Genomic DNA, 54715 nt, shown 5'->3' on the forward strand with positions numbered 1-54715 from the left:
GTCCGGGGGCGGAGCCCCCGCCCCCGGACCCGAAAGGCACCCATGGACCTCGTCATCCGCGATGCGACCGTCGTCGACGGCACCGCCACCCCCTCGTACCGCGCCGACGTGGCCGTCACCGACGGCCGCATCACGGAGATCCACCGCGAGGACTCCCCCGGCCCCCGCCCCACGGGGCACCGCGCCCTGGACGCGGGCGGCCTCGCCCTCTCCCCCGGCTTCATCGACATGCACGCCCACAGCGATTTGGCGCTGCTCCGCGACCCGGACCACAGCGCGAAGGCCGCGCAGGGCGTCACGCTGGAGGTGCTGGGCCAGGACGGCCTGTCGTACGCGCCCGTGGACGACCGCACGCTCGCCCAGGTCCGCCGCTCCATCTCCGGCTGGAACGGCGACGGCGAGGACATCGACTTCGACTGGCGGACCGTCGGCGGCTACCTGGACCGCCTCGACCGCCAGGGCATCGCGGTCAACGCCGCCTACCTCATCCCGCAGGGCACGGTCCGGATGTACGCGGTGGGCTGGGACGACCGCCCCGCCACCGAGGCCGAACTGGACCGGATGCGGCAGCTGGTGGACCAGGGGATGCGCGAGGGCGCGGTCGGCATGTCCTCGGGCCTCACCTACACCCCCGGCATGTACGCGGACGACGCCGAACTCACCGAGCTCTGCCGGGTGGTGGCCGCGCACGGCGGCTACTACTGCCCGCACCACCGCTCGTACGGAGCGGGCGCCCTGGAGGCGTACGAGGAGATGGTGCGGCTCACCCGCAGCGCGGGCTGCGCCCTGCACCTGGCCCACGCGACCATGAACTTCGGGGTGAACGAGGGCCGCGCCCCCGACCTGCTCGCCCTCCTGGACGACGCGCTCGCCGCCGGCGCCGACATCTCCCTCGACACCTACCCGTACACCCCCGGCTGCACGACGCTCGTCGCGATGCTGCCCAGCTGGGCGAGCGAGGGCGGCCCGGAGGCGGTGCTGGCCCGGCTGGCCGACGCGGGGACGGCCGCCCGCATCCGCCACGACCTGGAGATCGTGGGGTCGGACGGCTGCCACGGGGTGCCGATCGAGTGGGACACCATCGAGATCTCCGGCACCGGCGAGCCCGCGCTCGCCGCATACGTCGGGCGTACGGTGGCCGAGTCGGCGGCCCTGCGGGGCGAGGAGCCCTGGGTGACCGCCCGGCGGCTGCTGGTGGAGGACCGGCTCGGGACGACGATCCTCCAGCACGTGGGCCACGAGGAGAACGTCCGGCAGATCATGCGCCACCGGGTGCACACCGGCGGCAGCGACGGCATCCTCCAGGGCGACAAGCCGCACCCCCGCGCGTACGGCACTTTCCCCCACTACCTGGGCCGGTACGCGCGCGAGCTGGGCATCCTCTCCCTGGAGGAGTGCGTCGCCCACCTCACGGCCCGCCCGGCGGCCCGGCTGCGGCTCCCCGACCGGGGCCTCGTGCGCGAGGGCTACCGCGCCGACCTGGTCCTCTTCGACCCGGCGACGGTGGCGGCGGGTTCGACGTTCGAGGCCCCCCGCACCCTCCCGGTGGGCATCCCGCACGTGCTGATCGACGGCCGCTTCGTGATCGAGGACGGCAGGCGTACGCAGGTGCTGGCGGGGCGGTCGGTGCGCTCGGCGGGGGGCGCAGTGTAGTTTCTCCGCCCCCCGCCAGGGCAACCGGCTGTCATGAATATCTCTGCGACAGCCTCGAAGGGCCGGGGAAAGGCCCGGCGGGCGGGAAACAGCACAGCCGTGGAAGCGGCCGGCCGTGCGGGGTTCGTGGCACGCGGGGTCATCTACTTCCTCGTCGGGCTCCTCGCCCTGCGCATCGCGTTCAACGGCGGCGACGGTGACGGCAAGGGCGGCGGCGGAAAGCAGGCGGACCGGGGCGGGGCTCTCGCGGAGATCGCGCAGAAGCCCTTCGGCCACGTGCTGCTGTGGGTCCTGGGCATCGCGCTCGTGGGCATGGCCCTGTGGCGGCTGTCCGAGGCGGCGTTCGGTGCGGCGGGCCCGGACGGGCACAAGGCGACCAAGCGGCTGGCCTCCGGCGGGCGGGCCGTCTTCTACGGCTTCGTGGCCTACTCGGTCCTGTCGTTCGCGGCCGGTGACAAGGGCAGCGGCAGCGGCAAGGGCGACGCCCGCTCGCAGGACGTCACGGCCCGCGCGCTGGACCTGCCGGGCGGGCGCTGGCTGGTGGGCGCGGCCGGTGTGGGCATCGCCTGTGCGGGCCTGTGGATCGCGGGCCGCGCGGCGCTGCGGAAGTTCCACAAGCACCTGCGCATGGGCGACATGTCCCCGGCCATGCGGCGGGCCGTCGACGTCACCGGGATCTTCGGCGGGGTCAGCCGGGGCCTGGTCTTCGCCGTCGCCGGAGGTTTCGCGGTGTCGGCGGCGGTGAAGGCGCGCTCCGGTGAGGCCAAGGGCATGGACGACACCCTGCGGTCCTTCAGCGCCACCCCGGCCGGCCCGTGGCTGCTGGGCCTCATCGCGGTCGGCCTGGTCGCCTTCGGCCTCTTCTCCCTCGCCAACGCGCGGTGGCGCAGGATCTGACGCGCGTGACGCGCGACGAAGGGGCGGGGCCGCGGAGGCCCCGCCCCTTCTCACGTACGACGGGTCACGGCTTGGGCAGCGCACACCCCGCACGGTTCAGGTCGAAGACGTTGCCGGTGCCGATGCAGGCGGCGATGCCGTAGGTCTCCTGGGCGTAGTTGATCCCCTGGCGGACCGTGACCTGGCCGTTCTCGTCGACCTCGCAGGGGTTGTTGTCCGTGCAGCGCCCGCCGTCCTCGTTACCGGTGTTGTTGACGGCGACGACCTTGCCGGTGGCGTCGTCGATCACCGGCGAGCCGGAGGTGCCGCCGATGGTCTGGCAGGCGGAGGTGTAGCGGACCGAGTCCTTCCAGGTCCAGCCGCCCTCCTTGAGGCGGTAGACGAACCCGTCGATGTCACAGCTGTAGGTGCGCTTCCAGTACCCGGACGCGACGGTGATCGCGGTGCCCGCGACGGGATGCGTGGTGCTGAGCTCCAGCGCCTTGATGCCGTAGCGGCTCTCGATCTGCGCGTATGTGGAGGTGAGCTGGTACACCGAGATGTCGGTGTCCGTCATCGTCCCGTACGCGATCTTGCTCGCCCGGAGCGTGCCGACGCCTCTGCCCGAGGCGTTGAGCAGGGTGAAGCTGCGGCTGGACGAGCGGTTGAACACGACCGTGCCGGGGGCCGGGAAACCGGTCTCCAGGCAGTGCCCGTTGGACAGTACGAGGGCGGGGTCGCCCGGCTGCGAGGAGGGTGTGCGGACGACCGAGCCGGAGCAGTTGCTGAGCGCCACGGTCCCGGCGAAGGTGACCGCCTGGGCGCGTACCGGCTTGTCGGCCTCGACCGCGGTGCGGCCGGACGGTGCCGAGGCCGCGGCCGTGCCGGACGGTGCCGCGCCGTGGCTCGTGGCCGCGGTCGCGGGTGCGATGCCCGCTCCCAGGAGCAGCACCGCGAAGAATGCACCGATGAGAGGCTTTTTCATGTGGGGGTCCCCTCTTGCGAATGAACAGAGCGCTACTGGCCTCTGCGACCGAAGGTCCTTCGGTTTGACATGCGCATGTTGACGTATGGAGAGGGGGCGCACAAGGGGCGGATTCCGGCCGCGTGTTCAGGTCACCAGACCCTGCCGGTAGGCATAGACGACCGCCTGGACGCGGTCGCGCAGTCCGAGCTTGGCCAGGATGCGCGAGACGAACGTCTTCACCGTCTCCTGGCTGATCACGAGCGCGGCCGCGATCTCGCTGTTGGAGAAACCGTCCGCGATGAGGCGCAGGACCTCCAGTTCGCGCGGGGTCAGCGGGATGCCGGAGGAGGTGTCCCCGACAGGGCGGATACGGGCGGCGTAGCGGCCGACCAGCCGGCGCGTCACCTCCGGGTCGATCAGCGCCTGGCCCGTGTGCACGGTCCGGATGCCGTGCAGCAGCCGGTCGGGCGGGGCGTCCTTCAGCAGGAACCCGCTCGCCCCCGCCCGCAGCGCCTCGTACACGTACTCGTCCAGGTTGAACGTGGTCACCACGAGCACCTTCGCGGGCCGCTCCACGCCCGCCCCGGCCAGCAGCCGGGTCGCCTCGATGCCGTCGAGCTCGGGCATGCGGATGTCCATCACCACGACGTCCGGGCGCAGCCGCCCGGCCATCTCGACGGCGGTCCGCCCGTCCCCGCACTCGCCCGCCACCTCCAGGTCCGGCTGGGCGTCGATGATCGTGGCGAGGCCGGTGCGGACGAGGACCTGGTCGTCGCAGACGAGGACGCGGACCGGGCCGGTCACGACGCGCTCCCCGAGGGTATCCGGGCCCGTACGACGAAGCCGCCGCCCGGATCGGGCTCCGCACGGAACTCGCCGCCGAGCACGCCGACCCGCTCGCGCAGCCCGGCCAGCCCGCGCCCGCTGCCCGGGGGCACCTCGGCGCGCTTCCCGGTGCCGTCCGTGCCGACCTCCACGGTGATCTCTCTTCCGCCGTGCCGCACGCTCACCGAGGTCCGGCTGCCGTGGGCGTACTTGAGGGCGTTCGTCAGCGCCTCCTGGACCACCCGGTAGGCCACCAGCTCGGCGCTCCCGGTGGACTCGGCGGGGACCCCCTCCTCGCTGAAGTCCACGCTCTGCCCGGCCCGCCGCGCCTGCTCGACCAGGACCGGGATGCGGCCGGCCGACGGCTCCCGCTCCCCGGCGCCGTGGCCCGGGTCGAGCAGGTCGAGCAGGTGGCGCAGGTCGTTGACGGCCCGCCGTCCGGTGTCGGTGACGCTGCTCAGGGCGCGGTCGAGCCGGTCGGGCGCGGCGGTCAGATAGCGGGCCGCCTCGGCCTGGACGATCATCGCTGTCACGTGGTGGGTCACCACGTCATGCAACTCGCTCGCGATCCGGGCCCGTTCGGCGGTGCGGCTCTCCTCGGCGACCCGCAGTCGGCGGTCGGCCTCGGCGGCCCGGGTGGCGCGCAGCCACGCCCCGACGCCCCAGACGAGGATCAGCACCAGATAGAACGTCAGGAACTCCTCCGCCGGCTCGGTGCCGTACCGGTGCAGGGCGAGCGCCAGCGGCACGTACGCGGCGGTGAACGCGACCGCGGCGACGCGCCGGTGGCGGTCCAGGTGGGCCCCCGCGCTCAGCACGGCGATGGGCAGCGCGGTCCCGGCGACCAGGTGGTAGCCGCCGAGCTGGTCGACGGCGAAGCCCAGCGAGACCAGGACCAGGCAGAGCACCGGCCACCGCCGCCGCAGGGCGAGCGACAGGCTCTCCAGCACGGCGGCCACCGCGCCCAGTGCGTCGAACGGGCGCTCCGCCACGGCGCCGAGCGCCGTCCCGTGCCGGTGCAGGGCGGGAACGAGCGACATGGCCAGGAGCAGCAGCCCGAACGGCAGGTCGCGGACGACGGGGTCGAGCCGCTGCCACCGCTCCGACCGCCGGACGGTGGTGTCCAACCGCCGCCACGTCGCCGGTACTTCGCGAAGACTGATCACCGGGGCACTGTAGTGGCGGCCGGGGCCGGGGCGGCGCGCCGGCCACTCCGCGGCGCCAGATGGCCGCGCCGGCGGGCCAGCCACAGGAACGCGAGCGTCACGAGCATCCCGAAGACCACGGAGTACACACTCGCCTCCGGCCCGAAGTCGCCGCCGGTGACCAGCTCGGAGCCGGTGGCCGTCGAGTCCAGGAGGCCCTGCGAGGCGCCGTTGCCCGAGACCTCCGAGCTGAAGATCCCGGCCGCGGCGAAGTTCCAGGCGAAGTGCAGGCCGATGGGCAGCCACAGGCTGCGGGTGGCGGCATACGCGGCGCCGAGCATGCCGCCCGCCTCGATCGCGATGGCGAGCGCGCCCCACAGGTTCGCGTCCGGGTTGGCCAGGTGCATCAGCCCGAACAGCAACCCGGTCGACGTCAGCGCGATCAGGGTCCCGGCGCGCTCCTCGACGAGCCGGAACAGCACGCCCCGGAACACCACTTCCTCGGTGACGGCGGCAGCGGCCATGAAGCCGACGAACCCGACCGCGCCCGTGACCGACCCCAGACCGTCCACCTCGTAGTCCCCGAGGAAGGCGATGTTCGCGATGACGGCCACGAACAGCCCCAGCCCGATCAGCGCGCCGCGCCCCAGCGCCGGCACCGCACCGTCCCGGGCCAGCTCGGAGACCGGGCGGCGCTCGGTGCGCCCCACCACCCACCGGTAGACCAGGACGGCGAGCACCGCCGTCACGAGGCCGATCACGAGCGTGAGCCACGGATTCCCGTCCACCGCGCTGACGCACTGCCCGCCGACCGCCCAGACCGCCACGACGGCGAGAAGCTGCCAGACCACTCTCATGAGACCCCCTTCGACGCGCCGCGGCGGGTCGCCCCGGCTGCCCCTGAACGCTATGGAGGTCCGGCGCCGAAAGCGTCACCGCTGGGTGGACACCCGCGTGTAGCTCGCACGGGGGACGACGCGGGCCGGATCAGGGTTTCGCCGCCACCGCCGCCGCCTCCCGCGACAGCTGTACGGCCTGCCGCAGGCTCAGCCCCGGCTCGGCCTCCCGCAGTGCCTTGACCGCCGCCACCGCGTCGAGGGGTCCGTCGTATCCGCCCGCCGTGATCCGCCGCGCGGCCCAGCGCCCGCGCAGGTCCGCGTCCGGGACCCCCGTCTGCGCCTCGGCCAGCGCGAGGGCCCGCTCCAGGCCGGGGCGGTCCGCGTCCGTCGCCCGGGCCAGCCCCTCGCGCAGCGCGGCGACCACGGCGTCCGCGTCCCGCACCACGATCACGGCCATGTCCTTCTTCCCGTTTCCGATCATGTACCGACCCTCCCCCTGAGCACCCGGGCGCATACGGCTGTTGAGCTACTTCAGAGGTACGGACGGGCCCGGGACGGACCGGGACCGCGTACGGGCGGCCGGCTTCGCGCCGCGCCCGCCGGAGGGCGCGCGGCTCACCGCGTGAGCCCCGGCGCACGCCACTCCGTGGCGTATGTCACCCGTTCCGGTCCGTCACACCACCGCGCCACCCCATTCCAAGCCCCGGGCCTCCCGTGACCGGCGTTCCCACGGTTCACGGGAGGCGGGCGCATGGCGATGAAAGCCCGCGCCGAGGTGCGCCCACGCCCGGGCGGGCCAACCGGCGGGCAAAGCCCGGGCGGCCCGTGAAACACAGTCGTAAGCTCGCTGACATGCAGGTCATCCAGTCCACGAAGCTCGCCAACGTCTGCTACGAGATCCGCGGCCCCGTGCTCGAGGAGGCGATGCGGCTGGAGGCGGCCGGGCATCGCATCCTCAAGCTGAACACCGGCAACCCCGCCGCGTTCGGCTTCGAGTGCCCGCCCGAGATCCTTGAGGACATCCTGCGCAACCTCGCCGGGGCGCACGGCTACGGCGACGCGAAGGGGCTGCTGTCCGCGCGCCGGGCGGTGATGCAGCACTACCAGACCAAGGGCATCGACCTGGACGTCGAGGACGTCTACCTCGGCAACGGCGTCTCCGAGCTGATCCAGATGTCGATGCAGGCGCTGCTGGACGACGGCGACGAGGTGCTGGTCCCGGCTCCGGACTACCCGCTGTGGACGGCCTCGGTCTCGCTGGCGGGCGGCACGGCCGTGCACTACCGCTGCGACGAGCAGTCGGACTGGATGCCCGACCTCGCCGACATCGAGCGGAAGATCACCGACCGCACCAAGGCGATGGTGATCATCAACCCGAACAACCCGACGGGTGCCGTCTACGACGACGAGATGCTGCGCGGGCTGACGGAGATCGCCCGCCGGCACAACCTGGTCGTCTGCTCCGACGAGATCTACGACCGCATCCTCTACGACGGCGCCACGCACACCCCCACCGCGACGATCGCCCCGGACCTGATGGTCCTGACCTTCAACGGGCTGTCGAAGAACTACCGGGTCGCCGGGTACCGCTCGGGCTGGATGGCCGTCTGCGGCCCCAAGGCGCACGCCTCCTCGTACATCGAGGGGCTGACGATCCTGGCCAACATGCGGCTGTGCGCCAACATGCCCTCGCAGCACGCCGTCGCCACCGCGCTCGGCGGCCGGCAGTCGATCAACGACCTGGTGCTCCCGGGCGGCCGCATCCTGGAGCAGCGCGATGCGGCGTACGACCTGCTGACGCAGATCCCGGGCGTGACCTGCGTGAAGCCGAAGGGCGCGCTGTACCTCTTCCCCCGGCTCGACCCCAAGGTCTACAAGATCAAGGACGACCGGCAGATGGTCCTGGACCTGCTGCGGGCCGAGAAGATCATGGTGGTGCAGGGCACCGGGTTCAACTGGCCCGACCCCGATCACTTCCGCGTGGTGACGCTGCCCTCGACGGAGGACCTGACGGACGCGATCGGCCGGATCGCGCACTTCCTGGACGGCTACAGCCAGGTGTAGCCGTACCACCGCCCCAGCTCTTCTCGAAGATGGACAACTTTAGACTGAATCCAAGCTAGGATGGTTCTCGCAACACCACCAGGAGGCCATCCATGTACGAACCGATCCGCACCAAATCGGTCCACACACCGGCCGACCACGCCGGCGACTTCCCGCACCGCACCCGCGAGGAGGAGCTGGACATCCAGCTCGCCGGACACCTGGCCGCCCTGCTCGCGGTCACCGACGAGCTGGGTCTCGGCGAGGCGGGCGACCGCATCGCCGGGCAGGTGGCCAGGCTGCGCGGCGCCCCGCCCGCCCGCCACGCCGGACTGAGCGACGCCCCCGCGGCCGCCCTCCACCGCCGCGCCCACGCCCTCGCGGGCCGGGCCCTGGTGGTGGCGGCGTCCCGCGCCGACACGGCGGCGGCGATCCTGTCCGCCGAGCGCATGGACGCCCACACCGAGGCGCTCGCCGCCGACGCGCGGACGCCGGTCGGCGCCCACTGACGGCCCCGGTCCACGCACCGCAGAGGTACGTGGACCGGGCGCCACCCAGACCCTCACGGACCGGGCGAGGCCCCTTGCCGGGCCGTGCGCGTGGACTCGAAGGTCACGTCCCCGAGCTCGCACCTCGCGCCGCCCCACACCGGAACCGGACCGGTGACCCGCCGGGACGCCGTGGCGCCCACCGCCAGGCCGGCCACGGTCGCACGGCCCTCCCCCGCGTCCAGCCCACGCCCCTTGCCGCTCCGCAGGTCCCGGAACACCACGTGCACGGTGTACGTCCCGGGCCGCGCCGCCCCGCTCGTGACCCGTACGCCCGCCACCGGGCGGCCCGTCACCTCGTCCCGGCCGCAAAAGGTGACGGTGACGTCCTCGCCCGGGAACCGCATGTTCGCGTGGACCTTCCCGGACGCCCAGATGTACGCGACCACGGTGCCGAACAGACCCAACAGCACCAGGCCGACCAGCGCGCCGACGGCGATCATGGCCACCGTCCAGCCGCCCATCCGATACCCGGGTAAGAGCGGCGGGCCGCCCTCCGACGTGTTCGGGTACGGCGGATACCGCATGCCGACGACCCCCTCCGCCTCCGCGCACCGGCGGCGCGACCGGGCCGACTGTACGGTCGCGGGCATCACCCTTGCGGCTCCGCAGGGTCACAACACCACTACGAACAGGACGGGTTGAACGGGACAACGGCCCCCGAAGCCGCTTCGGAGGCCGTCGTCCCACGTACGCGGGCTCAGCCCAGGCGCTCGACCAGCGCGCGGTACTCGTCCCACAGCTCCTTCGGCGTGTGGTCGCCGAAGGTGTTGAGGTGCTCGGGGACCAGTGCCGCCTCCTCGCGCCAGACCTCCTTGTCGACCTTCAGCAGGAAGTCGAGGTCGGCCTCGGAGAGGTCCAGGCCCTCGGTGTCGATCGAACCCTTCGCGGGAAGGATGCCGATCGGCGACTCGACGCCCTCGGCCTTCCCCTCCAGGCGCTCGACGATCCACTTCAGGACGCGGCTGTTCTCGCCGAAGCCGGGCCAGACGAACTTGCCCGCGTCGTTCTTGCGGAACCAGTTCACGTAGTAGATCTTCGGCAGCTTCGACTGGTCCGGCTTGTCGGCGCCGACCTTGAGCCAGTGGCCCATGTAGTCGCCCATGTTGTAGCCGCAGAACGGCAGCATGGCGAACGGGTCGCGGCGCAGCTCACCGACCTTGCCCTCGGCGGCGGCGGTCTTCTCGGAGGCGACGTTGGCGCCGAGGAAGACACCGTGCTGCCAGTTGAAGGACTCGGTGACCAGCGGGACCGCCGAGGCGCGGCGGCCGCCGAAGAGGATGGCCGAGATCGGCACGCCCTTCGGGTCCTCCCACTCGGGCGCGATGATCGGGCACTGCCCGGCCGGCACGGTGAACCGGGCGTTGGGGTGGGCGGCGGGCGTCCCGGACTCGGGGGCCCAGTCGTTGCCCTTCCAGTCCGTGAGGTGCGCGGGCGGCTCCTCGGTCATGCCCTCCCACCAGACGTCACCGTCGTCGGTGAGCGCGACGTTGGTGAAGACGGAGTTGCCCCACATCGTCTTCATCGCGTTGGCGTTGGTGTGCTCACCGGTGCCGGGCGCGACGCCGAAGAAGCCCGCCTCCGGGTTGATCGCGTACAGCCGGCCGTCCTCGCCGAACCGCATCCAGGCGATGTCGTCGCCGATGGTCTCCACGGTCCAGCCGGAGATCGTGGGCTCCAGCATCGCGAGGTTCGTCTTGCCGCAGGCGCTCGGGAACGCGGCGGCGACATACTTCGACTCGCCGCGCGGCGGGGTGAGCTTCAGGATCAGCATGTGCTCCGCGAGCCAGCCCTCGTCGCGCGCCATCACGGAGGCGATGCGCAGCGCGTAGCACTTCTTGCCGAGCAGCGCGTTGCCGCCGTAGCCGGAGCCGTACGACCAGATCTCGCGGTCCTCCGGGAAGTGCGAGATGTACTTGGTCTCGTTGCAGGGCCAGGGGACGTCCTCCTGGCCCTCCGCCAGCGGTGCGCCCAGCGTGTGGACGGCCTTCACGAAGAAGCCGTCGGAGCCCAGCTCGTCGAGCACGGGCTGCCCCATACGCGTCATGGTGCGCATCGAGACGGCGACGTACGCGGAGTCGGTGATCTCGACGCCGATCGCGGACAGCGGGGACCCGAGCGGGCCCATGCAGAACGGCACGACGTACATGGTCCGGCCGCGCATCGAACCGCGGAAGACGCCCTGCTCCCCCGTGAAGATCTCCCGCATCTCGGCGGGGTCCTTCCAGTGGTTCGTCGGACCGGCGTCCTCCTCCTTCGCGGAGCAGATGAACGTACGGGTCTCGACGCGGGCGACGTCGCTGGGGTCGGAGGCCGCGTAGTAGGAGTTCGGGCGCTTGATCTCGTCCAGCTTGGTGAACGTGCCCTTGGCGACGAGCTCCCCGCACAGGCGCTCGTACTCGGCCTCGGAACCGTCGCACCAGACCACCCGGTCCGGCTCGGTGAGTGCTGCGATCTCGTCCACCCAGGAGATGAGCTCCTGGTGGTTGGTGGGAACAGTGAGGGGAGCCGCGATGTCGCGCGCCACGATCGCTCCTTGGTGAGGGTGTATTCGGTTGGTGCCTGTGCCCCGTGGGGGCTGCGACCCGGATGCGTGTACCCCTTCGAATTCCCCTTGGCGCTCATCCGGTGCCGACCGCACTCATTTGATCATCCGGCCCTCGCGCCCATATGTCCAGAGGGCCGCCCATGTGAGCATCAGCACTCGGTCACCGCCCATATCCGGTCCCTACGGGGGCGTAGGTACGATGCGGGAATGACTGCTGCCGCCGCGCCCGACACCGCCGGTCCCCGCCCGGCCACGCTCGCCGACGCTCCGCTGAAGCCACGGATGCGCGGCTGGCTGCACGCGGGGATGTTTCCCGCCGTCGTCATAGCGGGTCTGGTCCTCGTCGCCCTCTCCGACAGCACCCGGGGCCGGATCGCCTGTGCGATCTACGTGCTGACGGCGTGCCTGCTCTTCGGGGTGAGCGCGCTCTACCACCGGGGTACGTGGGGGCCGCGCGGCGAGGCCGTGCTGCGCCGGCTCGACCACGCCAACATCTTCCTGATCATCGCGGGGACGTACACCCCACTCACCCTGCTCCTGCTCCCCGAGTCCACCGGGACGCCCCTGCTGTGGGCGGTGTGGGCGGCGGCGCTCGCGGGCATCGCGTTCCGGGTCTTCTGGGTCGGCGCGCCGCGCTGGCTGTACACGCCGTGCTACATCGCCATGGGCTGGGCGGCCGTCTTCTTCCTGCCCGACTTCATGCGGACCGGCGGGATCGCGGTGCTGGTGCTGGTGGTCGTCGGCGGCGTGCTCTACAGCGCGGGCGGCGTCATCTACGGCATCAAGCGGCCGAACCCGTCACCGCGCTGGTTCGGCTTCCACGAGGTCTTCCACTCGCTGACCCTGGCCGCGTTCGTGGTGCACTACGTCGGCATCTCGCTGGTGGCGTACACCCACAGCTGACGCCCCCGCCAGGGCTTTCGCGGGGGCACCCGAGGCGCCCCCGCGCCCGCTCAGGCCCCGCCGAGCGCGCGGGCCAGCGCCTCCGCGTCCGTCGTCGGGGCGTCGCAGACGAAGTGCCGGCAGACGTACGCGGTCGGCGCACCGCCCACCCTCTCCCGCTCCGCCAGCAGCGGGAACTCCGCCCCGCCCGGCTCCCCCGCCGCGACGACCGCGCCGGGCGCCCGCCCGAGCAGCGCCGTACGGTGCAGCTCCCCGCCCACCGGCCCGGCGACCGCCACCTCGCGCGGTCCGTCGAGCAGCGCCTCGGCCACCGCGAGCCCCCAGCCGATGAAGCGCGGGGCGCGCGGGCCCAGCGCCTTCACGACACCCAGCGCCTCCTCGGCGGCGGTGCGGTGCGGCTCGGACCCTGTGTGCGCGGCGTACGAGAGGAGCGCGCCGGCGGCGGCCGTCCAGCCGGCCGGGGTCGCGCTGTCGGTGGGGTCCTGGGGCCGCCGGATCAGCCGCTCGGCGTCGTCCGCCGTGTCGTACAACTGGCCGCCCTCGCCCCGGAAGTGCTGGAGCACGATGTCCAGCAGGAACCCGGCGAACTCCAGCCAGACCCCCTCGCCGGTGACCCCGGCCAGCGCGAGGAAGCCCTCCGCGACGTCTCCGTAGTCCTCGAGGACCCCGGCGTGGTCACCGGTGCGTCCGTCCTTCGACGTCCGTACGAGCCGGGCGACGGGGCCCATGTGCACCCGCACCAGCAGGTCGGCCGCCTCGGTGGCCCGCTCGACCAGGTCGGGCCGGTCGAAGAAGGCGCCCGCCTCGGCGAGCGCGGCGATGGCGAGTCCGTTCCAGGCGGCGACGACCTTGTCGTCGCGCCCCGGACGCGGGCGCTCCTCCCGGGCGGCGAGCAGCCGCTCCCGTACGCCGGCGGCGCGGGGGTCGTCGGGGTCGCCGGGCAGCTGGAGCACCGAGAAGCCCTCCTCGAAGGTGCCCTCCTCGGTCACCCCGTAGTACTCGGCGGCGAACGCGGCGTCCTCCTCGCCCAGCACCTCGCGCAGCTGATCCGGCGTCCACACGTAGTACGCGCCCTCGACGTGCTTGCCGTGCGCGTCCTCGCTGTCGGCGTCGAGCGCGGAGGCGAACCCGCCCTCGGGCGTCCGCAGCTCGCGCACCATGAAGTCGGCCGTCTCCAGGGCCACCCGCCGGGCGAGCTCGGACCCGGTGGACCGCCAGAGGTGGGCGTACACCCGGCAGAGCAGCGCGTTGTCGTACAGCATCTTCTCGAAGTGCGGGACGACCCATTCCCGGTCCACGGCGTACCGGGCGAACCCGCCGCCGATCTGGTCGTAGATCCCGCCCCGGGCCATCGCCGCGCAGGTGTCGGCGGCCATCTGGAGGGCGCCGCCGGCCCCGGTGCGGGCGTGGTGGCGCAGCAGGAACTCCAGCACCATGGACGGCGGGAACTTGGGCGCCCCGCCGAACCCGCCCCGCTTCTCGTCGTAGTCCCGGGTCAGCCCGAGCAGCGCCTGCGCGAGCTCCGCCTCCCCGGGCGGCCCGTCCCCGCCATGGGCGAGGCTGCGCTCGGACAGGTCCCGCACGATCCGCCCGGCCACCTCCCCGACCTCGTCGCGCCGGTCGGTCCAGGCGGCGGCGACGCCTTCGAGCACCTGCCGGAACGACGGCATCCCGTGCCGCGCCTCGGGCGGGAAGTAGGTCCCGAAGTAGAACGGCTCGGCGTCCGCGGTGAGGAACACGGTCATCGGCCACCCGCCCTGCCCGGTCGCCGCCTGCACCGCCTCCATGTACACCGCATCCACGTCGGGCCGCTCCTCGCGGTCCACCTTCACGGACACGAAGTGCTCGTTCATGTACGCGGCGGTCGCCTCGTCCTCGAACGACTCGTGCGCCATGACGTGGCACCAGTGGCACGAGGAGTACCCGACACTCAGCAGCACGGGGACATCGCGCCGCCGCGCCTCCTCGAAGGCCTCGGGCGACCAGGGCCACCAGTCGACCGGATTGTCAGCATGCTGAAGCAGATACGGCGAGGTCACACCAGCCAACCGGTTCATGCGAGCCAGCCTCTCACAGCGCCGGACCCGGGCACGGGGACCGCCGCGAGACACTAGGCTGAGCCTCGACGGTCCCGGACTGTTCAAGCTCCTCGAAGGAGGTGCGCCATGACTGCCGAGATGGTGGCGCCCGAGTGGATGCACGCGCAGATCAGCGCGGAGCAGTACGACTCGTGGTCCGAGGAGCAGTGCGCCGGCATCGAGGTCGTGGACGGGATGGTCGTCGTGAGCCCGAGCGCCTCCAAGCGCCACGACCGGCTGGCCCGCATCCTGGCCAACGCCCTGGACGCCGCCGCGGGCCCCGACTGGAACGCGGACACGGACTTCGACGTCCGTCTCCAGGACGTCCCCCTCACCAACCGCCGTCCTGATGTCACCGTCTACCGGGCGGAGACCATCGACCTCACGCCCACCCGCCCCGAGCACGTCCTCCTGGTCGTCGAGGTCGTGTTCCCAGGGTCGGAAACCACCGACCGGATCGTGAAGGTGGATCAGTACGCCAAGACCTACCGGGACGGCGAGATGTTCACCGGCACGGTGAGGACCGGCGTTCCCTTCGTCGTCACTGTGGACTTGGGCGCCATCTGACGCCCGGCATCCGCACGGATTCAGTACGCCCCCGTACGCCCCCGCGCGTCATGCGGACATTTATCCGGGTTCTCTACCCTGCGCCGCATGGTCGTCTCGGGGGAAGGAATCTGGGTGTGTACACCATCGTCGTGGTACCCGGGCCCGGTATGGAGCCCGGTGAGAAGGTCCGGTTGGCGCCCGGGGAGGCGTTGCGGTTCGGGCGGGGGGTGTCCGGGCGGGGGCTGGCGATTCCGCATGACGGGGTGTCGCGTCGTGCGGGGGAGATCGTCGCGACGGACACGTACTGGGCGCTCAGCAATCTCAGCCGTACGGCGACCTATGCCGTCGAGAACCCCGAGGGTGCCGGGGAGCACATCAAGGTGGCGCCCGGGCGGCTGGGCGCGCCGGTGGCGTTCGAGTTCGCGCGGGTCGTGCTGCCGGCCGGGCACGAGCTGGTGAGCTTCGACGTGTGGGCGCCGCGGCACGACTACGCGGCGGAGGCCGAGGTGGGCCGGGACGGGGAGGCGACCGCGCTCGCCTTCCCGCTCGACCGGTCGAAGCGGTACTTCACCGTGCTGGCGGCCCTGTGCGAGCCACGGCTGCGCGGTGCACCGTATGCGCCGCTGCCCACCGTGGAACAGGTCGTGGAGCGGCTGCGCCCGTTGTGGCCGGCGGCGAACCGGGCGGCGGTGCAGTGGAACATCGACTACCTCGCGGTGAAGCTGCGGCTCAAACCCGGACCGGAGTCCTGCGGGACCGGACCCCGGCTGAACGGCAAGAAGGACGCGCTCGTCGCGCTGGCGCTGCGGTTCGACCTGGTGCGCGAGGACGACCTCGGGGCGCTGGGCCCCGTCGCGAGGGGGGCCGTCCGGTGAGCGGGCGGCAGCCGTACGCCGTCGCGTCCGTGCCGCCCGGCTACCGCGTCGGGCCGTGGATCGTCGAGAAGCCGCTCGGCGCGGGCGCCTTCGGGCACGTGTACGCGGCCCGCCACGAGATCCCGGGCGCCCAGCCGGAACGCGCGGCGCTGAAGTTCCTGCCCACCGGTACGCACACGCCCCGCCAACTGCGCCACCTGCGGGAACTGGCCGAGCGCGAGGTGGCCCTGCTCCGCCGGCTCAGGTCGCCCCGGCTGATCCGGATGTACGAGGCGCTCACCGTGGACGATCCGGAGCACCCCGAACTCGACGGCGCCACCGTGCTCGTGCTGGAGGAGGCGCGCTGCTCGCTCGACGCGTTGGCGGGGACGGACCACGCGTCCGAGGACGGGCCCGCCCTGCTCGTACAGGTCTGCGAGGGGCTGCGCCAGCTGCACGACGCGGGCTGGATTCACGGGGACCTCAAGCCCGGCAACGTACTCCTCATGCGGGACGGCACCGCGCGGCTCGGCGACTTCAACATGGCCGCCGAGCTGGAGGGCACCCACGCCTACACGCCCGCGTTCGGGACCGCCGACTACACCCCGCCCGAGCTGCTGTGGTCCGAGATCGGCGAGCGGGGCATGCAGATCCGGAAGACCGCGGACATCTGGGCGTTCGGGGTGCTGGCCCATCTGCTGCTGACCGGTTCCTTCCCGCTTCCCGGGGGCACGCCGACCGCCCGCCGGGACGCGGCGGTGCGCTACGCGCGCGGCGAGGAGGAGCTGCGTCTGGCGGACGAACTGCCCGACGCCTGGCGGGAGATCGTCCGGGACTGCCTCGCCCGCACCCACGAGGAGCGGGCCCCGCACGACGCGCCCTCACTGCTGCGACGGGTCGCGTCCGCCGCGGCGGGCCGGGAGCCGCGCCCCCGCCGCCGTCGGCGCCCCGTGCTCGTCGCGGTGGCCGCCGTCGTCGCGTTGACGGCGACGGGCCTGGGCGTGCGGGCCCTGTGGGACGACGGGCCGGGCGCGGGACCGGAGGCACGGCCGGGCGCGAGCCCGGTCGCGGAGGCGGAGCGGGACGTGGAGCCCGCCGGGTACGACCGCTGCCCGGCCCGGTCCGTCTGTTTCTTCCCGGAGACGGACGGCCGGGGCGAGATGTGCGCCTGGGACGGCGACGATCCCGACTGGTCGAACGGGATGAACGACTGCGCCTGGGCCTCCGACCGGCCGCCGCGCTCGCTCTACAACAACGGCGGCGCCGATCCCGACGGCTTCGTGAACGTCACGTACTTCACGGAGCGGGAGCTGCGCGGGCGCGCCGGGTGCGTGCAGCGGGGGCAGCGGCGGAACCTCGCCCTGACCTCGCACGTGCGGTCCCACACCTGGGCGAAGAGCTGCACCCTCTGACCTACGAGGTACCGCACCGGCCGCCCCGGCGGGATGGTGTGGGTGTGCCGCCGGGGGGTGGCACACCAACGGGGGTGGTGGCATGAAACGGGGGTTCATCGCCGCGTGCGCGGTCGCGGCGGCCTTGGCGGTCGCCGCGACCGGGTGCACGCACGACGGCACTTCCGAGCGGGCCCCCGAGCGCGACCTGACGTGGGCCGAGCGGCTGCGGATCTCCGACGCCGCAGAGGTGCTGACCGAGCGCTGCATGGACCGCGCGGGTTTCCGGTACTGGACCAGTGCCCGGACCGGCCTGGAGGAGAGCCGGCCGCTCGACTACGTCAACGACGACGTCGAGTGGGCCGCCGAGCACGGCTACGGCAGCCGCATCCAGGAGAGGACGGACCGGGCCCACCGGGCGAACCCGAACGGGACGTACCGCGCCGGCCTCTCCCCGCGGCGCCGCGACGCGTACGACCGGGCCCTCGACGGCGGCCGGAACGCCGCCCTGCTCACCGCCGAGGTCCCGACGGCGACCGGCACCGGAAGGATCAGCAAACGCCTCGGCGGCTGCTCGGCCCAGGCCGAGAAGAAGCTGTACGGGGACCCGGCCACCTGGTTCCGGGTGCACAAGACGGTCTCCAACCTCACCTCGCTGTACGTCCCCCGGATCACCCGCGACGAGAAGTTCACCGCCGCGCTCGCGGACTGGTCCCGCTGCATGGACCGGGCCGGGCACCCGTACCCCGATCCGCCCGCCGCCCAGGAGGCGGTGGCGCGGCGGGCCGCGGAGCTGCCCGGGGACGAGGCGTTCGCGGCGGAGAAGCGCGTCGCGGTCGCCGAAGCCCGGTGCGCCCGCGAGAGCGCACTCGCGGCCGTCACCCGGGAGCGCGAGAGGCACTACCGCGCCGCCCTGCCCGACCGCTACCGCGAGCAGATCGACGTACACCGGCGGCTGGAACGCCAGGCGTACGCACGCGCCGCCGCGGTCATCGGCCCGCGCGCCTGACCCGGGCCGCCCACAGACCTCCACGGCGCCGTGCCGTGGACCAGTACGCCTCCGACGAGGCAGACAGAAGGAGCGAACCATGCGAAAGCTGGGCATGTCCATCGCCGCACTCGGCCTGGCGGCCGCCGGACTCGTCGTCCCCGCCACCGCCGCCCAGGCGTCCGCCACGGGCACGGCGTCCAACCACTGCAACGACATCTGGCCGGGCCGCAACGGCTATGTGTACGCGTACGACTCCACGTACTGCTACAACAAGATCGGCGGCACCGCCGGCAACGACTCCGACTGGAACAAGGCGGGCGGCGGCTTCGAGAACGCGAGCGACAAGGCGTCGTCGATTCTCAACTCCGGCTACACCGGCGGCAACGACATCGTGAAGTTCTACTACCTGGCGAACTACGGCGGTGGCTACGGCTGCGTCGACGCGGGCGAGTTCTTCGTGGACGACCTGTCCCGGAACACGCTCACCAACGGCGCGAACGCCAACAACAACATCCGCTCCCACAAGTGGGTGAGCAGCTGCTCGAACCTGATGCACTGACCCGGCCGCCCGGCGTCCCACCGGCGTTCCCGGCCGGTGGGACGCTCCCCTCCCTCGCGCGGACGCGCCGTACGAAGGACACTGGACCCCGCTACCAGCGGAGCCGGAGGGGGACACGGATGCGGATGCGGGACGGCCACCGGGCCGATGCGGAGCGGCTGTTGGTGCGGGCCGTGGAGGAAGAGGCACGGCGCAGCGGAGGGCGGACGGACGCGTCCGTGCTGCTGACCCGTGCGCGGGCCGCTTTCGACACCATCGCGGAGGGCGCGGCGGAGGAGTACGCGGCGTATGTGCGGGCGCTCGACGCCTCGGCGGGTGGGCAGCGCTTCAGCCGGGAGAGCATGGCGACGCCGTTACTGGTCACCGGCGTCGCCGCCGCCGCGGCGTTCGGCGCCGACGTGGCGCTCGGCACGGCGTCCGGTCTGGCGCTCGGCGCGGGGGCGGTCGTCGCCGTGGCGGGGGCCACCGCCACGGTCGCCAAGGCCACCGCCTCGCACCGGCCCGCCGACCAGGCGGGCGCCCGGCCGGATCAGCTGCGGCTCCAGTGGCTGGCCGCCCTCGACGTACGGGGCATCCGCCCGTTCCTCGACCAGCAGCGGATGCTCGCCGCCACCACCCGTGCCCCGGCGAAGAAGGCGGCCGCCAAGGCGCGCACCCCGCTGCGCGGTGGGGACCGCAGTGCGGCGGCGCGGATGCGGTCGCTCCTGGAGCAGTCGTTCGGCCATCTCCCGGCGGCCGACGGGCTGTTCGCGGGGCGGCGGGGCGAGCTGGCCCGCATCGGCCAGTGGGTGCACGCCGCCCGCGCGTCGACCGAGACGAAGCCGACCGTCGTCGTGCTGCACGGCCCGCCGGGCGCCGGACGCACCACGCTCGCCGTCCGGGCGGCGCACGAGTTGCGGGACCAGTTCAAGGGCGCGTGCGTGGTGGACCTGCGCGGCGACGCCGAGGGCGAGGCGCCGCTGCCGACCCGGGACGCGCTGCTGCACCTGCTGAACCGGCTGGGCGCGCCCCGCGAGCAGCTGCTGTTCCGGGACAGCGCGTCCGCCGAGCAGCAGGTGCGCCGGCTCGGCGAGCTGTACCACCAGCATCTGACGGGCACCGCCGTGACGATCGTCCTGGACGACGCCCGGGACGCCGCGCAGGTCGCCGCGCTGATCCCGGAGCGCTCCGACAGCCTGGTCCTGGTCACCGCCCGCGAGCCGCTGGACCTGCCGGACTCCCTGCCCGCCTGGGTGCACCGGCTGGAGGTCGGGGCCCTCGATCCGGGCAGCGCGGAGGAGCTGCTGCGCGGGGTGTCGCAGGAGGCCGAACCGGGGCCGTACGACTATCCGTCGAGCGAGGCGATCACCGAGCTGTGCGGCGGGCTGCCACTGGCCCTGCGCGTCGCCGGTTCCGCGCTCGGGGCGCGCACCGCCGACGTGCTGGCGGCCGACCTCGCCGCGTACGGCCCGGTGCCGCCCGTCGAGCGCGCCCTGTGGCTGCGGTACACCGACCAGTCCGAGCAGGCCAGGCGGCTGCTGCGGCGCCTCGCGCTGGCCGGCCGGGCGAGCCTGGGCGCGGCGGCGGCAGCGGCGCTGCTCTCCGCCGACGAGCAGGAGGCCGGCCGGCTGCTGACGGCGCTCTCCCGGGCCGGTCTCCTCGACCATGTGCGCGGCTCCCGCTACCGGCTGCACGACCTGGTACGCGGCTTCGCCCTGGCCCGGCTGCTGGACGAGGAGGAGCCGGCCGAGCGCGCCGCCGCGCAGGAACGGCTGATCGCGAACTACGCGGAGCTGGCCGGTGCGGTGATCCGGATGGTGGACGGCAAGATGTCGACCCGGGCCGGACAGTTCGGCTCGCACGGCTTCGGTTCGCTGGACGCGGCCCTGCGCTGGCTGGACGACGAGTCGAGCTTCATCACGTCGGCCCTGCGCCACGCGGAGGGCGTCGACCAGGCCGCGGTGCTCGCGCTGCTCGGCGCGCTGTGCGACTACTGCCTGCTGCGCGGCGACCTCTACCGGCTGGGGGAGATAAGCGAGCTGACCCAGGCGGTCGACCAGGGGCTGCTCGACCGGTCGGTGCGGTGGCGCACGGGCATCGCCGCCCGGCAGCTCGGCGAGCTGGACAAGGCGCGCACCACGCTGTCCTCCGTCGTCGGCCTGTACCGGGAGGCGCAGAACGACGCCGGTACGGCGCTGGCGCTGTGCTCCCTCGGCATCACGCTGCACCACCAGGGCAACCTGACCGAGGCGGCGGCCCGGCTCCGCGAGGCGATGGAGCTCCAGCTCGCCGCCGGGCAGGACGAGGACCGGGCCTGGTCGCTGCACGCGCTGGCCGCCGTGGAACGCGACCGGGGCGACCTGGCCGAAGCGGTCGCCCTCCTGGACACGGCGCTCGCCCTGCACCGCGAGGGCGAGTCGCTGCACGGCGAGGCGTGGACCCGGTTCCAGCTCGGCCAGGTCCGGCTGCGCCTGGGCGACGCGGAGGGGGCCGAGGCCGCGCTGCGCGCCGCCCTCGATCTGTACGGGCGGACCCGGGACGAGCGCGGTGTGGCGTGGGCGACGACCCAGCTGGCCCGGGCCCGGCTGCTGTCCGGCGACCCGGGCGCGGCCGTCGAGCAGCTGACCGCGGCCCTGGGCCGCCACCGCGACAACGAGGACGCGCGCGGCGAGGCGTGGACCCTGTACCACCTGGGCCAGGCGCTGGAGGAGCACGGCGACACGGTGGAGGCCGTACGGCAGCTGGAGCGGGCCCGGACGATGTTCTCGCGGATGCGCGATGTCTACGGCCTCGCGTGCGCCCGGCACCACTCGGGGCGGGTCACCCGCGACCAGCGGGCCGCGCAGACGGGCAACCTGCGCAATTCCGGGTTCGCCCGCCAACTGCTGGCGGACGCGCGGGCGGACTTCCGGCGCATCGGGGTCGCCCACGGCGAGGCGTGGGCCTGCCTGGACCTCGCGCTGATCGACGCGGGCAACCAGCGGACGCCCCAGGCCCTCGGGCTGTGCGACGAGGCGGTCGCCCTGTTCGAGTCGTACGGGGACGCGCGCGGCGCGGACTGGGCGCGCTTCCTGCGCTGCACGCTGCTGCCGTACGCCTCGCCGGGCGGCGCCGAGGTGGGCACGGTCGTCGCCCAGCAGGAGCTGGCCGAGCTCCGCGCGGCCGGCCACCCGGCCCGGGACCCCGAGGTGGACCACTGCGCGGACACCTACCGGGTGGTCCTGGACCGGGGCGCCGACCTGGAGGCGGGCTGGCAGGCGTGGGCCCTGGACCTGGTCCCGTCGCGCCGGACCCGGGAGATCATGGGCGTCGGGGTCTGACGCCGCCGGCGGGGCGCGCCGAAGCGCCCCGCCGTACTACTTCCGCTTCGCGGACACCGGCTCGGCCGGCTCCTCCGACGCCGGCTCCGCCGGCCCCTCGTCGAAGTTCACCCGCCCCATGTGCCGGTTCATCGACTTCATGAGCGCCCACACGCCCACGGCGAGCGCCGCGAAGACGATGAAGCCGAGGACCCCGGGGGTCACCTTGTTCTTGTCGAGTTCCTCGGCGAGCGGGACGAGGTTCGTCAGTGCCTGAGTCGCGTACATATCAGGCATTGTCGCGGATGCCCGCGAAGAGGTCGCTCTCGGGGAGGGAGGTATCGACCAGAGACTTCGCCAGCTCGTACTCCTCGGTCGGCCAGACCTCCTGCTGGATGTCCATCGGGACGCGGAACCAGCCGCCGTCCGGGTCGATCTGCGTGGCGTGCGCGATCAGCGCCTTGTCGCGGATCTCGAAGAAGTCCGCGCACGGGACGTGCGTGGTCAGGGTGCGCTCGGGGCGGCCGAACTCCTTCCAGCGCTCCAGCCACTCCCCGTACGGCGACTCCATGCCGCGGGCCAGCAGCGCCTCGTGCAGGGCGACCGTGCGCTGCCGGTTGAAGCCCTGGTTGTAGTAGAGCTTCTGCGGCGTCCAGGCGGGGCCGAACTCCGCCTCGGGGAACTTCTCGGTGTCCGCCGCGCCCTCGAAGGCGATCATCGAGATGGTGTGGGTCATGATGTGGTCGGGGTGCGGGTAGCCCCCGTTCTCGTCGTACGTGGTGATGACCTGCGGCCGGAACGCGCGGATCTTCGCGACGAGGCGGCCGGCCGCGACGGTCTCGTCCTCCAGGGCGAAGCAGCCCTCGGGGAGCGGCGGCAGCGGGTCGCCCTCGGGCAGGCCCGAGTCCACGAAGCCGAGCCACTCCTGCTTGACGCCCAGGATCTCCCGGGCCTCGTCCATCTCCTTGCGGCGCACCTCGTGGATGTTCTCCTCGATGTACGCGTCGCCCTGTAGTTTCGGGTTGAGGATGGAGCCGCGCTCGCCTCCCGTGCAGGTCACGACCAGCACGTCCACCCCCTCGGACACATACTTGGCCATGGTGGCCGCGCCCTTGCTCGACTCGTCGTCGGGGTGAGCGTGTACGGCCATCAGTCGAAGCTGCTCAGTCAAGACTCGATCCTCAGTCATCGGTCGTCATCAATGGTGCCGTCCCGCAGGGACGCCGATCTCGGGGCGGCGGTCGGGTGACGGGTGGGCAACTTCTATAGTGACCGAACCGGGGGGTGGAAAATTCCTCGATCCCCGGCACGGGAGGAACGATCATGACGGCGGTGCGCGAGACGCTTCCCGAGAACCGCTACGGCCGCTCCGCGGACCAGCGCGCGGACCGCAGGCTCAAGGTCATCGGCGCGGTGCTCGGCGCCGCGCTGCTGGGCGTGGTCGGCTGGATCGGCTTCGACTACGTGGGGGGCAAGGGCCTCAGCGGCGAGATGATCAAGTTCAAGGTCACCTCGGACGACCGCGTCGAGGTGCACCTGGAGGTCCGCAAGGGCCGGGACGACAAGGGCTACTGCACCCTGCGCTCGCTGAGCGAGAACGGCACGGAGGTCGCCCGCAAGGACTTCCGTTTCGACGACGACAGCGGCCGGATCGACAAGATCCTGACTCTGCGGACGACCTCCCGGGCCACCGCCGTCGAACTGCTGGGCTGCACGGAGGACGGCGGGGCGTCGAGTTGACCGCAGCACGCCCGTCGTAACCGCATTTAACCGGCCCTGACCTGCGGTTTCCGCGGTCGGGCCTTTTACCTTCTCCCCCTTTTCCCGGCGAATTGTTAGGCTCGTGGTTTCGCCCACCCGGAGCAGCGCATGCTTGCGGGTAGGGCGTTGCTTTGTATTCCCAGTACCGACGAGGAGCACCCTGTGACCCAGACCAGCGAAAACGTCACCTGGCTCACGCAGGAGGCGTACAACCAGCTCAAGGCCGAGCTGGAGTACCTGTCTGGTCCCGCGCGCACGGAGATCGCCGTCAAGATCGCGGCGGCCCGTGAGGAGGGGGACCTGCGCGAGAACGGCGGGTACCACGCGGCCAAGGAGGAGCAGGGCAAGATGGAGCTCCGGGTGCGCCAGCTGACCCAGCTCCTGGAGCACGCGAAGGTGGGCGAGGCGCCCGCCGACGACGGTGTGGTCGAGCCCGGCATGGTCGTGACGATCGCCTTCGACGGCGACGAGGACGACACCATGACCTTCCTTCTGGCCTCCCGTGAGTACGCGAGCGCGGACATCGAGACGTACTCGCCGCAGTCGCCGCTCGGCGTGGGCGTGAACGGCAAGAAGACCGGCGACGACGCCGACTACGAGCTGCCGAACGGCAAGACGGCCACGGTGAAGATCCTGTCGGCCAAGCCGTACACCGGCTGACCGGTCGAGCACGGCGAGGAGCCCCGGCCGCATCGCGCGGCCGGGGCTCCTCCGTGTCCGGGGCCGCTCAGTGGGAGACCGAGCGGTACTTGCGCACGGCCAGGGTCCGGAAGACCACGATGATCAGCACGGACCAGATCAGCGAGGCCCAGACGGGGTGCTCCATCGGCCAGGCGCCGGTCACCGACTTCGGGACGCCCTCGATCGTGTTGCCGAACAGTTCGCGGGCCGCCGCCACCGTCGCGCTGAACGGGTTCCACTCGGCGACGTACTGGAGGAACGTCGGCATGCCGTTGACCGGCACGAAGGCGTTCGAGATGAACGTCAGCGGGAAGAGCCAGATCAGCCCGCCCGAGGTGGCCGCCTCCGGGGTGCGGACGGAGAGGCCGATCAGCGCGCCGATCCAGGTGAACGCGTAGCCGAGCAGCAGGAGCAGGGCGAAGCCCGCGAGGACCTTGCCGATGTTCTCGTGGGTGCGCCAGCCGACGAGCAGCGCGACGCCCGCGAGGACGACGAGCGTGACGGCGGTCTGCACCAGGTCGGCCAGCGTCCGCCCGGTCAGCACGGCGCCCCGGGCCATCGGCAGCGACCGGAACCGGTCGATGAGGCCCTTGTGCATGTCCTCCGCGATGCCCGCGCCGGCGCCCGCGGTGGCGAAGGTCACGGTCTGCGCGAAGATGCCGGCCATCAGGAATTCCTTGTAGGCGCCGGCGCTGACACCCGCGCCCGGGATGGCGATCGAGCCGCCGAAGACGTACGTGAAGAGCACCACGAACATGACCGGCTGGATGATCCCGAACAGGATCATCTCGGGAATCCGGGTCATGCGGATGAGGTTGCGCTTGCCGATGACCAGCGAGTCGCGGACCGACTGGCCGATGCCGCCGCCCGGCCGCGGGGCGTCCGTACGGGCTTCGCTGAGGGCGCTCATTTCTCCGTCTCCGATCCGGGGGCCTGGGCCTCGTTCTTCTCCTGTTCGGCCGCGTGGCCGGTGAGCGAGATGAACACGTCGTCCAGGGTGGGGCGGCGCAGTCCGATGTCGTCGATCTCCACGCCCTGGGCGTCCAGGTCGCGGATGACCTCGGCGAGGAGCTTGGCGCCGCCGTCGACCGGGACGGTCAGCTTGCGCATGTTCGGCAGGACGGCGGTCTCGCCCTTGCCGAGGCGGGTGAGGACGGTGCGGGCCCGCTCGATCTGCCCGGGGTCGTGTACGACGACCTCGACGCGTTCGCCGCCGATGCGGGCCTTGAGCTGGTCGGAGGTGCCGCGCGCGATGACGCGTCCGTGGTCGATCACGCAGATGTCGTGGGCGAGGTGATCCGCCTCCTCCAGGTACTGCGTGGTCAGCAGCAGCGTCGTGCCGCCGGCGACCAGTTCCTCGATGACCTCCCAGAGCTGCTGGCGGTTGCGCGGGTCGAGGCCGGTCGTCGGCTCGTCCATGAACATGACCGGCGGCGACACGACGAGCGCCGCCGCCAGGTCGAGGCGGCGGCGCATGCCCCCGGAGTACGTCTTGGCGGGGCGGTCCGCCGCGTCGGCCAGGTTGAAGCGGTCGAGGAGTTCGCCCGCCCTGGCCTTCGCCGCGCGTCCGCTCATCTGGTAGAGCTGGCCGACCATGCGGAGGTTCTCGCGGCCGGTCAGGTATTCGTCGACGGCGGCGAACTGACCGGAGAGCCCGATCGAGCGCCGCACCTCGTTGGGGTTCTTCAGGACGTCGATCCCCGCCACGAAGGCGGTGCCGCTGTCCGGCCTGAGGAGCGTCGTCAGGACCCGGACGGCGGTCGTCTTGCCGGCCCCGTTGGGGCCGAGGAGTCCGAGTACGGTCCCTTCCGGCACGTCGAGGTCGACGCCGCCGAGTGCTCGGACGTCACCGAAGGTCTTGACGAGCCCTTCGGCGTAGATGGCGCCTGGCATATGGGATTCCCTCAGTGCGTTCGGATGGCTACCTCTCAGGGTCCAGATCCTAGGGACGCCGGGGGCGCGATGCCCGATGAACACACAAGTGCGGGGATACGTGTCAGCCCATCACCAGATACCCCGCGTCCCGCAGCGCCGCCTTCACGTCGTCGCAGTGCTCGGGCCCCTTCGTCTCCAGGTGCAGCTCCACCTCCGCCTCGGTGAGGCCGAGCCGGGGGTCGGTACGGGCGTGGCTGACGTCCAGGACGTTGGCGTCGGCGACGGAGAGCACGCCGAGCATCGCGGCCAGGGCGCCGGGCCGGTCGGTGAGCCGCAGCCGCAGGCTGAGGTAGCGGCCGGCCGCCGCCATGCCGTGGGTGAGGATGCGCTGCATCAGGAGCGGGTCCACGTTGCCGCCGGAGAGCAGCGCCACCACCGGGCCGTGGAACGCCTTCGGGTCGCCGAGGAGCGCGGCGACCGGGCTCGCCCCCGCGGGTTCGACGACCATCTTGGCCCGTTCCAGGCAGAGCAGCAGGGCGCTGGACAGCTCGTCCTCGGAGACCGTGCGCACCTCGTCCACCAGGTCCCTGACCAGGGCGAACGGCACATCGCCCGGGCGTCCGACCTTGATGCCGTCCGCCATGGTCTGGAGCATGCCGATGGAGACGGGGCGGTCGGCCGCCAGGGACGGCGGGTAGCAGGCGGCACCGGCCGCCTGCACGCCGACGATGCGCACGTCGGGCCGGACGGCCTTGACCGCCACCGCGACGCCGGCCGCGAGCCCGCCGCCGCCGATGCCGACGACGATCGTCCGGACCTCGGGGCACTGGTCCAGGATCTCCAGGCCGACCGTGCCCTGCCCGGCGATGATGTCGGCGTGGTCGAAGGGGTGGATGAACACCGCGCCGGTCTCGCGCGCGTACTCCTGCGCGGCGGCCAGGGTCTCGTCCACCACGGTGCCGTGCAGCCGCACCCGGGCCCCGTACTCGCGGGTGGCGGCCACCTTCGGCAGCGGTGCCCCGACGGGCATGAAGACCGTGGAGCGTACGCCGAGGAGCGCAGACGCGAGGGCGACACCCTGCGCATGGTTCCCGGCGCTCGCGGCCACCACCCCCGCGGCGCGTTCGACCGGGGTGAGTCCGGAGATCCGTACGTAGGCGCCCCGCAGTTTGAACGAGCCGGTGCGCTGGAGGTTCTCGCACTTGAAGAGGACGGGCGCGCCCACGAGGCCCGAGAGGTGGCGGCTCCCTTCGAGCGGGGTGACCTTGGCGACCCCGGAGAGCATCTTCTGCGCCCCCCGCACGTCGTCGAGGATCACGGGGGGAATGCTGCCGGGCGACGGGAAGTTCATACCGCAAGTCTTGCAGCTCGCAGCGGTCCCGGCCGCCGCTTGCGGGGCCGTCCTGCGCCGATGTCCGCAGGTTTGTGCAGCGCTGGTACGCGTTGCCCCGGGGCCGCGTACTCTGTCCCCCACCCATCCGACACCGCACGAAGAGAGCCCCCGGCCATGCCCCCTCAGGACATGACGACTGCCTCGTCTCCTTCCGGGGGCGCTGCCCCGGAAAACCCGGGTCCCGACCACGTTCTCGACACCCTCCAGCATCAGGTGGCCGTATTCGCCCGCCGGGCCGAGCAGACCCGCCTCGGCGGGGTGGGCCAGGTGCGCAACTCCATGGACCGGGCGGCCTATCTGCTGCTGAACCGGCTGGACCTGGAAGGGCCGATGGGCGTCAAGGCGCTGGCCGCCGGCATGGGCATCGACTCGTCGACGGTGACCCGGCAGGTCGCGCCGCTGGTGGACACCGGACTCGTGAAGCGGACCTCGCACCCGGAGGACGGCCGGGCGGTCGTGCTCCAGCTGTCGCCGCGCGGCCAGGCCCGGCTGGACGAGGTCCGGGACTCGCGGCGGGAGTTGATGTCTCAGGTGACGGACGGGTGGACCGAGGAGGAGCGGGACACCTTCTGCGCGCTGCTCACCCGGTTCAACGGGGCGCTGGCGGCCCGGCAGGCCGCGCACCAGACGGCTCCCGCGAACTGAACGCCCGCCGGAGTCCGGGGGGTTGACCTGGGGGCCGCGGCGCGCTCGGATTGACGTGTGCGAGAGCGTCATGCGGGCCCGCGACGGGGCCGCGCCCAGGACTTCGAGTCCTTCGTCGCGGGCGCGGCGGGCCGTCTGCTGCACACGGCCACGCTGCTCACCGCCGAACCGGCGGACGGACCTGTCCCGCAGGCGCGGCGGCTGCTCACGGCCTCGCTGGCCCGGACGTTCGCCGACTGGGAGCGGCTGCGGGGCGAGGACCCGTACGACCGCACCCGGCAGGAGCTGGCGGCCCGGTTCGCCCGCGAGGCGTGGCGCCACCACCGGCCGCGCGGCGGCCTGCTGGACCGGCTGACCCCGCAGGAACGTCTCGTCCTGGTGCTGCGGCTCTACGAAGGGGTCCCGGAGGAGCAGACGGCGGCCCTGCTCGGGCTGGCCGAGGACCGGGTGCGCGCGGTCTGCAACCGGTCGGTGGCCACCATGCGGGGCACCAGGAACCCGACCGCGCGCCGGGGCCCGGCCCGTCTCCTCGGGGCCGCCCCGTGAGCGGCACCGGGCGGCGTGAGGACGAGGTGCGCCGGATGCTGGAGGGCCCGCATCCGCAGGTGCCCGCCGAGCTGGCGGCGTCGGCGGCGGAGCGGGGCGCCCGGCTGCTGCGGCGACGGCGGACGCTGCGCCGGCTCTGGGTGCTGGTCGCTGCGGTGGCGGTGTGCGCGGTGTGGGCGCTGACGGCGCGGCCGTGGGAGGGGCCTCCGGCACAGGCGCCGCCGGTGGAGAGCTGGTGAGGGCGGCGGGACCGGCGCACCGGTCCCGCCGCCCGGCACGTCTCAGCCCAGCGCCTGCGTCAGGTCCGCCAGCAGGTCGTCCGCGTTCTCGATGCCCACGGAGAGGCGGACCAGGTCGGCCGGGACCTCCAGCGGGGAGCCGGCCGCCGAGGCGTGGGTCATGCGGCCGGGGTGTTCGAGCAGCGATTCGACGCCGCCCAGGGACTCGCCCAGGGTGAACAGCTTCGCCCGGTCGCAGACCTCCACCGCCGCCTCCTCGCCGCCCTCGACGCGGAAGGACACCATGCCGCCGAAGGCCCGCATCTGCTTGGCCGCGACCTCGTGGCCCGGGTGCTCGGGCAGGCCCGGGTAGAGGACCTGGGTGACCTTGGGGTGCCGGGTCAGCAGCTCGGCGACCTTGGTGGCGTTCTCGCTGTGGCGGTCCATGCGGACGGCGAGCGTCTTGATGCCGCGCAGCACCAGCCAGGCGTCGAACGGGCCGGCCACGCCGCCCATCGCGTTCTGGTGGAAGACCAACTCGTCGGCCAGCTCCGGGTCGTTGACGATCAGCGCGCCGCCGACGACGTCCGAGTGGCCGCCCATGTACTTGGTGGTGGAGTGCACCACGACGTCCGCGCCGAGTGCCAGCGGCTGCTGGAGGTACGGGCTGGCGAAGGTGTTGTCCACGACGAGGCGGGCCCCGGCGGTGCGGGCGACCTGGGCGACGGCGGCGATGTCGGTGATGCCGAGCAGCGGGTTGGACGGGGTCTCCACCCAGACCGCCTTGGTGCGCGGGGTGAGCGCCGCGCGGACCGCCGCCACGTCCGAGGTGTCGGCGACGGAGAACTCCACGCCCCAGCGCGTGGCGACCTTCGCGAACAGCCGGAACGTGCCGCCGTAGGCGTCGTTCGGGATGACCACGTGGTCGCCGGGGGTCAGCAGCGTACGGAGCAGGCAGTCCTCGGCGGCGAGGCCGGAGGCGAAGGCGAGCCCGCGCCGGCCGCCCTCCAGGGCCGCGAGGTTCTCCTCCAGGGCGGTGCGGGTCGGGTTGGCGCTGCGGCTGTACTCGTAACCGCCGCGCAGTCCGCCCACGCCGTCCTGCTTGTACGTGGACACCTGGTAGATGGGCGGAACCACGGCGCCGGTGAGGGGGTCGGCGGTGTTCCCCGCGTGGATCGCGCGGGTTTCGAAGCTGTGCTGGTCGCTCATGGGGCCGAGCGTAGTTCGTCGCGAGGGCGCTCACGGTCCACCGAGCCGTCCGGTGACAATGGGGGCATGGAGATTCTGTGGTTCCTGCTCGCGCTGTGCCTGCTGACCGCCGTGATCGGCCCGTACGTGCTGCGCCGGCGCGGTGGCGGAATCCGGCTGGCCGCGCCCGGCTCCCCCGACGCGGCCGACCCGCAGGACTACGGCTTCGTACGCCAGGAGGAGCTGGACGTCCGGACGCCGGGGCCGGACCAGGACCTGCTGGACGTGCTGGAGGTCGTGCAGCACACGCAGGAGTGGCGGGCCGCGTCCCAGCTGCTGGCCGGGACGCCGAAGGAGGGCGAGCTGCGCTGGCAGCGGGTACAGGCGTTCGCCGGGGCGGCCTCGCTGGAGCTGCTGCGACAGCCGGGCGCCGGCGGTTCGTGGCTGCGCAAGTGGCGCGCGGAGGCGCCGAAGGACGCGGGCGCGGCGGCGGTGCACGCGGAGTTCCTGGTGCAGCAGGCGTGGCGCTCGTCCACGGCGGGCACGGACGACTTCCGGATCATCCTGGAGGAGGCCCGTACGGTGATCGGCGAGGCCGCCCTGCTGGCCCCGGGCGACCCGGTCCCGTACATCGTGGAGCTGGCGGTGGCGCGCGGACTGGGTTATTCCGGCGAGGAGTTCGACCGGCTGTGGGCGAAGATCATCGACCGGGCCCCGGCGCACATGGGCGCGCACATCGCGGCGCTGCACTTCTGGAGCGAGCGGTGGCACGGCTCGCGGGAGGAGGCCGAGCACTTCGCGACGGCCGCCGCCGCCCGCGCCCCGCAGGGCTCGCTGCTGGCCGGGCTGCCGCTGTTCGCGGTGTACGAGCATCTGCCCGAGGTCAATCTGGTGCGCGGCTTCTACGAGAGCCGGGTGGTGACCCGGGCCGTGGAGGGCGCGATGTTCGCGGTGCACGCGGCGCGCGCCGACGACCCGATGCTGCCGCACGTGCGCCATCTGCTGGTGCTGTTCCTGGTGCGGATGGAGCGCTGGTCGGAGGCGGTGCACCAGCTGGTGCACATCGACGGGTACGTGGGTGCGCTGCCGTGGACGGCGAGCGAGGACCCGGCCGCCGAGTACGCGGTGTACCGGGCGCTGGCGGTCGCGGGGTACGAGGCGAACGGCGGCAGCCCGGCGTCGCTGCCGCGCTGAGCCCTTGTGAGGAATCCGCGGGGTTCCCGGAACGTTGTACGGACAGCACGCCGACCCAGGAGGAGCCCCCGCATGTTCCTGCACCGCCGCACCCCTCAGCTCCCCACCCCGGAGGAGGCCCTGCGCGGCCGTTCCGCCCCCGAGTTCACCGTCCCGTCCCGGCACACGGTGCTGGGCAACCCGCTGCTCGGCCCGTACCCGGAGGGCCTGGAGACCGCGGACTTCGCGCTGGGCTGTTTCTGGGGCGCCGAGCGCAAGTTCTGGCAGACGGACGGAGTCTGGACGACGCTCGCCGGCTACCAGGGCGGCTACACGGAGAACCCCGCGTACGAGGAGGTCTGCTCGGGCCTCACCGGCCACACGGAGGCCGTCCGCGTCGTGTACGACCCGGAGACGGTCAGCTACGCCGAGCTGCTGAAGCTGTTCTGGGAGTCCCACGACCCGACCCAGGGCTTCCGCCAGGGCAACGACGTGGGCACGCAGTACCGCTCCGCGGTCTACACCCACTCCGCCGGGCAGGCGGAGGCCGCCGCGGCCTCCCGCGAGGCGTACCAGAAGGTCCTGACGGCCTCCGGCCACGGCGAGATCACCACGGAGATCCTGCCGGCCGAGGGCCGCCCGTTCTGGCCCGCCGAACCGGCGCACCAGCAGTACCTGGACAAGAACCCGGGCGGCTACTGCGGCATCGGCGGCACGGGCGTCTCCTGCCCGGTGGGCGTGGCGCCGGCGGAGGGCTGAGCGATACGGGAACGGGCCCGGGGAAGCGTCCCCGGGCCCGTTCCGTGCGTCGTGCCGGGGGTCAGATGAGCCCCTGCGCCAGCATCGCGTCGGCGACCAGTTCGAAGCCGGCGATGTTGGCGCCGACGACGTAGTTGCCGGGGCTGCCGTACTTCTCGGCGGTGGTGTAGCAGGAGTCGTGGATGTGGCGCATGATCTCCGCGAGACGCTGCTCGGTGTGGGCGAAGGTCCAGGAGTCGCGCGAGGCGTTCTGCTGCATCTCCAGGGCGCTGGTGGCCACGCCGCCCGCGTTGGCCGCCTTGCCGGGGGCGAAGGCCACGCCGGCGTCCTGGAAGACGCGGACGGCCTCCGGGGTGGTGGGCATGTTGGCGCCCTCGGCGACCGCCTTGACGCCGTTGCGGACGAGGGTGAGCGCGTCGGCCTCGTGCAGCTCGTTCTGGGTGGCGCAGGGCAGGGCCACGTCGACGGGGACGTTCCAGACGCCGGTGCCCTCGACGTACTTCACGTGCGCGCCGCGCCGCTCGGCGTACTCGGAGATGCGGCCGCGGCCGCGCTCCTTGATCTCCTTGAGCAGGTCGAGGTCGATGCCCTTGTCGTCCACGACGTAGCCGCCGGAGTCGGAGGCGGTGACGACGGTCGCGCCGAGCTGCTGGGCCTTCTCGATGGCGTAGATCGCGACGTTGCCGGAGCCGGAGACGGAGATGCGCTGGCCGTCCAGGGACTCGCCCCGGCTGCGCAGCATCTCGGCGGTGAACATGACGCAGCCGTAGCCGGTCGCCTCGGTGCGGACCAGGGCGCCGCCCCAGCCGAGGCCCTTGCCGGTGAGGACGCCGGACTCGTGGCGGTTGGTGATCCGCTTGTACTGGCCGAAGAGGTAGCCGATCTCCCGGCCGCCGACGCCGATGTCACCGGCGGGCACGTCGGTGTATTCGCCCACGTGGCGGTGCAGCTCGGTCATGAAGGACTGGCAGAACCGCATGATCTCGGCGTCGGAGCGGCCCTTCGGGTCGAAGTCCGCACCGCCCTTGCCGCCGCCGATGGGCATGCCGGTGAGGGCGTTCTTGAAGATCTGCTCGAAGCCGAGGAACTTCACGATGCCGAGGTTGACGGACGGGTGGAAGCGCAGACCGCCCTTGTACGGGCCGAGCAGGCTGGAGAACTCGACGCGGAAGCCGCGGTTGACGTGGATGTCGCCCGAGTCGTCCGACCACGGCACCCGGAAGATGAGCTGGCGCTCCGGCTCGCATATGCGCTCGATGACCCGGGCGTCCACGAACTCCGGCCGCTTGGCCAGCACCGGGCCGAGGGTCTCCAGGACCTCCCGGACCGCCTGGTGGAATTCCTTCTCGCCCTGGTTGCGGCGCAGGACCTCGGCGTACAACGGCTCGATGATGCGGTTCTCGGCGGCGTGCGAGGTGGCGGAGTCAGGGGTGACCGGCATCTGATCAAGACCTTCCATGGGTCGGCTCATACGCGGGGGCGCCCCCGTCCCGAGGGGCGCCAGGTCCCCCTCCCCATTGAGGGTGTCGCCGGAACATCGCGCGTACCGCTCGCGAGCGCGGCGTAACAGGACCGTCGTGGCGTATCGATTCTCCCAGTGGCCCGGCGCCTCGGCCCGTGGCATCCACATGGTGATCGGGCGCCCGGAAGCCCCGGACCTGGACCAACGGCCTTGTACGAGGCCGGTTCCGGGCATGAATGGCCGGGTCGGGGCCGCGTCCGGGCCGCCGCCGAAGTGGTGAATCTCACAGCCGCGCCGCCTTAGCGGTGAGGTTCCGGAAACCCTGGCGTTACGCCACCGGGGTGGCGGGCGCCTCCGCCCGCAGCGCCGCCGCGGTCGCCCCCGGGTCGTAGTCCGGTGCGACCCCCTCCACGAGCACCACGTCCCCCGCCATGTTCCGGGCCCGCAGCGGCACCAGCTCCTGGTAGGCCGGGGAGGCGTACCAGGCGCGCGCCTCCCCGATGGAGGGGAACCCGACGACGACCACCGCGCCGGGCCAGGTGCCCTCGATCACCTCGACCGGCGCGTTGTGGACCAGGAAGCGGCCGTCGTACGGGTCCAGGGTCGACTGGATGCGCGCGATGTAGTCGATGACCTCCGCGTTGGGGCGGCCCTCGGGGTACAGGTGCGCGATGGCGTAGGCGGTCATGGTGGGCCCTCCGGTCCGTGCGGTCGTCCGTTCGGCTGATGGACTCCATGCTGCCGGGGGCGCCCGAGGGCGTCGATTACCCCTGAGGTCATGCGGTCAGGTGAGGTCACGCGGTCAGGCCGCGGCGTTCTCCGTGATGGTGACCTTGCCCTTGCGGATGGTGGCCAGGCGCGGGGCGCGGCGGGCGATGGCGCTGTCATGGGTGACCATGACGAAGGTGAGCCCGTGCTCCTTCCACAGGGTCTCCAGGACCTCCATGATCTCGTCGCGCATGGACTCGTCCAGGTTGCCGGTGGGCTCGTCCGCGAGGAGCACCTTGGGCCGTTTGACCAGGGCCCGGGCGATGGCGACGCGCTGCTGCTGGCCGCCGGACATCTCGCCGGGCACATGGCCCAGCCGCTCGCCGAGCCCGACGGAGTCCAGCGCCTCGGCGGCTCTCGCGCGCCGCTCGGACGCCTTGACGCCGAGGGGGACGAGCGCGGTCTCCACGTTCTCCTGGGCGGTGAGCGTCGGGATGAGGTTGAAGCTCTGGAAGACGAAGCCGATGTTCTCGGCGCGCACCTTGGTGAGCCTGGCCTCGCCGAGCTTCGCCAGATCCACGCCGTCGAGCTCGATGCTCCCGGCGGTGGGCCGGTCCAGGCCGCCGAGCATCTGGAGCAGGGTGGACTTGCCGCCGCCGGTGGGGCCCTGGATGACCAGACGGCCGCCGTCCTCGATGGTGAGGTCGACGCCGGCGAGGGCGTGCACGGTGGACTTGCCGCGCCGGTACTGCTTGGTGACGCCGTGAAGCGTGTACATGGGTGTTCTCCTGACGGGGTGTGGGGTCCGGGCTGCTACTCGACGCGGCGGAGCGCGTCCGCCGGGCGCAGCCGGGATGCGCGCCAGCCGCCGAAGGCCCCCGCGATCAGCCCGCCCGCCACGGCCAGGGCGACGGCGGTGAGGATGACGGAGAGCGAGACGGGCGCGGTGAGCGCGATGTCGAGGGCCTTGGACGCGCTCTGCCGGCCCGGGCCGCCGCCGCCCATCATGCCGCCGCGCATCCCGCCGCCGGAGGAGGAGCCCAGCTCCGCGGTGAGCGTGGGGCTGACGGCGGTGACCGCGTAGGCGCCGGCCAGGCCGACGGCGATGCCGAGGACGCCGCCGACGAGGCCGTTGACCAGGGCCTCGCCGACGACCTGGCGGGTGACCCGGCCGCTCTTCCAGCCGAGGGCCTTCAGCGTGCCGAATTCGCGCACCCGGCGGCTGACGGCGGAGGAGGTGAGGAGCCCGGCGACCAGGAACGCGGCGGCCAGGACCGCGAGGGACAGCCACTTGCCGACGCCTGCGGCCAGGTCGGACGCGGTGGACAGGGAGCCGGAGACGGTGTCCGCGAGGTCGGCGGAGGTGGTGACCGTGGTGCCGGAGATGTTCTTCTGGATGGCCGACTTGACGGTGTCGATCCGCTGGGAGTCCGCGGCCTTCACGTAGACCGTGGTGACCTTGTCCTTCGAGTCGGACAGGGTCTGGGCCTGCTGGAGCGGGATGTAGACGTTGGCGGCGGCGTCGCCGCTGTCGGCCGTCGAGACGCCGATGACCGTGAACTTCGTGCCGTGGATCGTCACGGTCTTGCCGGTGGCGAGGGTCTTCTCCTCGGCGTACGCGGCATCGACCACGGCCACCTTGGCATTCGTCTCGGTCGTCTTGAACGTCCGGCCGGAGGTGATCTTCGAGGAGGTGAGCGGGCCGAGGTCCTGCTGGGTGACGTCGGTTCCGTACACGGTGTAGGAGTTGACGTCGAAGGAGGCGCCGCCGCCCTCGACCTCGCCCTGCGGCATGCCGCTGCCGCCGCCGGGGCCGCGTCCGCCGCCCTGGCTCGTACCGCCCCCCTGCTTGAACTCGCCGCGCTTGAACTGCCCGTCCACCTTCATGACGGACAGGCTCAGCCCGCCGACCGCGCCGGCGACGCCGTCCTGCTCGCCGACCTCGGTGACCGTGGAGGAGGCCAGGGTCTGGAAGCCCTGGACCATGACCCGGTCCGTGCTCTGGGTCGCGTCGTCGTCGTTGTCCTTGGCGTCGAACTCGAACCTGGGGCGGCCGGTGGAACCGGACTTGGGCGCGGTGGCCGCCTTGGTGACGGTCATGTCCGTGCCGAGCCCGTACAGCGATTCGAGGACCTTGTCCTGGGCCTTGCCCATGCCCGAGGAGACGGAGCTGACGACGATGACCAGCGCAATGCCGAGGGCGAGCCCGGAGGCGACGACGAGCGCCGCCTTTCTGCGGCGGCGCAGCTCGCGCCGGAGGTAGGTGAAGAACATGGCGCGAGGCTAGGAGCGGCTCGTGATGCCGGGTTAAGGCCGCCATGAGAGCCGGATGAGAACAGTGTGTACGCCGAAGGCGGCGGCACCGGAGTCCGGTGCCGCCGCCTTCGGCGTACGGGGTGGGGTTCGGCCCGCGGGCCGGTCAGGCGGTGGAGCCCGCCGTCCACTCGGCCCAGCTCATGTTCCAGCCGTTGAGGCCGTTGGAGGGCTGGATCGTCTTGTCCGGGGAGTTCTTGACGATGACGACGTCGCCGATCATGGAGTTGTTGTAGAACCAGGCGGCGGGCGTGTCGGGGTCGCCGGCGCCCTTGGCGTCCGCCAGGCCGACGCAGCCGTGGCTGGTGTTGACCTTGCCGAAGATGCCCTTGCCCCAGTAGTTGCCGTGGATGAAGGTGCCCGACGTGGACAGCCGCATGGCGTGCGGCACGTCCTTGATGTCGTACTCGCCCTTGCCGTCGTCGTCCGTGAAGCCGACGGTGGCGCCGTTCATCCGGGTCTCCTTGTACTTCTCGGAGATCACCATCTGGCCGTTGTACGTGGGGTTGTCGGGCGAGCCCGAGGAGATCGGGATGGTCTTGATCGTCTTGCCGTCCCGGGTGACGGTCATCATGTGCGTCTTGGCGTCCACCGTGGAGACCTGCGCGCGGCCGACCTTGAAGGTGACCGTCTTCTGCTGGACGCCGTAGACGCCGTCCGCGCCCTCGACGCCGTCCAGGGACAGCTTCAGGGTGACGGTCGAGCCGGCCTGCCAGTAGTTCTCGGGACGCAGGTCGAGGCGCTGGTTGTTGAACCAGTGGCCGACGACTTCCTGGCCGCTGCTGGAGGTCACCTTGATGCCGTCCTGGACGGCCTTGGTGTCGGTGATCGGCTTGTTGAAGTTGATCGAGACGGGCATGCCGACGCCGACCGTGGAGCCGTCCTCGGGGGTGAAGTTCCCGATGAAGCTGTTGTCGGGCGAGACCGTGGTGAAGGAGGAGTTCTCGTGGGCCTCGCGGCCCTTGGCGTCCTTCGCCGTGGCGCTGACCTTGTAGGTGGTCGAGCGCTCCAGCTGGGCGTCCGGCTTCCAGCTCGTGCCGTCGGCGGAGAGGGTGCCCGCGACGCTCTTGCCGTCCCTGGTGGTCATGGTGACGGAGGTCAGCTTGCCCTTGGCGACGGTGACCTTGGCGGCGTTGTTGATGCTCGCGTTGGTCGCGCCGTTCTTGGGCACGATCGTTATCTGCGCCTCGGAGGTCTCCTGGGCCGCCGCCTTGTCGACGTCGGCCGCCTGGGACTTCGAGCTCTCGGGGCTGGGACCGCCCTTGTCGCCGCCGTCGTCACAGGCGGAAAGCACCAGTACGCCGCCGAGCAGTGCGGACGCGGCCATCAGGCCCTTGCGCCGCTTGCTGTCCGTCATCACACGCTTCTCCATCGTTGCCGAAATCCCCAAAAACCCCGAACAAGGCCGCCCAACGGCGCAACCCCGTCAATGTTCCAAGAACCCCTTGTACGGGATCCCCGTTCCACGTGCGTCGAATGTGTGGGGAACACCACTCTTCGACGCCGCGCCGGGGGCGGTGGTTCCCGCGTCCGCGACACGGACCGGCTCCGGTCCGCCGTGAGCGGGCGGGGGCTTTCTTCCCGCAGGTCGGGCCCGCCGCTCCGGGCCGCCGCAGCCGTCACCCTCCCTCCCATTGTGCGGGACGCGCGGGCGCCCTTCGTCGTGCACGCCTTCCCTCACGGCCTCACCGTCATGCGCGCGCACCGGCCCTGGCGTGATCCGAATGACAGGCCCTAGCATCGGGCCACACTGGACCTCAGGCCCTAGGGTCTTTCGTTCGGATCATGCTGGGCTCGCGGGGCGTGGCACGCACGTCTGCGGCGTTGTCGTCGGTTGCCAACGCTCCGCGTTGTCGCCCTCCTCCGCCTTGCAGCCGCACGCACCACGCCCCGCTCCCTGATCCAGCCTGACCCGAACGAAAGACCCTAGGGGGACCGATTCCGTGGCTATCGCCCGCCGCCCGCTCCTGACCGCCGCCGCCGCGGCGGCGCTGCTGTGCGCCCTGTGGTTCGTCCCGTCGGCCAACGCCACGGGCGATACGGGCACGGCGCCCGGCGCGGCGGCGACAACGGGCGCCGACGCGGCTTCCGGCGCGCTCCCCGAGATGGGTCTCAGGCCAGCGGCCCGGTGACCGGCTCCACGGCGGAGACCAGCCCGCCCGCCCGTACGAAGGCGTCGGCGGCGGCCAGGTCCGGCGACAGGAAGCGGTCGGGCCCCGGGCCCTCGACACCGGCGGCCCGCAGCGCCTCGATGACGGCGCGCGTGGCGGGGGCCGGGGTCAGCCCCTGCCGGCCGCGCAGCTCGACGGCGCGGGCCGCCGCGTACATCTCGACGGCGACGATCCGGGCGAGGTTGTCCACGGCGGTACGCAGCTTGCGCGCGGCGGACCAGCCCATGGAGACGTGGTCCTCCTGCATCGCGGAGGACGGGATGGAGTCGGCGGAGGCCGGGACGGCGAGCCGCTTCATCTCGCTGACCAGGGCGGCCTGGGTGTACTGGGCGATCATCAGACCGGAGTCGACGCCCGCGTCGTCGGCCAGGAACGGCGGCAGCCCGTGCGAGCGGTTCTTGTCGAGCAGCCGGTCGGTCCGGCGCTCGGTGATCGAGCCCAGGTCCGCGGCGGCGATGGCCAGGAAGTCCAGGACGTACGCGACGGGCGCCCCGTGGAAGTTGCCGTTGGACTCCACCCGGCCATCGGGAAGCACCACCGGGTTGTCCACGGCGGCGGCCAGCTCGCGGTCGGCGACGGTCGCGGCGTACGCGAGGGTGTCCCGGCCGGCCCCGTTGACCTGCGGCGCGCACCGCACCGAGTAGGCGTCCTGGACGCGCGGCGCGTCGCCCGTGACCTCGGCGTGCCGCCCCGTGAGACCGGACCCGGCCAGCACCCGCAGCATGTTGTCCGCGCTGGCGCCCTGGCCGGGGTGCGGGCGGATGGCGTGCAGCTCGGGGGCGAGGACCTTGTCCGTGCCGAGCAGGGCCTCCAGCGAGAGGGCGGCGGTGATGTCGGCCGAGGTGTAGAGCGTCCGCAGATCGGCGAGGGCCATGATCAGCATGCCCAGCATGCCGTCGGTGCCGTTGAGGAGGGCCAGGCCCTCCTTCTCGCGCAGCTCGACCGGGGCGATGCCGTGCGCGGCGAGCAGTTCGCCGGCCGGGCGGACGGTGCCGTCGGGGCCCTCCGCGTCGCCCTCGCCCATCAGAGCGAGCGCGCAGTGCGACAGGGGCGCCAGGTCGCCGGAGCAGCCGAGCGAGCCGTACTCGTGGACGACGGGGGTGATCCCGGCGTTCAGCACGTCGGCCATGGTCTGCGCGACCTCGGGCCGTACGCCGGTGTGCCCGGAGGCGACCGTCTTCAGCCGGAGGAACATCAGCGCCCGGACGACCTCGCGCTCGACGCGCGGGCCCATGCCGGCGGCGTGCGAGCGGACGATGTTGCGCTGGAGCTGCGCGCGCAGCTCCGGGCTGATGTGGCGGCTGGCCAGGGCGCCGAAGCCGGTCGAGACGCCGTAGACCGGCTCGGGCTTGGCGGCGAGCGCGTCCACGATCTCGCGGGCGGCGGCCAGCGCGGCCACCGCGTCGGCGGAGAGCTCGACACGGGCGTTGCCGCGGGCCACGGCGATGACGTCCTGAGCAGTGGTGCCGGACGTCCCCACCACGACTGTATGCATATCCATATTCAGCAGCGTACGGATTGAAACCCTTCATGTCACCAGTGGTCGGCGGGTGGGACCCTTACGCCGGTCGCGCCGGTACGGCTCACGGCTCGGGCCGGCTGCCGCGCAGGCGGCGGCGGTCGTGCGGGGGCTTCGGCGGGGAGTCCGCCAGCCGGATGACCTCGTCGTCGCGCCCCGCCACCACCGGGCGCTCCGCGCGGGCCGCCTTCGCCCGGTACTGCGCCGCGTCCGCCAGCCGGAACAGCCGCCGGGCCGAGACCACCGGCCCGATGTCGTCACCGGTGGACGCGATTCCGCAGGCGACCCCGTTGCCGAAGTCGAGCCCGGCCGCCCGCTCGCACAGCTCGGCGGCCACGGCGACCACCTCGTCCGCCCCGGGCCCCACCGCCAGCAGGCAGAACTCGTCGCCGCCCAGCCGGGCCGCCAGCGCGCCGGGCAGTATCGCCCCGCACCGGGACAGCACCGAGCCGAAACGTTCCAGCAGCCGGTCGCCCACCGCGTGGCCATGGGTGTCGTTGACCCACTTCAGCCCGTTCAGGTCACAGACGACCAGGCTCACCACCGCGCCGTCCGCCCGGTGCCGCTCCAGGGCCTCGTCGAGCCGCACATCGACGGCCCTGCGGTTGGCGAGGCCGGTCAGCGGGTCGGTGAAGGCCAGCTTGCGGACCTCCTCCAGGCGCTCGGTCTGGGCGAGCCCGGCGGCCACCACGGCGGCCAGCACCGTCGCGAAGTCGGCGTCCGCCCGCCCGAAGACCGGTGCGCCCACCGGCCGCGCCACGTACAGCTCGCCCCAGGCCCGCCCGTGCAGCACGATCGGCGCGACCACGCAGCAGCCGCGCCCGCGCCGGCGCAGTGCCGCGACCCGCTGGTGGCAGTAGCCGGGCCCGTACCCGCGCGCACCGGCCGCCCCGGGCCCGGGGTCGTCCTCCACCGGACCCCCGGCGGTCTCCACCCAGGCGTCCGGCTCGCCGCCCCCGGCCCACCGCTCGTGCAGGAACTCGGTGATCTCCGGGAACCGGTGGACCGGGTAGACCTCCTCCTCGGGGAACTCCTCCTCGCCCTCGGCCCGCTCACCCGCGTTGACCAGGACCTTCAGCCGGCCCCGGTCGCGCTCCCAGACCGAGAGCGCGGCGAAGCCGCCGCCCAGCGCCTCGCAGGCCCCCAGGGCGGCCGCTCGCCAGCACCCCCGGGGCGTCTGCGCCGCGGCCATCGCCTGCGCCAGCGAGACCACGGCGCGCAGTCGTGCGTCGTCACCACCCATTGCGCCAGTTTAGGGCGATATGAGCTCCGCGATCACTCGGCGACTCCGGAGCGTGATCATTTCGCCCGGGAGCGGACACCCAGGGTCACTCCCCCGGCCAGTTCGCCTTCCGCTTCTCGTTGAACGCGGCCACGCCCTCCGCCCGGTCCCCGGAGAAGGCCACCGACCGCCACGCGGAGTCCTCGACCTCCAGGCCCGCCCGCAGGTCGAGCCCGTGCCCGAGCCGCAGCGCCCGCTTGGCCGCCCGCAGCCCGACCGGCGAGTGCGCGGCGATCCGGCCGGCCAGCGCCAGCGCCTCGGCCCGGTCCTCGCCCTCCGCCACCAGCTCGTCCACCAGACCCAGCTCCCGGGCCTCGGGGCCCTGCACCCGGCGGGCGCTGAAGATCAGCTCCGCGGCGCGCGCGGCCCCGACCCGGCGGGGCAGGAGCTGGGTGCCGCCGCCGCCCGGGATGACGCCGACGGAGACCTCGGGCAGGCCCACCAGGGCGGTCGGGTCGGCGACGATCAGGTCGCAGGAGAGGGCCAGCTCGAAGCCGCCGCCCAGGGCGAAGCCGTGCACGGCGGCGATCGTCGGCATGGGCAGTTCCAGCACACCGGTGTAGGCGGCGCGCGCGGTGGGCCGCTGGCGCACCAGGTCGGCGTCGCTGAAGGAGTTGCGCTCCTTGAGGTCCGCGCCCACGCAGAACGCCCGCTCGTGGCTGGAGGTCAGGACGGTGACGCGTACGTCCCGGTCGGCGGCGAGCGCGTCACAGGCGGCGGCGATCGAGCGGGCCATGTCCGTGGACACCGCGTTCATGGCCTTCGGCCGGTCCAGAACCAGCTCGGCGACGTGATCGAGCCCCTCGTGGGCCCGGACGACGACGAACTCCCCGAACCGCTGCTCGGACGTGACGGTCATGCTGCACCCCTGTCGGTTAACGAGCGTTACCGCAGGAATCCTAGAGCTCTTCCCCGAAAGGGTGTGCGGAACGGATTCAGGACGTGCCGCGCCGGGCCAGCAGCCAGGGTTCGACCACGCCGAGGCCGCGGACCGGGCGCTGCCACATCGGCTGGAGGCCGTAGCGGTACTTCGGCACCGGGACCACCTCGGCGTCCGGGCCCTCCTGCTCGGCCCGCTCGGCCGCCGCCGCGGCCTCCTCCGCCGCCCGGGCCTCGGAGACCGGGGCGTCGCCCGTGCGCGTCAGCTCCTCGGCGAACGCCCCGTCGACCAGCACCGCGTCCTTGGGCGCTATCGAGGTGAGCCGGCTGGCCAGGTTCACCGTGGTGCCGAAGACATCGCCCATCCGGGTGGTGACCGTGCCGAAGGCGATCCCGACCCGGAGCGCCGGCATGGTCTCGTCCACGGTCATCGCCTCCACCAGGCGCAGCGCGATCTCGGCCGCGGTCCCCGCGTCGTCGGCGGCGAACAGGACCTCGTCGCCGAGGGTCTTGATGAGCCGGCCGCCGTGCGCCGCGACCAGGTCGGCGCAGGTGGTCTCGAAGGACTCGACGAGCTCGCCGAGCTCCTCCTCCTCCAGGCGGCGGGTGAGCCGGGTGAAGCCGACGAGATCCGCGAAGCCCACGGCGAGGCGCCGGTCGACCATCTCGTCGTCGTCGGCCGCCTGCACGACCCGGCCCGTGGCGGCGGCGAGCTGGCGCCGCCACACGTACACCAGGAACTCCTCCAGCTCCGGCAGGAGCAGCTCGACCAGGGGGTAGGTGACCTCGGTGCGGGTCATGCCCGGCTCGGGGGGCTCGGTGAGGCCCTCCAGGAAGGAGTCGATCTGCCATTCGGCCAGCCGGGCGGTGGTCTGCCCGGTCGACCGGGCGACCTGGATCGCCATCGGCTCGCTGAGCAGCCCGGCCTCCACCAGGCCGGAGAGCCGCCGCAGGGCCAGTACGTCGGCCTCGGTGAGCGCCTTGGCCTGCCCGATGTCCGCGAAGCCCATGGCCCGCCAGAAGCGGGAGGCCAGGTCCATGGAGACGCCGGCCGTGCGGGCCGCCTGGAACGGGGTGTACCGCCGGTCGGCGCCCAGGATCAGCTGTTCCAGCCGGATCGCGAGGGGGTCGTCGGTCGGCTCGGCCGTGTGGTCGACTTCGTGGTGCGGTGTGGCGTGCACCGAGGAGTCCGGTGACTGCTGCGCGCCATCGCCGGAGGTCGTGTCGTCGACGGTCACCAGCCGCCTCCTGCCCGTTCCCTGCGCACTGCCCTGCCGATCTGTCCGTCGGTGGATCACCTCAACGATACGGCAGGTGTGCCCTACCTCACGTCCTCAGGGCACGAGCCCGGGGCGCCCCGGGTTCAGGTCAGGCCGCCCGCCGCGCCCCGCAGGTGCACGATGTCGCCCGCGGAGACCGGCTCGCGCAGTCCGTCGCCGGTGGACAGGACGAGCCGGCCGTCCCCGTCGACGGCGACGGCCTCGCCGGTGAGCGTGCGGTCGCCGGGCAGCTGCGCCCGTACGGCCTTGCCGAGGGTCGCGCAGCCCGCCGCGTACGCCTCCTGCACCCCGCTCGCCGCCGCGTCGCCGTCCGCGTCGCGCCAGAGCCCGTACCAGTGCTCCAGGGACCGCAGGACGCCCCGCAGCAGCGTCTCGCGGTCGGTGGAGACCGCGCCGGCCAGGGCGAGCGAGGCGGCGGTGGGGGCGGGGAGCTCGTCGGCGCGCAGCGAGACGTTGAGGCCGATGCCGATGACGACGCCGTCACCGGCCCGCTCCGCGAGGATGCCGCCGGTCTTGCGCTCCTGGCCGTCCACTGAGACCAGCAGGTCGTTGGGCCACTTCAGGGCCATGTCGACGCCCGCCGCACGCGCGAGGCCGGTCGCCGCCGCGACGCCGGTCAGCAGCGGCAGCCAGCCCCAGCGCTCGGCGGGCACGTCGCCCGGCGCCAGGTAGACCGAGAAGAAGAGGCCGGAGCGGGCCGGGGCGGTCCAGGTGCGCTCCAGACGCCCGCGCCCGGCGGTCTGCTCCTCGGCGACGAGGACCGTGCCCTCGGTGAGGTCCGCCGCGCGCGCGGCGAGATCCGTGTTGGTGGAGCCGGTCGACTCGACCACGTCGAGCGCGGTCCACAGCGAGCCGGGCCGCAGCAGTCCGCGGCGCAGCGCGGGGACGTTGAGGGGCGGCCGGTCGAGGTCCGACCAACGGCTCTGTGGCGCATCCGAAGGTGTCATGCAAGCCACCCTAGGTGTGTCAAAGGACGCACTGCCGAACCGTATCCGCGCCGATACGCTACGGCTCAGTAGCTGTTCGTCAGCAGATCAGCAGCCAAGTCGTCCCCGTGACCAGGCAGGGAGCCGCCACCCGATGTCCGAGCCGGAAGAGACCGACGTCCACACGACCGCGGGCAAGCTCGCGGACCTGCAGCGCCGTATCGAAGAGGCGACCCACGCCGGGTCGGCGCGCGCGGTGGAGAAGCAGCACGCGAAGGGCAAGCTGACGGCGCGCGAGCGCGTCGGGCTGCTGCTCGACGAGGGTTCCTTCGTGGAGCTCGACGAGTTCGCCCGGCACCGCTCGACCAACTTCGGCATCGAGAAGAACCGGCCGTACGGGGACGGCGTCGTCACCGGCTACGGCACGGTCGACGGCCGTCCCGTCTGCGTGTACTCGCAGGACTTCACGATCTTCGGCGGCTCGCTGGGCGAGGTCTACGGTGAGAAGATCGTCAAGGTGATGGACTTCGCGCTGAAGACCGGCTGCCCGGTCATCGGCATCAACGACGGCGGCGGCGCCCGCATCCAGGAGGGCGTGGCGGCGCTGGGGCTCTTCGCCGAGATCTTCCGGCGCAATGTGCACGCCTCGGGTGTGGTCCCGCAGATCTCGCTGATCGTCGGCCCGTGCGCGGGCGGCGCGGTGTACTCCCCCGCGATCACCGACTTCACGGTGATGGTCGACCAGACCTCGCACATGTTCATCACGGGCCCCGACGTCATCAAGACGGTCACCGGTGAGGACGTCGGCTTCGAGGAGCTGGGCGGAGCCCGTACGCACAACACCACCTCGGGCGTCGCGCACCACATGGCGGGCGACGAGAAGGACGCCATCGAGTACGTCAAGTCGCTGCTGTCCTACCTCCCGTCGAACAACCTCTCCGAGGCCCCGGCCTTCCCGGAGGAGGCCGACCTCTCGGTCAGCGACGAGGACCGCGAGCTCGACACGCTGATCCCGGACTCGGCGAACCAGCCGTACGACATGCACACCGCGATCGAGCACGTGCTGGACGACGGCGAATTCCTGGAGACCCAGGCCCTGTTCGCGCCGAACATCATCACGGGCTTCGGCCGGGTCGAGGGCTACCCGGTCGGTGTCGTCGCCAACCAGCCGATGCAGTTCGCCGGCTGTCTGGACATCGACGCGAGCGAGAAGGCGGCCCGTTTCGTCCGCACCTGCGACGCGTTCAACGTGCCGGTGCTGACCTTCGTGGACGTGCCGGGCTTCCTGCCGGGCGTCGACCAGGAGTACGGCGGCATCATCCGGCGCGGCGCCAAGCTGATCTTCGCGTACGCGGAGGCGACGGTCCCGCTGATCACGGTGATCACGCGCAAGGCGTTCGGCGGCGCGTACGACGTCATGGGCTCCAAGCACCTGGGCGCCGACATCAATCTCGCCTGGCCGACCGCGCAGATCGCCGTCATGGGCGCGCAGGGCGCGGTGAACATCCTGCACCGCCGTACGATCGCCGCCGCCGAGGATCAGGAGGCCACCCGCGCCGAACTGATCGCGGACTACGAGGACACGCTCCTCAACCCGTACGTGGCGGCCGAGCGCGGGTACGTGGACGCGGTGATCATGCCGTCCGACACCCGGGCCCACATCGTGAAGGGCCTGCGCCAGCTCCGCACCAAGCGCGAGTCCCTGCCGCCCAAGAAGCACGGCAACATCCCCCTCTAGAAAAGGTCCTGGCCATGATCAAGGTCATACGGGGCAACCCGACCCCGGAGGAGCTGGCCGCCGCGCTCGCGGTCGTCCGGGCACGTGCCGCCGCGATGTCCGCGGCGCGGTCCGAAGCCCCGCAGCCGCCGGCCGGCTGGTCCCATCCGAGCCGCCTGGCCCGGCGCGGCCGCCATCTGCCGGGCCCGCGCGCCTGGGCCCGTACGTACTGGCCCGCGTAACCGCTGGTGACGTGGTGCGGGCGGCGGTTGAGTACGCGTACTCAGGCGCCGCCCGAGCCGTCCGCAGCAGGATCGAGCCATGCTCTGGTCCGACCCCGAGAACAAACCCCCCAAGGAACTCCGCGACGCGGAGACGATGATGCGCCGCGCGGGCCTGATCCTGGCCCTGGCGATGGTCGTCGCGATGTTCGTGCTCGGCACGCGCTGATCATCCATCTGCCTCCCGCAGACGCAATCGCTCCCCCGGCGGGCAGATCAAGCCCCTCCGGCGATTGAGGAGCGGGGCCCGGGGGCAGCGCCCCCGCAACGAACCCGTACGTACCCGGCGTCCGTACCATGGCGGTCATGACCGCCCAGCGCCTCGTCCTCGCCTCCGCCTCCCCGGCCCGCCTCAACCTGCTCCGCCAGTCCGGCTTCCAGCCGGAAGTCATCGTCAGCGGCGTCGACGAGGACGCCCTCACCGCCCCCACCCCCGCCGAACTCGCCCTCGTCCTCGCCGAGGCCAAGGCCGCCGTCGTCGCCGCGCTCCCCGAGGCCGCCGGCGCCCTGGTGATCGGCTGCGACTCGGTGCTGGAGCTCGACGGACAGGCGCTCGGCAAGCCGGCCGACGCCGAGGAGGCCACCGCCCGCTGGAAGTCGATGCGCGGCCGGGCCGGAATCCTGCAAACCGGGCACAGCCTGACGGACACCACGACCGGCCGCACGGTCTCGCGGACGGCGTCCACCACGGTGCGCTTCGGGGAGCCGACCGACGCCGAGATCGCCGCCTACGTGGCCTCCGGCGAACCGCTGCACGTGGCGGGGGCCTTCACGCTGGACGGGCGCTCGGCGCCGTTCGTGGACTCCATCGAGGGCGACCCGGGCAACGTCATCGGGCTCTCGCTGCCGCTGCTCCGCCGCCTGCTGGCCGAGCTGGGGATCGCGGTCACCGACCTCTGGGCCTGAGCGGCCCTCAGGCCGGCGCGGGCGCGGCCGGCTGCTCGGGCTGGGGCTCGGGCCGGGCCTCGGGACCGGCCGGCTCGGGACCGTACGCCACCAGGGCGAGCACGATCAGACCGAGCACCGCCGTCATCCAGGCGAACGCCGCCCAGCCGACGAGCCCGACCGTCAGCGCGCCGAGCACGCCGTGGACGACCGCGCAGCAGATCAGCACGATCCGGGCGACGCGCCCCGGAGCGCGGTCGCGGGCGCCCGTCAGCACCAGGAGCACGGCGCACAGGAGCAGGAAGAGCCCGGACACCCCGCCGAGCACCCAGGTGCCCTTGGACATCGCCCCGGGGTCCGTACCGGCGAGGGACATGTCCTGGTTCTTCACGACCGTGCCCAGGACCACGTTGATGATCACGATGCCCACGGCCTCCACGGCCAGCACGAGCGCGGCCAGGAAGGCCACCAGTCTGCGCACCATGACACCCATCCCCTGTTACCAGCAGTACGTGCGATAGCGCGGACCCTACTAACGGGTAATGGCCGCGACAAGAGCCGTGCGCGACCCGGACGCGCCCGCGCCTCTCCGGGCTTTCGTGGGTCGGGCAAAGAATTGCCCACCCCTTAGTGGGAACTCCACAAAGAATCACCGTAAGTCGCTGCCCGTGCCGATAGAGACCTGGGCCACACCTGATCGCTACTGTGCGGTTTCAGAACCCGGCGTACCGTGGTGGCACAAGGGATTTCGCGACTTGAGCGCGCCTCGAATCACACTCCGTGTGGGCAAGCTCACCATTGGGGACGGGTCGTAGGACCGTGTCGGTAGTCCCTAAACTCAGCTTGTTTCAAGGAGGGAGCCATCGTGCGCAAGGTGCTCATCGCCAACCGTGGCGAAATCGCTGTCCGTGTTGCCCGGGCCTGCCGGGACGCGGGTATCGGCAGCGTGGCCGTCTACGCCGATCCGGACCGTGACGCTCTGCACGTCCGTGCGGCCGACGAGGCATTCGCCCTGGGCGGTGACACCCCGGCAGCCAGCTACCTGGACATCGCCAAGGTGCTCCAGGCCGCCAAGGACTCCGGGGCGGACGCGATCCACCCGGGTTACGGCTTCCTCTCGGAGAACGCCGAGTTCGCCCAGGCCGTGCTGGATGCCGGGCTGACGTGGATCGGCCCGCCGCCGCACGCGATCCGGGACCTCGGTGACAAGGTCGCCGCCCGCCACATCGCGCAGCGCGCCGGCGCCCCGCTCGTCGCGGGCACCCCGGACCCGGTCTCGGGCTCCGCGGAGGTCGTCGCGTTCGCCGAGGAGCACGGCCTGCCGATCGCGATCAAGGCCGCCTTCGGCGGCGGCGGCCGCGGCCTGAAGGTGGCCCGCACGCTGGAGGAGATCCCGGAGCTCTACGACTCCGCCGTCCGCGAGGCGGTCGCCGCGTTCGGGCGCGGGGAGTGCTTCGTGGAGCGCTACCTCGACAAGCCGCGGCACGTGGAGACCCAGTGCCTGGCCGACTCCCACGGCAACGTGGTCGTCGTCTCGACGCGTGACTGCTCGCTCCAGCGCCGCCACCAGAAGCTGGTGGAGGAGGCCCCGGCCCCCTTCCTCTCCGACGCGCAGAACGCCGAGCTGTACGCGGCGTCCAAGGCGATCCTGAAGGAGGCCGGCTACGTCGGCGCCGGCACGGTCGAGTTCCTGGTCGGCATGGACGGCACGATCTCCTTCCTGGAGGTCAACACGCGCCTCCAGGTGGAGCACCCGGTGACCGAGGAGGTCTCCGGCATCGACCTGGTCCGCGAGATGTTCCGGATCGCCGACGGCGAGGAGCTGGGCTACGACGACCCCGCCTCGCGCGGTCACTCCTTCGAGTTCCGGATCAACGGCGAGGACCCGGGCCGGGGCTTCCTGCCGGCGCCCGGCACGGTGACCCGGTTCGACCCGCCGACCGGTCCGGGCGTCCGGCTGGACGCGGGCGTGGAGTCCGGCTCGGTCATCGGCCCCGCCTGGGACTCGCTGCTCGCCAAGCTCATCGTGACCGGTGCGACGCGTGAGCAGGCGCTCCAGCGTGCGGCGCGCGCCCTGGCGGAGTTCCACGTCGAGGGCATGGCGACCGCCATCCCGTTCCACCGCGCGGTCGTGACGGACCCGGCGTTCACCGCCGACCCGTTCCGCGTCCACACCCGCTGGATCGAGACGGAGTTCGTCAACGAGATCAAGCCGTTCGCCGCTCCCGCCGAGGCGGAGGCCGACGACGAGGCCGGCCGCGAGACGGTGGTCGTGGAGGTCGGCGGCAAGCGCCTGGAGGTCTCGCTGCCCTCCTCGCTCGGCATGAGCCTGGCCCGTACCGGCCTCGCGGCGGGCGCCAAGCCCAAGCGCCGCGCGGCGAAGAAGTCCGGCTCGGCGGTCTCCGGCGACACCCTCGCCTCTCCGATGCAGGGCACGATCGTGAAGATCGCCGTGGAGGAGGGCCAGGAGGTCAAGGAGGGCGACCTGATCGTCGTCCTGGAGGCCATGAAGATGGAGCAGCCGCTGAACGCGCACCGCTCCGGCACGGTCAAGAGCCTGGCCGCCGAGGTCGGCAGCTCGATCTCCTCCGGCGCCGTGATCTGCGAGATCAAGGACTGACCCGCTGCTTCCCCGCCGGTGCCCCGGTCATGTCGTCGGACGTGACCGGGGCACCGGCGCATTCGGGGACGGCGGCCGCCCGCACGATGGCATCCTGGAGACCGGGGAGAGAGGAGGGACCGCACCATGGCGACGAGCCAGACAGGGGCACCGGCCCGGCCCATGCGTGCCGACGCGCGCCGCAACTACGGCCGGCTGCTGGCGGAGGCCCGTACCGCCTTCGCGGAACACGGGACCGACGCGTCCCTGGAGGACATCGCCCGGCGCGCGGAGGTGGGCATCGGCACGCTGTACCGCCACTTCCCGACCCGGCACGCGCTGATGAGCGCGGTCTTCCAGGAGGCGGTGACCTCCCTGATCACCCGCTCCCGCGAACTGGCCGGCTCGGACCAGCCGTGCACCGCGCTGGTGGAGTGGCTGGGCGCGATCGTCACCCACGCGGGCGAGTACCGCGGCCTGGCCCAGGCCCTCATGTCCACCTGCCGGGACGAGAGTTCGGCCCTGGCCCGGTGCAACACCCCGCTGCGCGAAGCGGGTTCGACGCTCCTGTCCCGCGCCCAGTCCTCGGGCACGGTCCGCCCGGACGTCTCGATCGACGACCTGATGCAACTGACGAACGCGATCGCCCTGGCAGCGGAACAGTCCCCGGACGACCCGGAACTGGCGAACCGCCTGCTGACACTGACGCTACGGGGCCTCGGCCCGTCCGCCGGCCCGTCGAGCCCCTCCGGCGATTGAGGAGCGGGGGTCCGGGGGCAGCGCCCCCGAGCTACCGCCGCCGCAGATCGGCCACCCGCCCCCGGTCCCGGTCACCGACCCCCGGCTCCCCGAGCGCCCGCAAAGGCTGCCCCTGCGTACGCCGCTGCCCGGGCAAGGGCATCTCGCGCCTGGCGGAGGGCCTCCCACTCGCCCCCGGCTCCGCGGCCGACGAGGCCGCCCCCGCCCCCCCGCCCCCCGCGACGGCGATCCGTACGCCCTGGTCCGCCAGCGCCTGCAACTCCGCCGCCGACCGGTCGTCGTGCGCGGCGGGCTCGTCCGTCACGAGATGGGTGATGAGATCCGTCGGCACGGTCTGGAACATCGTGTCGGAGCCGAGCTTCGTGTGGTCCGCGAGGACCACCACCTCCGCCGCGGCCTGCACCAGCGCCCGGTCCACGCTCGCGGAGAGCATGTTGGACGTGGAGAGCCCGCGCTCGGCGGTGAGCCCGCTCCCGGACAGGAACGCGCGGGAGACCCGCAGCCCCTGGAGGGACTGCTCGGCCCCGCTGCCCACCAGGGCGTAGTTGGAGCCGCGCAGGGTGCCCCCGGTCATCACCACCTCGACCCGGTTGGCATGGGCCAGCGCCTGGGCGACGAGCAGGGAATTGGTGACGACGGTCAGGCCGGGGACGCGCGCGAGCCGGCGGGCCAGCTCCTGCGTGGTCGTACCGGCGCCGACGACGATGGCCTCGCCCTCTTCGACGAGGCCGGCGGCCAGGTCGGCGATGGCCGTCTTCTCCGCGGTGGCGAGATGGGATTTCTGCGGAAAGCCGGACTCCCGCGTAAAACCGCCCGGCAAGACCGCACCGCCGTGCCGGCGGTCGAGGAGTCCTTCTGCCTCCAGTGCCCGCACGTCCCGCCGTACGGTCACTTCGGAGGTCTGGACGACGCGGGCGAGCTCACGGAGCGATACCGCCCCGTTGGCGCGCACCATTTCGAGGATCAACTGACGACGTTCTGCAGCGAACACGAAACTGACAGTAACGTGACCGCGCGAGACTTTTCAGCAGTTTGCGCCGAATAGCAGAAGTTGTACATACAGGCGGTCACCAAGTGGTATAGGAGACCGTCTTGTTGTCGTCTCCTGACCGAACGGCCGCCTCGGGCCGCCCGACTTGGCGGGAGTTGCCGGGGAATGCCGGGCCGTGGCCCGGGTCCCCGGCCCGGTCACGCCTCGCCCGTGCGCTTACGGCTGTGCAACTGGCGGGCCACTTCGGCGATCGATCCCGACAGGGACGGGTACACAGTGAAGGCGTTTGCGATCTGCTCGACCGTCAGATTGTTGTCGACGGCGATCGAGATCGGATGGATCAGCTCGCTCGCCCGGGGGGCGACGACGCAGCCGCCGACCACGATGCCGGTGCCGGGGCGGCAGAAGATCTTGACGAAGCCGTCCCGGATGCCCTGCATCTTGGCGCGCGGGTTGCGCAGCAGCGGCAGCTTGACGACCCGGGCGTCGATCTTGCCCGCGTCGACGTCCGCCTGGGTGTAACCGACGGTGGCGATCTCCGGGTCGGTGAAGACGTTCGAGGACACCGTCTTGAGGTTCAGCGGGGCCACCGCGTCGCCGAGGAAGTGGTACATCGCGATGCGGCCCTGCATGGCGGCGACGGAGGCGAGCGCGAAGATGCCGGTGACGTCACCGGCCGCGTAGACGCCGGGCGCGCTGGTGCGGGAGACCTTGTCGGTCCGGATGTGCCCGGAGTCCTTGAGCCGGACGCCGGCCTCCTCCAGGCCCATGCCCGCGGTGTTCGGGATGGCGCCGACGGCCATCAGGCAGTGCGTGCCGGAGATGACCCGGCCGTCGGCGAGGGTCACCTCGACGCGGTCGCCGACGCGCTTGGCGGACTGGGCGCGGGAGCGGGCCATCACGTTCATGCCGCGCCGCCGGAACACGTCCTCCAGGACGGCCGCCGCGTCGGGGTCCTCGCCGGGCAGCACCCGGTCGCGGGAGGAGACGAGGGTGACGCGCGAGCCAAGGGCCTGGTAGGCGCCGGCGAACTCGGCGCCGGTCACACCGGAGCCGACCACGATGAGCTCCTGCGGCAGCTCGTCGAGGTCGTAGACCTGGGTCCAGTTCAGGATGCGCTCGCCGTCGGGCTGGGCGTCCGGGATCTCCCGGGGGTGCCCGCCGGTCGCTATCAGCACGGCGTCGGCGGTGAGCGTCTCCTCCGTGCCGTCGGCGGCCGTGACGACGACCTGGCGGGAGCCGTCGGCGGCCTGGAGGCCCTGCAGCCGGCCACGTCCGCGCATCACACGGGCGCCGGCGCGGGTGACGGAGGCGGTGATGTCGTGGGACTGCGCGAGCGCCAGGCGCTTGACGCGGCGGTTGACCTTCCCCAGGTCGACGCCGACCACGCGTGCGGCCTGCTCTATGTGCGGGGTGTCGTCGGCGACGATGATGCCCAGCTCCTCGTACGAGGAGTCGAAGGTGGTCATCACCTCGGCCGTCGCGATCAGGGTCTTCGAAGGCACGCAGTCGGTGAGGACGGACGCGCCGCCGAGGCCGTCGCAGTCGACGACGGTCACCTCCGCGCCGAGCTGGGCGCCCACCAGTGCCGCCTCGTACCCGCCGGGTCCGCCGCCGATGATCACGATCCGGGTCACGAAAAGTCCGCCTCGCGTTTCTCGTCCCACGGCCGTCTGCTGCCCCGGCCGGGGGTCCGGGGGATCGCCCCGGGGGAATGCAGTACGTACTTCATTGTCCCGCACGCGCCAAGGTGCTTCTCCCCGGGGCCCTCCATACGTGCGCCGGGGCGCACGGCGCACGGGCGCGGCGGACGCGGCCGTCCCGTTCGCGCCTCCCCTCGGGGGGCGTTCCTCACAGGAACCGGCGTGCCCGGCGTCACCTCCCGTACCCTCGATCCCATGTCGCTCTACGCCGCGTACGCCGGCAACCTCGACGCGCGGCTGATGACGCGCCGCGCCCCGCACTCACCGCTGCGCGGCACCGGCTGGCTGAACGGCTGGCGGCTGACCTTCGGCGGGGAGCAGATGGGCTGGGAGGGAGCGCTGGCCACCGTGGTGGAGGCGCCCCGCTCGCAGGTGTTCGTCGCCCTGTACGACCTGGCGCCCATGGACGAGGACTCCATGGACCGCTGGGAGGGCGTCGGCCTCGACATCTACCGGCGCATGCGCATCCGGGTGCACACCCTGGACGGCGAGGAGCCGGCCTGGATCTATGTGCTGAACGGCTACGAGGGCGGCCTCCCGTCCGCCCGCTATCTGGGCGAGATCGCGGACGCGGCCGAATCGGCGGGCGCGCCGCACGACTACGTGATGGAACTGCGCAAGCGCCCCTGCTGACGGGCCCGGCCGCGGGCGCGGTTGTCGGAACACACGAACGATTCCCGCCAGACTCTGTGCAGGGGCATCTACGCGCGTAGGGATTCAGCGGTTACGCTCGTCCGCGTGAACGCATCAGTTATTCCGGACCACATCCAGGGCGACCCGTACGCCGCCGCCGCCGACGCCGCCGCCCGCCTGCGCGAGCTGACCGGTGCCGAGACTCACGACGTCGCCCTCGTGATGGGCTCCGGCTGGGCGCCGGCCGCCGCCGCGCTCGGCGTTCCGGCGGCCGAGTTCCCGGTGACCGCCCTGCCCGGCTTCCCGGCGCCCGCCGTCGAG

54 protein-coding genes (1 of these 54 cut by a window edge) are annotated in these 54715 nt (G+C 72.5%); 27 read left to right on the plus strand and 27 right to left on the minus strand.

The window, feature by feature from the left end; genetic code table 11:
• Window positions 1–42 precede the first annotated feature (42 nt).
• Together ACFUJY_RS08350 and ACFUJY_RS08355 are read left to right on the plus strand one after the other, a co-directional pair.
• A complete protein-coding gene (locus tag ACFUJY_RS08350; protein ID WP_383296509.1) occupies window positions 43–1653 on the plus strand; it encodes an amidohydrolase family protein in 1611 nt (536 codons plus the stop codon).
• 33 nt (window positions 1654–1686) lie between these two features.
• The gene (locus tag ACFUJY_RS08355; protein ID WP_383296299.1) at window positions 1687–2550 is read left to right on the plus strand and encodes a DUF1206 domain-containing protein; all 864 of its coding nucleotides are present in this window, start codon (window positions 1687–1689) and stop codon (window positions 2548–2550) included.
• Window positions 2551–2614: 64 nt separating this feature from the next.
• Here ACFUJY_RS08355 and ACFUJY_RS08360 read toward each other — a convergent pair whose 3' ends face one another.
• From ACFUJY_RS08360 to ACFUJY_RS08380, 5 genes are all read right to left on the minus strand, one after another.
• Window positions 2615–3514, minus strand: a complete 900-nt coding sequence (locus tag ACFUJY_RS08360) for a serine protease (protein ID WP_383296302.1) — start codon at window positions 3512–3514, stop codon at window positions 2615–2617.
• Between the two features lie 126 nt (window positions 3515–3640).
• Window positions 3641–4300, minus strand: a complete 660-nt coding sequence (locus tag ACFUJY_RS08365) for a response regulator (RefSeq protein WP_383296305.1) — start codon at window positions 4298–4300, stop codon at window positions 3641–3643.
• Window positions 4297–5487, minus strand: a complete 1191-nt coding sequence (locus ACFUJY_RS08370; protein ID WP_383296308.1) for a sensor histidine kinase — start codon at window positions 5485–5487, stop codon at window positions 4297–4299. The genes ACFUJY_RS08365 and ACFUJY_RS08370 overlap by 4 nt, the downstream gene beginning before the upstream one ends.
• A complete protein-coding gene (locus ACFUJY_RS08375) occupies window positions 5484–6323 on the minus strand; it encodes a CPBP family intramembrane glutamic endopeptidase (protein ID WP_383296311.1) in 840 nt (279 codons plus the stop codon). Before ACFUJY_RS08375 ends, ACFUJY_RS08370 begins: the two co-directional genes overlap by 4 nt.
• A gap of 130 nt (window positions 6324–6453) precedes the next feature.
• The gene (locus tag ACFUJY_RS08380) at window positions 6454–6786 is read right to left on the minus strand and encodes a hypothetical protein (protein ID WP_383296314.1); all 333 of its coding nucleotides are present in this window, start codon (window positions 6784–6786) and stop codon (window positions 6454–6456) included.
• Window positions 6787–7157: 371 nt separating this feature from the next.
• On the opposite strand from ACFUJY_RS08380, the gene ACFUJY_RS08385 reads away from it, so the two are divergent.
• Both ACFUJY_RS08385 and ACFUJY_RS08390 read left to right on the plus strand, forming a co-directional pair.
• A complete protein-coding gene (locus ACFUJY_RS08385; protein WP_383296316.1) occupies window positions 7158–8369 on the plus strand; it encodes a pyridoxal phosphate-dependent aminotransferase in 1212 nt (403 codons plus the stop codon).
• 92 nt (window positions 8370–8461) lie between these two features.
• A complete protein-coding gene (locus ACFUJY_RS08390; RefSeq protein ID WP_383296319.1) occupies window positions 8462–8857 on the plus strand; it encodes a hypothetical protein in 396 nt (131 codons plus the stop codon).
• A gap of 53 nt (window positions 8858–8910) precedes the next feature.
• Here ACFUJY_RS08390 and ACFUJY_RS08395 read toward each other — a convergent pair whose 3' ends face one another.
• Window positions 8911–9489, minus strand: coding sequence for a hypothetical protein (locus ACFUJY_RS08395; RefSeq protein ID WP_383296322.1), 579 nt, complete (start codon window positions 9487–9489; stop codon window positions 8911–8913).
• Between the two features lie 107 nt (window positions 9490–9596).
• Window positions 9597–11423: a phosphoenolpyruvate carboxykinase (GTP) gene (locus tag ACFUJY_RS08400; protein ID WP_383296325.1), complete on the minus strand. Its 1827-nt coding sequence runs from the start codon at window positions 11421–11423 to the stop codon at window positions 9597–9599.
• Between the two features lie 228 nt (window positions 11424–11651).
• On the opposite strand from ACFUJY_RS08400, the gene ACFUJY_RS08405 reads away from it, so the two are divergent.
• A complete protein-coding gene (locus ACFUJY_RS08405) occupies window positions 11652–12347 on the plus strand; it encodes a hemolysin III family protein (protein WP_383296328.1) in 696 nt (231 codons plus the stop codon).
• Window positions 12348–12397: 50 nt separating this feature from the next.
• On the opposite strand, the gene ACFUJY_RS08410 is transcribed toward ACFUJY_RS08405, so the two are convergent.
• Complete coding sequence (locus ACFUJY_RS08410; RefSeq protein WP_383296331.1) at window positions 12398–14404, minus strand: thioredoxin domain-containing protein; 2007 nt, start codon at window positions 14402–14404, stop codon at window positions 12398–12400.
• Window positions 14405–14512: 108 nt separating this feature from the next.
• Here ACFUJY_RS08410 and ACFUJY_RS08415 point away from each other — a divergent pair, with 108 nt between their 5' ends.
• From ACFUJY_RS08415 to ACFUJY_RS08440, 6 genes are all read left to right on the plus strand, one after another.
• Complete coding sequence (locus ACFUJY_RS08415; RefSeq protein ID WP_383296333.1) at window positions 14513–14992, plus strand: Uma2 family endonuclease; 480 nt, start codon at window positions 14513–14515, stop codon at window positions 14990–14992.
• A 116-nt stretch (window positions 14993–15108) separates the two neighbouring features.
• The gene (locus ACFUJY_RS08420; RefSeq protein ID WP_383296336.1) at window positions 15109–15849 is read left to right on the plus strand and encodes an FHA domain-containing protein; all 741 of its coding nucleotides are present in this window, start codon (window positions 15109–15111) and stop codon (window positions 15847–15849) included.
• A complete protein-coding gene (locus ACFUJY_RS08425) occupies window positions 15846–17240 on the plus strand; it encodes a protein kinase (protein ID WP_383296339.1) in 1395 nt (464 codons plus the stop codon). The genes ACFUJY_RS08420 and ACFUJY_RS08425 overlap by 4 nt, the downstream gene beginning before the upstream one ends.
• Window positions 17241–17322: 82 nt before the next feature.
• Window positions 17323–18228 carry a hypothetical protein gene (locus ACFUJY_RS08430; RefSeq protein WP_383296342.1) on the plus strand — a complete coding sequence of 302 codons (906 nt, stop codon included), beginning with the start codon at window positions 17323–17325 and terminating at the stop codon, window positions 18226–18228.
• Window positions 18229–18307: 79 nt separating this feature from the next.
• Complete coding sequence (locus ACFUJY_RS08435) at window positions 18308–18769, plus strand: hypothetical protein (RefSeq protein WP_383296345.1); 462 nt, start codon at window positions 18308–18310, stop codon at window positions 18767–18769.
• A 119-nt stretch (window positions 18770–18888) separates the two neighbouring features.
• Window positions 18889–22068 (plus strand): tetratricopeptide repeat protein, encoded by a 3180-nt coding sequence (locus ACFUJY_RS08440; RefSeq protein WP_383296348.1) that lies wholly within the window; start codon window positions 18889–18891, stop codon window positions 22066–22068.
• A gap of 36 nt (window positions 22069–22104) precedes the next feature.
• Here the strand turns inward: ACFUJY_RS08440 and ACFUJY_RS08445 are convergent, their stop codons facing one another.
• Both ACFUJY_RS08445 and mca read right to left on the minus strand, forming a co-directional pair.
• Window positions 22105–22335 (minus strand): hypothetical protein, encoded by a 231-nt coding sequence (locus ACFUJY_RS08445; RefSeq protein WP_383296351.1) that lies wholly within the window; start codon window positions 22333–22335, stop codon window positions 22105–22107.
• Between the two features lies 1 nt (window position 22336).
• Window positions 22337–23218, minus strand: a complete 882-nt coding sequence (mca, locus tag ACFUJY_RS08450) for a mycothiol conjugate amidase Mca (RefSeq protein WP_383296352.1) — start codon at window positions 23216–23218, stop codon at window positions 22337–22339.
• A gap of 152 nt (window positions 23219–23370) precedes the next feature.
• Here mca and ACFUJY_RS08455 point away from each other — a divergent pair, with 152 nt between their 5' ends.
• Window positions 23371–23787: a DUF4307 domain-containing protein gene (locus ACFUJY_RS08455; RefSeq protein WP_383296355.1), complete on the plus strand. Its 417-nt coding sequence runs from the start codon at window positions 23371–23373 to the stop codon at window positions 23785–23787.
• Window positions 23788–23970: 183 nt separating this feature from the next.
• Window positions 23971–24468: a transcription elongation factor GreA gene (gene greA, locus ACFUJY_RS08460; RefSeq protein WP_365678197.1), complete on the plus strand. Its 498-nt coding sequence runs from the start codon at window positions 23971–23973 to the stop codon at window positions 24466–24468.
• Window positions 24469–24535: 67 nt separating this feature from the next.
• Here the strand turns inward: greA and ACFUJY_RS08465 are convergent, their stop codons facing one another.
• From ACFUJY_RS08465 to ilvA, 3 genes are all read right to left on the minus strand, one after another.
• Window positions 24536–25399, minus strand: coding sequence for an ABC transporter permease (locus ACFUJY_RS08465; RefSeq protein ID WP_383296359.1), 864 nt, complete (start codon window positions 25397–25399; stop codon window positions 24536–24538).
• Window positions 25396–26382, minus strand: a complete 987-nt coding sequence (locus ACFUJY_RS08470; RefSeq protein WP_383296362.1) for an ATP-binding cassette domain-containing protein — start codon at window positions 26380–26382, stop codon at window positions 25396–25398. The genes ACFUJY_RS08465 and ACFUJY_RS08470 overlap by 4 nt, the downstream gene beginning before the upstream one ends.
• 103 nt (window positions 26383–26485) lie before the next feature.
• The gene (gene ilvA, locus ACFUJY_RS08475; RefSeq protein ID WP_383296364.1) at window positions 26486–27715 is read right to left on the minus strand and encodes a threonine ammonia-lyase; all 1230 of its coding nucleotides are present in this window, start codon (window positions 27713–27715) and stop codon (window positions 26486–26488) included.
• A 156-nt stretch (window positions 27716–27871) separates the two neighbouring features.
• On the opposite strand from ilvA, the gene ACFUJY_RS08480 reads away from it, so the two are divergent.
• From ACFUJY_RS08480 to ACFUJY_RS08490, 3 genes are read left to right on the plus strand one after another with little or no spacing between them, the layout of a single operon-like run.
• Window positions 27872–28402, plus strand: coding sequence for a MarR family winged helix-turn-helix transcriptional regulator (locus ACFUJY_RS08480; RefSeq protein WP_383296367.1), 531 nt, complete (start codon window positions 27872–27874; stop codon window positions 28400–28402).
• Between the two features lie 57 nt (window positions 28403–28459).
• Window positions 28460–28948: a sigma factor-like helix-turn-helix DNA-binding protein gene (locus ACFUJY_RS08485; protein WP_383296370.1), complete on the plus strand. Its 489-nt coding sequence runs from the start codon at window positions 28460–28462 to the stop codon at window positions 28946–28948.
• Window positions 28945–29187 (plus strand): hypothetical protein, encoded by a 243-nt coding sequence (locus ACFUJY_RS08490; RefSeq protein WP_383296373.1) that lies wholly within the window; start codon window positions 28945–28947, stop codon window positions 29185–29187. Before ACFUJY_RS08485 ends, ACFUJY_RS08490 begins: the two co-directional genes overlap by 4 nt.
• A 42-nt stretch (window positions 29188–29229) precedes the next feature.
• Here the strand turns inward: ACFUJY_RS08490 and ACFUJY_RS08495 are convergent, their stop codons facing one another.
• Window positions 29230–30375: a cystathionine gamma-synthase gene (locus ACFUJY_RS08495; protein ID WP_383296376.1), complete on the minus strand. Its 1146-nt coding sequence runs from the start codon at window positions 30373–30375 to the stop codon at window positions 29230–29232.
• Window positions 30376–30441: 66 nt separating this feature from the next.
• On the opposite strand from ACFUJY_RS08495, the gene ACFUJY_RS08500 reads away from it, so the two are divergent.
• Together ACFUJY_RS08500 and msrA are read left to right on the plus strand one after the other, a co-directional pair.
• A complete protein-coding gene (locus tag ACFUJY_RS08500; protein ID WP_383296378.1) occupies window positions 30442–31548 on the plus strand; it encodes a hypothetical protein in 1107 nt (368 codons plus the stop codon).
• A gap of 72 nt (window positions 31549–31620) precedes the next feature.
• Complete coding sequence (msrA, locus tag ACFUJY_RS08505; RefSeq protein ID WP_383296380.1) at window positions 31621–32286, plus strand: peptide-methionine (S)-S-oxide reductase MsrA; 666 nt, start codon at window positions 31621–31623, stop codon at window positions 32284–32286.
• 61 nt (window positions 32287–32347) lie between these two features.
• On the opposite strand, the gene gdhA is transcribed toward msrA, so the two are convergent.
• From gdhA to ACFUJY_RS08530, 5 genes are all read right to left on the minus strand, one after another.
• Entirely contained in the window at window positions 32348–33727 is a 1380-nt protein-coding gene (gene gdhA, locus ACFUJY_RS08510; RefSeq protein ID WP_383296383.1) for an NADP-specific glutamate dehydrogenase, read from the minus strand.
• A gap of 349 nt (window positions 33728–34076) precedes the next feature.
• The gene (locus ACFUJY_RS08515; RefSeq protein ID WP_383296386.1) at window positions 34077–34436 is read right to left on the minus strand and encodes a DUF1330 domain-containing protein; all 360 of its coding nucleotides are present in this window, start codon (window positions 34434–34436) and stop codon (window positions 34077–34079) included.
• 114 nt (window positions 34437–34550) lie between these two features.
• On the minus strand, window positions 34551–35234 hold the full coding sequence (locus ACFUJY_RS08520) for an ABC transporter ATP-binding protein (protein WP_383296389.1): 684 nt from the start codon (window positions 35232–35234) through the stop codon (window positions 34551–34553).
• 35 nt (window positions 35235–35269) lie between these two features.
• A complete protein-coding gene (locus ACFUJY_RS08525) occupies window positions 35270–36730 on the minus strand; it encodes an ABC transporter permease (RefSeq protein ID WP_383296392.1) in 1461 nt (486 codons plus the stop codon).
• Window positions 36731–36875: 145 nt separating this feature from the next.
• Window positions 36876–38141, minus strand: a complete 1266-nt coding sequence (locus tag ACFUJY_RS08530) for an Ig-like domain-containing protein (RefSeq protein ID WP_383296395.1) — start codon at window positions 38139–38141, stop codon at window positions 36876–36878.
• A gap of 571 nt (window positions 38142–38712) precedes the next feature.
• On the opposite strand from ACFUJY_RS08530, the gene ACFUJY_RS08535 reads away from it, so the two are divergent.
• Window positions 38713–38901: a hypothetical protein gene (locus ACFUJY_RS08535; RefSeq protein ID WP_383296398.1), complete on the plus strand. Its 189-nt coding sequence runs from the start codon at window positions 38713–38715 to the stop codon at window positions 38899–38901.
• On the opposite strand, the gene hutH is transcribed toward ACFUJY_RS08535, so the two are convergent.
• The 5 genes from hutH to ACFUJY_RS08560 all read right to left on the minus strand — a co-directional run bounded on the left by hutH (window position 38882) and on the right by ACFUJY_RS08560 (window position 44847).
• Complete coding sequence (gene hutH / locus ACFUJY_RS08540; protein WP_383296511.1) at window positions 38882–40435, minus strand: histidine ammonia-lyase; 1554 nt, start codon at window positions 40433–40435, stop codon at window positions 38882–38884. The two genes, ACFUJY_RS08535 and hutH, sit on opposite strands and share 20 nt — an antisense overlap.
• An 88-nt stretch (window positions 40436–40523) precedes the next feature.
• Window positions 40524–41702 carry a diguanylate cyclase domain-containing protein gene (locus ACFUJY_RS08545; RefSeq protein ID WP_383296400.1) on the minus strand — a complete coding sequence of 393 codons (1179 nt, stop codon included), beginning with the start codon at window positions 41700–41702 and terminating at the stop codon, window positions 40524–40526.
• Between the two features lie 85 nt (window positions 41703–41787).
• Window positions 41788–42600 (minus strand): enoyl-CoA hydratase/isomerase family protein, encoded by an 813-nt coding sequence (locus ACFUJY_RS08550; protein ID WP_383296402.1) that lies wholly within the window; start codon window positions 42598–42600, stop codon window positions 41788–41790.
• Window positions 42601–42676: 76 nt separating this feature from the next.
• On the minus strand, window positions 42677–43858 hold the full coding sequence (locus ACFUJY_RS08555; RefSeq protein ID WP_383296405.1) for an adenylate/guanylate cyclase domain-containing protein: 1182 nt from the start codon (window positions 43856–43858) through the stop codon (window positions 42677–42679).
• Window positions 43859–43983: 125 nt separating this feature from the next.
• Complete coding sequence (locus ACFUJY_RS08560; RefSeq protein ID WP_383296408.1) at window positions 43984–44847, minus strand: biotin--[acetyl-CoA-carboxylase] ligase; 864 nt, start codon at window positions 44845–44847, stop codon at window positions 43984–43986.
• Between the two features lie 133 nt (window positions 44848–44980).
• Here ACFUJY_RS08560 and ACFUJY_RS08565 point away from each other — a divergent pair, with 133 nt between their 5' ends.
• The 4 genes from ACFUJY_RS08565 to ACFUJY_RS08580 all read left to right on the plus strand — a co-directional run bounded on the left by ACFUJY_RS08565 (window position 44981) and on the right by ACFUJY_RS08580 (window position 47730).
• Entirely contained in the window at window positions 44981–46564 is a 1584-nt protein-coding gene (locus tag ACFUJY_RS08565) for an acyl-CoA carboxylase subunit beta (RefSeq protein ID WP_383296411.1), read from the plus strand.
• A 14-nt stretch (window positions 46565–46578) separates the two neighbouring features.
• Entirely contained in the window at window positions 46579–46785 is a 207-nt protein-coding gene (locus ACFUJY_RS08570) for an acyl-CoA carboxylase epsilon subunit (RefSeq protein ID WP_383296413.1), read from the plus strand.
• Between the two features lie 79 nt (window positions 46786–46864).
• Window positions 46865–46993, plus strand: a complete 129-nt coding sequence (gene mmpB / locus ACFUJY_RS08575) for a morphogenic membrane protein MmpB (RefSeq protein ID WP_018101029.1) — start codon at window positions 46865–46867, stop codon at window positions 46991–46993.
• A gap of 128 nt (window positions 46994–47121) precedes the next feature.
• On the plus strand, window positions 47122–47730 hold the full coding sequence (locus tag ACFUJY_RS08580; protein WP_383296416.1) for a Maf family protein: 609 nt from the start codon (window positions 47122–47124) through the stop codon (window positions 47728–47730).
• A gap of 7 nt (window positions 47731–47737) precedes the next feature.
• Here ACFUJY_RS08580 and ACFUJY_RS08585 read toward each other — a convergent pair whose 3' ends face one another.
• Window positions 47738–48202, minus strand: a complete 465-nt coding sequence (locus ACFUJY_RS08585) for a hypothetical protein (protein ID WP_383296419.1) — start codon at window positions 48200–48202, stop codon at window positions 47738–47740.
• Window positions 48203–48574: 372 nt separating this feature from the next.
• On the opposite strand from ACFUJY_RS08585, the gene ACFUJY_RS08590 reads away from it, so the two are divergent.
• Together ACFUJY_RS08590 and ACFUJY_RS08595 are read left to right on the plus strand one after the other, a co-directional pair.
• A complete protein-coding gene (locus tag ACFUJY_RS08590) occupies window positions 48575–50329 on the plus strand; it encodes an acetyl/propionyl/methylcrotonyl-CoA carboxylase subunit alpha (RefSeq protein ID WP_383296421.1) in 1755 nt (584 codons plus the stop codon).
• Window positions 50330–50455: 126 nt separating this feature from the next.
• Window positions 50456–51067: a TetR/AcrR family transcriptional regulator gene (locus ACFUJY_RS08595; RefSeq protein WP_383296424.1), complete on the plus strand. Its 612-nt coding sequence runs from the start codon at window positions 50456–50458 to the stop codon at window positions 51065–51067.
• 31 nt (window positions 51068–51098) lie between these two features.
• Here the strand turns inward: ACFUJY_RS08595 and ACFUJY_RS08600 are convergent, their stop codons facing one another.
• Complete coding sequence (locus ACFUJY_RS08600; RefSeq protein ID WP_383296427.1) at window positions 51099–52058, minus strand: DeoR/GlpR family DNA-binding transcription regulator; 960 nt, start codon at window positions 52056–52058, stop codon at window positions 51099–51101.
• A 197-nt stretch (window positions 52059–52255) separates the two neighbouring features.
• Window positions 52256–53695 carry an NAD(P)H-quinone dehydrogenase gene (locus ACFUJY_RS08605; RefSeq protein ID WP_383296430.1) on the minus strand — a complete coding sequence of 480 codons (1440 nt, stop codon included), beginning with the start codon at window positions 53693–53695 and terminating at the stop codon, window positions 52256–52258.
• Window positions 53696–53956: 261 nt separating this feature from the next.
• On the opposite strand from ACFUJY_RS08605, the gene ACFUJY_RS08610 reads away from it, so the two are divergent.
• Together ACFUJY_RS08610 and ACFUJY_RS08615 are read left to right on the plus strand one after the other, a co-directional pair.
• Window positions 53957–54394 carry a gamma-glutamylcyclotransferase gene (locus ACFUJY_RS08610; protein ID WP_026171252.1) on the plus strand — a complete coding sequence of 146 codons (438 nt, stop codon included), beginning with the start codon at window positions 53957–53959 and terminating at the stop codon, window positions 54392–54394.
• Window positions 54395–54499: 105 nt separating this feature from the next.
• A protein-coding gene (locus tag ACFUJY_RS08615) for a purine-nucleoside phosphorylase (RefSeq protein ID WP_383296432.1) crosses the window boundary here: on the plus strand, window positions 54500–54715 show its start. Its footprint extends 609 nt past the window's final position; the window shows 216 of its 825 coding nt (coding positions 1–216); it begins with the start codon at window positions 54500–54502; its stop codon lies off the right edge, out of view.

Origin of the sequence: Streptomyces sp. NPDC057249 (assembly GCF_042669245.1) — a bacterium.
In the GTDB taxonomy this organism is placed as follows: domain Bacteria; phylum Actinomycetota; class Actinomycetes; order Streptomycetales; family Streptomycetaceae; genus Streptomyces.

What these genes read in the sequence shown, in the direction of transcription:
- ACFUJY_RS08455 (WP_383296355.1), top strand. Translation starts at nt 23,371, where the DNA reads ATGACGGCGGTGCGCGAGACGCTTCCCGAGAACCGCTACGGCCGCTCC.
- ACFUJY_RS08520 (WP_383296389.1), bottom strand. Translation starts at nt 35,234, where the DNA reads ATGTACACGCTTCACGGCGTCACCAAGCAGTACCGGCGCGGCAAGTCC.
- ACFUJY_RS08515 (WP_383296386.1), bottom strand. Translation starts at nt 34,436, where the DNA reads ATGACCGCCTACGCCATCGCGCACCTGTACCCCGAGGGCCGCCCCAAC.
- ilvA (WP_383296364.1), bottom strand. Translation starts at nt 27,715, where the DNA reads ATGAACTTCCCGTCGCCCGGCAGCATTCCCCCCGTGATCCTCGACGAC.
- ACFUJY_RS08525 (WP_383296392.1), bottom strand. Translation starts at nt 36,730, where the DNA reads ATGTTCTTCACCTACCTCCGGCGCGAGCTGCGCCGCCGCAGAAAGGCG.
- ACFUJY_RS08410 (WP_383296331.1), bottom strand. Translation starts at nt 14,404, where the DNA reads ATGAACCGGTTGGCTGGTGTGACCTCGCCGTATCTGCTTCAGCATGCT.
- ACFUJY_RS08545 (WP_383296400.1), bottom strand. Translation starts at nt 41,702, where the DNA reads ATGGGTGGTGACGACGCACGACTGCGCGCCGTGGTCTCGCTGGCGCAG.
- ACFUJY_RS08610 (WP_026171252.1), top strand. Translation starts at nt 53,957, where the DNA reads ATGTCGCTCTACGCCGCGTACGCCGGCAACCTCGACGCGCGGCTGATG.
- ACFUJY_RS08480 (WP_383296367.1), top strand. Translation starts at nt 27,872, where the DNA reads ATGCCCCCTCAGGACATGACGACTGCCTCGTCTCCTTCCGGGGGCGCT.
- ACFUJY_RS08415 (WP_383296333.1), top strand. Translation starts at nt 14,513, where the DNA reads ATGACTGCCGAGATGGTGGCGCCCGAGTGGATGCACGCGCAGATCAGC.
- ACFUJY_RS08565 (WP_383296411.1), top strand. Translation starts at nt 44,981, where the DNA reads ATGTCCGAGCCGGAAGAGACCGACGTCCACACGACCGCGGGCAAGCTC.
- ACFUJY_RS08405 (WP_383296328.1), top strand. Translation starts at nt 11,652, where the DNA reads ATGACTGCTGCCGCCGCGCCCGACACCGCCGGTCCCCGCCCGGCCACG.
- hutH (WP_383296511.1), bottom strand. Translation starts at nt 40,435, where the DNA reads ATGCATACAGTCGTGGTGGGGACGTCCGGCACCACTGCTCAGGACGTC.
- ACFUJY_RS08355 (WP_383296299.1), top strand. Translation starts at nt 1,687, where the DNA reads ATGAATATCTCTGCGACAGCCTCGAAGGGCCGGGGAAAGGCCCGGCGG.
- ACFUJY_RS08360 (WP_383296302.1), bottom strand. Translation starts at nt 3,514, where the DNA reads ATGAAAAAGCCTCTCATCGGTGCATTCTTCGCGGTGCTGCTCCTGGGA.
- ACFUJY_RS08445 (WP_383296351.1), bottom strand. Translation starts at nt 22,335, where the DNA reads ATGTACGCGACTCAGGCACTGACGAACCTCGTCCCGCTCGCCGAGGAA.
- ACFUJY_RS08465 (WP_383296359.1), bottom strand. Translation starts at nt 25,399, where the DNA reads ATGAGCGCCCTCAGCGAAGCCCGTACGGACGCCCCGCGGCCGGGCGGC.
- ACFUJY_RS08390 (WP_383296319.1), top strand. Translation starts at nt 8,462, where the DNA reads ATGTACGAACCGATCCGCACCAAATCGGTCCACACACCGGCCGACCAC.
- ACFUJY_RS08580 (WP_383296416.1), top strand. Translation starts at nt 47,122, where the DNA reads ATGGCGGTCATGACCGCCCAGCGCCTCGTCCTCGCCTCCGCCTCCCCG.
- ACFUJY_RS08500 (WP_383296378.1), top strand. Translation starts at nt 30,442, where the DNA reads ATGGAGATTCTGTGGTTCCTGCTCGCGCTGTGCCTGCTGACCGCCGTG.
- msrA (WP_383296380.1), top strand. Translation starts at nt 31,621, where the DNA reads ATGTTCCTGCACCGCCGCACCCCTCAGCTCCCCACCCCGGAGGAGGCC.
- ACFUJY_RS08585 (WP_383296419.1), bottom strand. Translation starts at nt 48,202, where the DNA reads ATGGGTGTCATGGTGCGCAGACTGGTGGCCTTCCTGGCCGCGCTCGTG.
- ACFUJY_RS08530 (WP_383296395.1), bottom strand. Translation starts at nt 38,141, where the DNA reads ATGGAGAAGCGTGTGATGACGGACAGCAAGCGGCGCAAGGGCCTGATG.
- ACFUJY_RS08350 (WP_383296509.1), top strand. Translation starts at nt 43, where the DNA reads ATGGACCTCGTCATCCGCGATGCGACCGTCGTCGACGGCACCGCCACC.
- ACFUJY_RS08435 (WP_383296345.1), top strand. Translation starts at nt 18,308, where the DNA reads ATGCGAAAGCTGGGCATGTCCATCGCCGCACTCGGCCTGGCGGCCGCC.
- ACFUJY_RS08385 (WP_383296316.1), top strand. Translation starts at nt 7,158, where the DNA reads ATGCAGGTCATCCAGTCCACGAAGCTCGCCAACGTCTGCTACGAGATC.
- ACFUJY_RS08570 (WP_383296413.1), top strand. Translation starts at nt 46,579, where the DNA reads ATGATCAAGGTCATACGGGGCAACCCGACCCCGGAGGAGCTGGCCGCC.
- ACFUJY_RS08375 (WP_383296311.1), bottom strand. Translation starts at nt 6,323, where the DNA reads ATGAGAGTGGTCTGGCAGCTTCTCGCCGTCGTGGCGGTCTGGGCGGTC.
- gdhA (WP_383296383.1), bottom strand. Translation starts at nt 33,727, where the DNA reads ATGCCGGTCACCCCTGACTCCGCCACCTCGCACGCCGCCGAGAACCGC.
- ACFUJY_RS08495 (WP_383296376.1), bottom strand. Translation starts at nt 30,375, where the DNA reads ATGAGCGACCAGCACAGCTTCGAAACCCGCGCGATCCACGCGGGGAAC.
- ACFUJY_RS08470 (WP_383296362.1), bottom strand. Translation starts at nt 26,382, where the DNA reads ATGCCAGGCGCCATCTACGCCGAAGGGCTCGTCAAGACCTTCGGTGAC.
- ACFUJY_RS08595 (WP_383296424.1), top strand. Translation starts at nt 50,456, where the DNA reads ATGGCGACGAGCCAGACAGGGGCACCGGCCCGGCCCATGCGTGCCGAC.
- ACFUJY_RS08550 (WP_383296402.1), bottom strand. Translation starts at nt 42,600, where the DNA reads ATGACCGTCACGTCCGAGCAGCGGTTCGGGGAGTTCGTCGTCGTCCGG.
- ACFUJY_RS08380 (WP_383296314.1), bottom strand. Translation starts at nt 6,786, where the DNA reads ATGATCGGAAACGGGAAGAAGGACATGGCCGTGATCGTGGTGCGGGAC.
- ACFUJY_RS08430 (WP_383296342.1), top strand. Translation starts at nt 17,323, where the DNA reads ATGAAACGGGGGTTCATCGCCGCGTGCGCGGTCGCGGCGGCCTTGGCG.
- ACFUJY_RS08395 (WP_383296322.1), bottom strand. Translation starts at nt 9,489, where the DNA reads ATGCCCGCGACCGTACAGTCGGCCCGGTCGCGCCGCCGGTGCGCGGAG.
- ACFUJY_RS08560 (WP_383296408.1), bottom strand. Translation starts at nt 44,847, where the DNA reads ATGACACCTTCGGATGCGCCACAGAGCCGTTGGTCGGACCTCGACCGG.
- ACFUJY_RS08440 (WP_383296348.1), top strand. Translation starts at nt 18,889, where the DNA reads ATGCGGATGCGGGACGGCCACCGGGCCGATGCGGAGCGGCTGTTGGTG.
- mmpB (WP_018101029.1), top strand. Translation starts at nt 46,865, where the DNA reads ATGCTCTGGTCCGACCCCGAGAACAAACCCCCCAAGGAACTCCGCGAC.